This window comes from Dietzia sp. B32, assembly GCF_024732245.1.
In the GTDB taxonomy this organism is placed as follows: Bacteria; Actinomycetota; Actinomycetes; order Mycobacteriales; family Mycobacteriaceae; genus Dietzia.
Map to the genome: position 1 here is coordinate 2223967 of NZ_CP093845.1, position 57465 is coordinate 2281431.

A 57465-nucleotide genomic window follows, 5' to 3' on the forward strand; every position below is an offset into this window, starting at 1 on the left:
GCCTCCGCGGGGCGCCAGGTCGTGATCGACCTGAGGTTCAGCAAACCCATCAAGGGCATCAACCCCACCACGTTCACCCTCGTCCCGCGCGGTCCGGACTCGACCGAGGTCACCTGGCACATGACCGGTCGGCGCGGACCACTCCTGCGCATCATGAGTCGGCTGATCAAAATGGACAAGGTGCTGGGCGATCAGTTCGAGCAGGGCCTCGCCTCGCTCGGCCGGGCCGCCCGATCGGGTCAGAGCTAGCCGGTCACCAGGCTGACGAGGACGGCGACGAGGCCACAGGTGGCCATCACGATGACCAACACCACGAGACCGACGTTGTGGGACGCCCGGGTCTGCGGCACCTCGGCCCCCCGGATGAAGCGCCCCACCCGCCGCTCGTGGTGACGCTGCACCCGGAGCAGTGCCAGCAGCGGGATCACGGTGAGCAGTGAGAAGACCGACGCCCAGAACACCGACGTCTCCGCGACCAGTTTGGCCACGAGGATGATGTTCACTCCCACCACGGCCCACGTCCGGGCCCACGACAGACTGGTACGCTCGGCGGCCAATCCCGCGTCGGGCGGCACCGCCCGGGGCTCCACCCCGATCCGCCTCTGCCGGGGCGTGCTCATGCGAAGGTGCCGCCCAGGATCGCCACGATGAGCAGGACCGCACCGATCGAGATCCCCAGCACCAACAGGATGGACGCCTGCGGCATGGGCAGCGGCCGCTGGTGCCGCATCGAGGCCTCGATCCGGATCCACCGCCGGAACGCCACGATCGCCAGTACCGCCGCGAGCACCAGCAAAATGCAGGCCAGCGGCGTGCGGACGACCTCCGGGATCTCCTCTCCCGCGAAGGCCTCCATCGCCACCGCGCCCGCCGTCAACCCGAGGCTCGTGCGGATCCAGGCCAGGAAGGTGCGCTCGTTGGCGAGCGTGAACCGCGGGTCCGGCTCCTCGCCGTCCCGCAACGCCCTGGGCCGCCACCCCTCCGAGGTCTGTCCGGTCTGTCCGGTCTGGTCGTCCTGTCCGGTCATCGTCCGCTACCCGTCATGGGGCCGAGCCTATCGGGCGCCCTCCCCGACCCGGGTGGTGCAATAGACGGATGGGCCTCCTGCGTCGTCTCCGGATCGAGCCGTTCATCCTGGCCATCCTGGCGGCGGTGGTCGTCGCCGCGGTACTGCCGGCCACCGGCGGCGCGGCCGATGCGCTGGACTGGGTGACGACGATCGGCATCGGCGTGCTGTTCTTCCTCTACGGCGCCCGACTCGAGCCCCGGGAGCTCCTGGTCGGCCTCACGCACTGGCGGCTCCACTCGGTGGTGCTCGCCTCGACGTTCGTCCTGTTCCCCCTGCTCGGCCTGCTCGGCCAGTGGGTCCTCACGCCTCTGCTCGGCGCGCCCCTGGCCGCCGGGTTCCTGTTCCTCACGCTGGTGCCGTCCACCGTCCAGTCGTCCATCACCTTCGTGGCGATCGCCCGCGGGCACGTCAGCGCGGCGGTGGTGTCGGCGTCGGTGTCCAATCTGTTGGGAGTGTTCGTCACTCCCCTGTTGGTGTTCGCCCTCATGACGACCGACGGGTCCGTGACCATCACGTGGGACTCGGTCGGCACGATCGCCCTGCAACTCCTCCTGCCGTTCGTGGTGGGCCAGCTCGCGAGGACCTGGGTCCTGCCGGTCATCCGGAGGATCAAGCGGATCGCCCTGTTCGACAAGACCGTCATCGTGCTGGTGGTCTACGCGGCGTTCTCCGACGGGGTCGCCGACGGGATCTGGTCGACGATCGGCGCCGCCGAGCTGGCCTGGCTGATCGTGGCGTGCTGCGTGCTGCTCGCGGTGGTGCTGGGTCTGACCGAACTCGCCTCCCGGGCCCTGGGTTTCGAGGACCGGGACAAGCGCGTCGTGCAGTTCTGCGGGTCCAAGAAGTCGCTGGCCACGGGACTGCCGATGGCGGCCGTGCTGTTCGTCGGACAGCCGATCGGCCTCATGGTGCTGCCGCTGATGCTGTTCCACCAGATCCAGCTGATCGTGTGCGCGTGGCTGGCCGGCCGGTACGGGCGGGCCGCGGACACTGACGCCGGCACCGACCCCGGCGCGGACACGGCGTAGGCGCCGGGCGCGTGACGACCCCGGCCGCGGGTCACCGCGCCGGTGGCCTGCCCGTGCCCAGCTCCACCACTGCGGCGGGGTCGCCGAGGCGCGGACCGAGGACGACCAGGACGGCGAACACCGCGGCGGTCGTGAGCGCGAGTCCGATCCACAGTGGGTGGAGACGTGGGCCGCTGGTGCGCTCTATGAGGGCGCCGACCAGCGCCCCGGCGGTGTTGAACAGCAGGTCCGTGACGTCGGAGTGTCCCAGGGCAAGGACGTTCTGGAGGATCTCGACCGTCGCGCTGATCGCCGCTCCGATGAGGACGACGACGAGGACCGCCCTGGCCCGGCTCTCCAGCAGGATGTACAGGAGCACTCCTAGCGGCACGAAGAAGGCCAGGTTGCCGAGTGCGTCGAACAGTGGGCCGAACCAGGTCTGGGCGTCGCGGAACTGGGCGAACGGTATCCATTCGGCCGAACGACCACGCTGGGATTCCGGTCGCCACAGCAGACCGATCACGAAGAACGCCTTGAGCATGGTCAGCGCCACCACCACGGCGCCGTAGGCGACCACTGCGAGCGCAGCCCAGCCTCTGACCTTCGAGTCTGTCGGTTGCGTCACGGGCACAATCCTCACACGGGCCCCGGCAACGGAGACGGTCCCGGGTCTGGCCGGGACCTCGGGCCCGGAGCGCCGTGGGCCCCGTCAGCTCCGGTGGGCGTCGAGGAATGCCCGGAGTGCCGCGGCGACCTCGGCGGGGCGTTCCTCCGGCGCGAAGTGGCCACAGTTCTCGATGAGGTGCAGTTCGCTGCCGGGGATCGCGGCGTGGAGGCGGTGCGCCCAGTCGGTGACCTGCCAGGTGTCGTCGGCGCCCCAGACCAGCTGGACCGGGATCCGACCGAGCCTGTCCAGCTGGTCGGAGATCTCCAGTGTGTGGCGCGGGTCGTAGTGCGCGACCTGGTGCCGGAAGAAACTCGGTTGTCCGATCGGACCGCTGATGAGGTCGACGTACACCTCGAGCGCGGCGGGGTCGAAGTTCGCCGGGTCGCTGTGCGTGGACAGCAGCCAGTCGCGGAAGTGCGCCCGGTGCTCGGCGTCCGGCGTGCGGGCCAGTTCGTCCAGCCCGTCGGCCATCTGTTGCCGGGTCCGCTCGGAGGGGTAGCTGTCGAAGCTCACGACGTCGATGAGGGTCAGGGACCGGAGGCGCCCGGTCGACTGCACGCCGAAGCGTTGCGCGATCCCGCCACCGATGTCGTGGGCCACCAGGTGGAACGTGTCGAGTCCCCACTCCCCCAGCAGGCCCTCGAGGACGGCGACCTGACCGGTGATGGACGTGTCGACGTCGGGGTCCCGCGGCCGTTCCGATAGTCCGTAACCGAGCAGGTCGAAGACGTGGACGCGGTACCCGGCCCCGGTGAGGGCGGGCACCACGTCGCGCCAGATGTACGACGACGAGGGCGTTCCGTGGAGAAGGACCACGGGTTCGCCCTCGCCGTGCACGCCGAACGAGATGCGGTGGCCGTCGATGACGGCGTGCCGGTCGACGATGTGGCTCATCGGCGCGGACTCATCCCAGGTCGGAGACGATCCGCTTGGCCAGTTCCTCCGAGGACTGGGGGTTCTGACCCGTGTAGAGGTTGCGGTCCACCACCACGTGCGAGCCCCACGGTTCGGCGGCCGAGGAGTAGTCGGCGCCCAGCTCGACGAGCTTGTCCTCCAGCAACCAGGGCGCGTTCTCGGCCAGCCCGACCTGCTCCTCTTCGACGTTGGAGAATCCGGTCATCTTGTATCCCGCGAACGGCGAGGACGACACGTCATCCGACGCCGCGAGGACCGCCGCCGGGGCGTGACACAGCATGGCGAGCGGCTTCTCCGCGGTCACCCGCTCGGCGAGGATCGCCCCGGAGGTCTTGTCCACGGCGAGGTCCTCCAGCGGGCCGTGACCGCCCGGGTAGAAGACCACGTCGAACTGGTTGTGATCGACGGAGGCCAGGTCGGCCGGCGAGTTCAGAACGGGCGCGAGCCGATCGAGCGAGGCCTTGACCTTGTCGAGGGTCTCCGGGTCGCCGGCGCCTTCGCCGAGGCTTGCCTGATCGACGGTGGGAGCACGCCCACCCGGGGTCGCGACGGTGACGGACCAGCCGGCGTCGGTGAACACCTCGTACGGTGCGACGAACTCCTCTGCCCAGAAACCGGTGGGGTGCGCCGACCCGTCCTTGAGGGTCCAGTGGTCGGCCGCGGACATGATCATCAGTACGTTAGCCATGCCGCGACACTACGGATCTCGGGACGACTCGCAACTGGTCGCTCCCGACAAGTTCCGACCGCGCCGACCGACGACAAATCCCGGTAATAAATCGATTCTCATCATGGCGTCATGTCATCGCGACTCACTTCCCCGTCGCCGCTACCTGCGGGTTCCCTCCATTCCCGGAGGGTGACTACATATCAGCAGGTCACAGGACCCCTCGACCGACGGTCTCTTTAGGCAGGAAAACGTTGAGGCGCCCCCGAAGCCGTCTTAATGTTCACGCCGCACGAGCTGAGTAGCTCGGGCAGCCGCCGGGCTGTCAGACGATTCGAGGAGGGGTGCCGTGCCCATGACGACGCGCCCGCCGCTTCCTCGGTCCATGCCGCTCCTGGCTCTCGCCGGCCTGGCCCTGCTCGGGTTCTCGGCAGGAGCAGGCGCAGCATGGCTCACCGAGGGGACCGCGACGGCCACAGCCGCCGGGCCCGTGCCGCCCTCGGTACAGCAGGCCGGCCTCACATCGCCTGCACCCTCCACCACGTCGGCGCGGTCTCCGTCCTCCGCCGCGACGTCCTCCACCGCGCCGACCTCCACCGCGCCAGTGAGTAGCGAGCGCCTGCCGTCCTCGAGACGAGGGTCGCCAGCGGCCCGCCCGGCCGCGGAATCAGCGCCGGTCGCGCCGGCCCGGCCGCCAGCGATCCGGGTGCCGGTTGTCCCGGCGCAGCCACCCGCACCGGCGCCGTACAGACCGGGCCCGGCACCCGCTCCCCGCCCGGCACCCCCGCCAGACCCGGCCCCGGTCCCGCCTCCCCTCGCTATCGACGTACCGCTACTTCCCGTCAACCCACAACCGGTCATCGAGCCACGTGTCGTCACGATCGGCTGACCACCCACCAGAGAAAGGCACGACCATGGATCCCATCTCACTCGCCATCGCGACTCTCATCGCCGCCGGGGCGGCCCCGGCCGCCGCCGCCGGTTCCGCCGGCGCGGTTCCCGCCCTCGGTGCCGCCGCAACGGCTGTCGCAACCGCGCCTGCCTGGGCCGTTCCTGCGGGAATCGTCGCGGGAACCGGGGCCGCCGGCTCAGTCGGGGCCACCGGCCTCCTGGGAGCGGCGGCCGCCAGCAATCCCTTCACCGCGCACGGCCTGCAGAACGCCGGTGCTGATGCCTTCAACGCGGCAGCCGGCTCGGTCGCCGGCGCAGTGAACGATCTCAACATCCCGGGCGTCCACATCAACGTGAACTGAGTGCACATCTCCACGGCCCCGCCGTGGCCCGTCACCGGTTGGGTCGCGGTGGGGTTGCGGTGCTTCAATAACCCGATGACCAGCGTGACCTACCTCCAGCAGACCGACGCCGACCACCTGCGTCCTGCTGGCCGTGCGGAGCTGACGATCTCCCGGGTCTTCCCCGCGGAACCGGCATTCAACTCGCGTATGTACCGCGAGATCGGCAGCGACTGGAACTGGATCGATCGTCTCGAGTGGGCAGAGGGCGACTGGGCCTCGTACTGCTCCGACCCCTGCGTCAGCACGCTGCGCGCGACGTTCGGCGGCGAGATCGTCGGGTTCGCCGAGCTCCGCATGAGCCCGTGCGACGAGACCACCGGCCCAGCCTTCGACAACTCCGACGGTGCCGCGGACGACGGCGTCGACGTGGAGATCGTCTACTTCGGCCTGCTCCCCCAGTTCGCCGGCCGGGGTCTGGGCGGATGGTTCCTCTCCGAGGTCTGTCGCATCGCCTGGAAGGTGCCCGGGTGCCGCCGGGTGTGGCTGCACACCTGCGACAACGACTCCCCCGCCGCCGTCCCCAACTACCTCTCCCGCGGGTTCGTCGAATACGCCCGCGCAGACACCGGCTGCGCGGCCTGCACCGCCTGAATCGCGCTCACCGTGGCCGAGTGCACCCATTACCCGCACAGGTCTGCCCATTACCCAGCTGCACCGGGACTTCCGGTCCACCCGGCCCCGGGATGACGTTGCCCGCCTCATCGCAGAGCACGTCATAGTTGCAGGTGTAGGGCACATCCACTGTCGGGACCGCATCGGGGTCGGGGAATTCTGCGCCACTCGGATACCGACACACAGTCCCATCGCACACCGGGGTGTTCGCTTCACGTTCTTCATTGAGAGTGGCGTCATGGACCGACTGACAGTAGTCGGAGTAGCCCGTTATCGTCCCGTCAGACCAGTAGGTCTCGACAGGACCCAGCCCCATCTGACAATCGACGATGTAGGGCTGCGCGGCAGGCAACTCTGCCGACGGCTCAACCTGGGCCTCGTCGGCCGGGCCCCCTTCTCCCTCACCCTCTTCCACCGGTTCAGCGCTCGTGGTGGTGGTCGGCGAACTCGTGCTCGATGACTGCGTCGTCGTATCGTCCGGTGCGTTGTCGACGGCTCCGCAGGCGGTAAGCAGCAGTACGGAGGCCACCGCAATCACGATGCGTCGAGTACTCATCTAGTAAGCATCGTCGACATTCGCGGCCCCGGGATCAAATTCGACCATATCTACTGCTCGGGAAGGCGGCTCAGCGCCCGCCCGCTCATCCGGGAGACCAGCTTTTCGGACACTGCTCCGAACGCCTGCAGCTCGTCGTCGTCGAATCCTTCGAACAACCAGTCGGCGAGTCCGACGCGCGCCGTCACCACCTCATCCACGATCCGGCGCGACTTCTCCGTCAGGTTCACCAGCCGCACCCGCCGGTCGTCCGGCGGCATCGTGCGCTCCACATGCCCGCTGGCGACCAGGCCATCCACCAGCGCGGTCACCTGACGCGGCGAGCAATCGAGATACGTGGCGAGTTCCACCTGCTTGCACTCTCCCTGCAGGCCGAGCACGAACAACAGCTCGAGACGCGGCACCGTCAGGTCGTAGTTCGCGGCCGCGCGCGCGATCGATCCCGACATCTGCTCCGCCAACATCAGAGCGCGGTCGAGAATCTCGCTCGAGGATAGTGCCACGTGTATATAGTTACCACCATTCACGGTTTCATCCCCGCCGGACCCGGCGGGCGACCAGCCCAGGAGACACCATGGACGTCACCATCCCGGCAGGCTTCGACTTCACCGACCCCGACCTGTTCGAGAAGCGGCTCCCGCACGACGAGTGGCGCCAGCTCCGGCAGTCGGAGCCGATCCACCGCGTCGACAAGCGCGCGGGCTCCGACGGGTTCGACGACGACCACTACTGGCTGGTCACCCGGCACGCCGACGTCAAGGAGATCTCGCGCCTGACCGGGGAGGTGTTCTCCGCCGGCGAGAACACGATGATCCCGCGGTTCGCCGAGGGCACCGACCGGTCGATCATCGAGGCGCAGCGGTCGATGCTCGTCAACGAGGACGGCGAGATCCACAAGAAGCACCGGCGGATCATCTCCCGCGGGTTCACCCCCCGCGGTGTCGCCGGGATGCGCGAGGAGCTCGCCGACCGGGCACGCAAGATCGTCACCGCCGCCGCCGAGTCGAACGCCGACGACTTCGTCACCTCCATCGCCTCCGAGCTGCCACTCCAGGCGATCGCGGACCTGCTGGGTGTGCCGCAGGAGGACCGCCACAAGATCTTCGAGTGGTCCAACATCATGACCAGCTACGACGCCGGCGGTGACCCCGACGCGCCCGCCATCGCGTCCATGGAGCTCATCGGGTATGCCAACGCCATGGCCGAGGACCGTGCCGCCAACCCGCGGGACGACATCGTGACCAAGCTCGTCCAGGCCGACGTCGACGGCGAACACCTCTCCGCCGAGGAGTTCGGCTGGTTCGTCACCCTCCTGGCCGTGGCCGGGAACGAGACCACCCGCAACGCCACCACCCACGGCATGGTCGCGATGCTCGAGCACCCCGAGCAGTGGGAGCTGTTCAAGCGTGAGCGGCCCGAGACCGCCTACGACGAGATCCTGCGGTGGGCGTCGCCGATCACCCAGTTCCAGCGGACCGCCATGGAGGACACCGAGGTCGGAGGGGTGTCCATCGCCAAGGGCGACCGCGTGCTCATCTGTTACGGGTCGGCGAACTTCGACGAAGAGGTCTTCGACGACCCCTTCAGCTTCAACATCCTCCGCGATCCGAACCCGCACGTGACCTTCGGCGGACAGGGCCCGCACTACTGCCTCGGCGCCAACCTCGCGAAGATGCAGCTCGAGCTGATCTTCAACGCGGTCGCCGATTACTTCCCGGATCTGACCGCGCTCGGCGACCCCACGCGGCTCCGGTCGGGGTGGCTCAACGGCCTGACCGAGTGGAAGGTCGACCTGGGCAAGTGCCCGGTGGTCCACTGAGCGGCCGACCGCGCCGACCGAGGTAGCGCCACCCTCGATCGCGCAGCCGCGCGCAAGTCCTGCAGCCGCTTACGATATTTCGTGCGCGGCTGCAGGACTTGCGCGCGTGTGCGGGGCCACCCGGGCCGGCCGGGCCGACGGGGCCACCCGGGCCGGCGGGGCCACCTGGCCGGCGGCATCACACCAGTACGGTCTGCAGCAGCATGTAGGTCGCCGTCCCCAGCACGATGCTCACCGCGGCCCGTCGAAACGCGAGGTGCACAGCAAGAGTGAGCCCCAACGCGACGGCCGCCGGCACCCACGAGCCGAGCTCGGTGGTCGTGTCCCGCAGGGTGTAGACCACCAGCACGACCATCACGCCGGCGGGCATCGTGCGGCCGAGGTAGCGGACAACGCCGGAATCGCGGAGGCGCGTCAGCGCCACGAACGGGGCGGCCCGCAGCGCGAGCGTCACGAGGAACATCACGCCCAGCCCGGCGAACAGGTAGGCGGTCCCGGGAACGGCGGCGGTCACGTCGCGTCCCGCCCGGCACGCGTGTTCCAGACGTAGCGCAGCAACAACACCACGACGAACGCGCACAGGCCCACGATGAGCATCTGCCCGGGCGCCACCACCGCCGCGACCAGGCCGCAGAGCAGGCCGATCACCGGCGCCGGCAGGTCTCCCGAGGAGCGCCACGCGTCCACGGCCAACACGGCGAACAGGGCGGTCAGCGCGAACTGCAGCCCGTCCAGTCCTTCCGGCAGCGCGGATCCCACGAGCGCTCCGACGATGCCCGGCACCACCCACAGCGACTGGCAGGTGATCGCGATGGTCATCGTCCGGGCACCGGTCATCTCCACGCGCCGCTTGGTGGCGGTGATCGCGTACACCTCGTCGGTGAGGGCGTAGACGGCGTAGAGTCGGCCGAGCCGCGAGCGGATGGCCTCGATCGGGAAGCTCAGCCCGTAGAAGACGTGTCGGAAGTTCACCAGGAACGCCGCGGCGGCCAGCGAATACAGGGGAGTGACCGCGGTGAGCAGGCCGATCGCGAGGAACTCCATGGAGCCGGCGTAGATGACGATCGAGAACACCGGCGCCCACCACCAGTCGAACCCCGCCTGCGTCATCAGCACCCCGAACGCCAGACCGAGCGGGACGAGTCCCAGGCCGACGGTCGAGCAGTCGGCAAGACCCTTGCGGATCTCTGCGCTGGTGGAGGGGGCGTGCGGCACGCCGGGCAGTCTAGCCAGCCACGATTTGGCATCACCCCCGTCGGAGCCCTTCCGCCCTCGCGCCCGTCGGCGCAGACTCTGAGCATGAGCGCACACCAGCCCGGGACCCCGCCCGCCCCCACCGTGTGGCACTGCTTCCAGTGCTCGGACGCGCGCGCCGTCATCGACTGGTTGGTCGAGGCCCTGGGATTCGTCGAGACCGTCTCCCATGCCGAGGACGGCCGCATCGTGCACGCCGAACTGCTGTGGCCCGAGGGTGGCGGCATCATGCTCGGTGACCAACGGCCGGGGCCGGATGATCCCCATGCGATGCCGCCGGGAACCGGGTTGGCCTATGTGGTCACCGCCGACGCGGACACCGTCTACGAACGCGCGCGGGCCGCGGGCGCCGAGATCGTCATGGAGCTCCACGACACCGACTACGGGGATCACACCTTTTCCGCCCGCGACCCCGAGGGCAACGTGTGGTCGGTGGGTCAGTACCGAGGCGAACCCCTGCCGACCGGGACGTCCTGACGCAGCGGCCGTCGGGGCAGGCCCGGCCCGCGACCAGCCCCTCCTCAGACCCGCACGACGTCTGCGCGCGGTACCAGCGGGATCGCCACCGCGGCGACCACCGCCGCGCCCGTGAACACCGGCCAGTAACCGACCGCCTCGATCACGGCAGCGACCAGGGGAGTGGACGCCGCGATCGCCACGAACTGCGCGGTGTTCTGCACGCCCAGCGCGCGCCCGCTCCACCGCGGGCCGGCGTATTCGGCGACGGCGGTGAACGCCAGGCCGTTGTCGGACACCGAGAGGACGGTCGCGACCACGCCGAGCGTCACGGCGATCACCCCGGGGGCTCCCAGCGCCTCGGCCACAGCGAGGGCCGCCAGGCCGCCGGTGACCGAGACCGCCACAGCGCGAAGGGGTCTCACCCGCGATCCGACCCGATCCGACACCGCTCCGGCCACGATCCTGGCAACCGCCCCGAGCACCTGGCTCACCGTCACCACGATGCCCGCGGAGACCGCCGACCAGCCGTGCCCCAGCACGAGCCACGCCAGCAGGAACGCCTGCAGCATGCCCTGCGGCAGGACGAGGAGCACTGACGCGCCGTGCACCCGGGCCAGGTAGCGCGAGCCGCGGTACGGCGACGCGTCCGACGGCGCGGGGGGCGGCGGCTCCGCGATCGACGATGCGCCGGTCGCCCTGGGGGCCGGGGCGACCGGCGCCGGCGGGGGAGCAGGCGGGTCGGTGACGACGACGAGGGCCGCGACCGCCGAGACCACGGCCATGGCCAGGGGTATCGCGAAGGCAGCGGCCAATCCGTACGACTGCGCGAGGAGCGGCATGGTCATGGCCGCGACCGCGGATCCGGCCGGCTGCGACATCTGCCGGACTCCCATGGCGAGCCCGCGGCGGTGGGCCGGGAACCAGCTGACGACCAGGCGCCCGCTGGCGGAGTTCCCCGAGGCGGTGAAGGCCCCGGTGACCAGCAGAAGGATCGCCAGCAGTGCGAAGGCGTCGACGAACAGCGCGGCGGTGAGGGCGATCGCGGCGCCGATGGAACCGGAGACCAGGACCAGCTTCTCGCTCGTGCGGTCGACGAGCCAGCCCCAGGCGATCAACGCCGTGGCCATTCCCACCAGCGGCATCGCGACCAGCACCCCGGCCCGCGAGAGCGACAGCCCCTCGGCGGTCGTGAGGTGGGGGAGCAGGAAGCCCACGCCGACGACGAACGCCGAGCCCGACGCGGCGACGAACGTGGCGACGGCCAGCACCAGCCAGTGCCGCGCGGTCACCGCCGTTTCTGCACCCTCACCCGTCTCCACCTGCATGAGCCTAGGCATGATCTCATTGTTTAGAAAGATGATCCCAATTAGTGGGATTACTATTGGCCGGGGCTCGTCAGTTGACGTCGCCGTCCTGGACGTAGGTGGCGTACAGGGGCAGCGGCATCTCCTGCCGTCGCAGCACCGCGCCCCAGACGTCGACGCGGGCGGGGGCGAGCAGGTCGCTGGGCAGGCTGGGCGCGACGTACCAGTCACCGCGGTCGAGCTCGTCCTGCAGCTGCCCGGGGGCCCAGCCGGTATAGCCCACGAACACCCGCATCCCCTCGACGTGGTCCCGCAGCAGGTCGGGGTCACTGTCCAGGTCCACCACGTGCACCCGACCCTCGATCTGTTGGAGCCCCACGAACCGATCGCCGTCGACACCCGAGCCGAGCACCACCAACGCGATTCCGGTGTCGGGTTTGACGGGACCGCCGATGTGGAAGACGGACGGGGGAGCGCAGATCTCGGCCCAGGCGGGCAGGATCGACTCCACCTCGGTCTCGCTCGGACGGGTGATGACCACCCCCAGGGAGCCCGAGTGGTCGTGCTCGATCATGTAGATGATCGCTCGCTGGAAGTTGGGGTCGGGCATGTCGGGCGCCGCGATGAGCAGCGAACCGGCGACGGGGTCACGCTTGTCCATCGCGGAGTAGAGGCGGTCGCCGAACAGGCCGCCGCCACCCAGATCGTCCGGTCCCGTGTCCATGTCCCCATGATGCCCCCGTCGTCGCCGACCCACACGCGCGTCCCCTCGATCGGGCTCCGCCGCGGTGGTCCGCGCCCGTGAGGTGACCGCTCGTGTGGTGAGGGTTCGAGTCGTGGACGATACGGTGACTTGGGTGACCTCCCTGTCCGCCGACCCGGTCGGCCCCCCGCGCGGACGAATGGCCGCCGCAGTGCGCGAGTCGGACGGCCTCGGCCGGTTGTCCACGGCACGCCTGGCCGCCCTGCTCAGCGAGGGCATCCACCAGGCCGCGCTGGGCGGGATCGTGTTGTTCAGTCCGGAATCCGCGACGACGCCGGCCGCCATCGTCGGTGGGTTCGCCGTCATGCTGCTGCCGTATTCGATCGTCGGGCCCTTCGCGGCCGCCGCGCTCGACCGGTGGGACCGCCGGGTCGTCGTCGCGGTCGCGGCCCTGGTCAGGACGGTCGCCATCATCGCGACCATTGCTCTGATCGCCGCCGGGGCCGTCCACACCGGGACAGGCCTGGCGGCATTGTTCGCGCTGTCGCTCGTGGCCATCGGTCTCGGCCGCCTCATCAACACCGGCATGACCGCGGCCATGCCCAAGGTGGTGCCCGACCGGATCCTCGCCGCCACCAACTCGGTCCTGGTCACCGTGGGGTCGATCATCACGGCCATCGGCGCGGTGGCCGCCTTCGCGGTCCTGGCCGTCCTGGGCGCCGGGGACAACGCCGTGTCGTGGACCCTCGTGCCGTCCGTGATCGCCGCGCTGGTGGGGGTCTGGGCGATCCTGGCCCTGCCGCACCGGCACCTGGGCCCCGACGACGACGAGCTCGGCGCCGATCCGGGCCGGGCCGTCACTCGGGAGGCGCTCGCCCTGTTCGCCGGTGGACTGGCCGAGGGCGTCCGGGCCGCCCGTTCCACGACCCTCGTGTGGGTGTCCCTGGCCGGCGTGACGCTCGGCCGGGCGGCGTTCGGGATCACCACGATGCTGGCGATCCTGCTGCTGCGCGACGCCGAGTCCGCAGGAGCGGGCGGCCCCGTGGTCGCCGGGATGGGCGGGTTCGGACTGATGTCGGCTGCGGTGGCCGCCGGAATGGGCCTGGCGGCCGTCGTCACCCCGTGGGCGATCGCCCGTCGGCGGCGGATCGCCATCGTGGCGTCGGGGGCGGTCCTGTCGGGGGTCGCCCAGCTCGCGGTCGGGCCGACCCTCGACCCGACCGCGCTGGTCGTGGGTGCGGTCGCGATCGGTCTGGGCGCCCAGGTGGTCAAGCTCGTCGCGGACAACGCCATGCAGACCGATGTCCCCGACGCCCGCCGCGGCGGGGTCTTCGCGCTGCAGGACGCCCTGTTCAACTCGGCGTTCGTGGTGGGGATGGTCGCCATCCTGCCCCTGGTGCCGGCGGACGGGCGGTCGGTGCCGTTGATGCTGGTCCCGGCCGCGCTGTACGCCGCCGCCGCGGCGGTCGCCGCGGTTCCGGCCGCTCGCACGCGGTCAGGAGCCGAGCCCGAGCGAGCCCGCCGCGATCGAACCGCCACCGACCGAACCACCACCCACTGACCCTCCTCCCACAGAGCCACCGCCCACAGAGCCCGCGGCGACTGAACCGCCACCCACCGAGCCTGCACCCACCGAGCCGCCGCCGACGCTCCCTGCGCCGACCGAACCCGCCCCGACCGAACCCGCGCCCATCGACCCGGCGGCAGCGGATCCCGCCGCAGCCGAGCCCGCCGCGGCGGAACCGACAGCTCCGGCGCCACCACCAACCGAGCCACCACCGATCGCACCGGCGTCGATGACCCCCGTCCCGACCACTCCTGTGGCAGAGCCCGCGTCGAGGTGCGGGAACTCGAGACGGGGCGGCTCGAAGGGCAGGGCGGCGTCGAGCAGCCCGTCTCCGTTGACGTCGGCAACCGAGAGCCACCCGCTACCCGTGTCGACGGTGATGGAGCCGTCATCCTCGACGACAGGGGCGGCGGGCAGGGGATTCGTCCCGCCCTGGACCGGCGGCGGCACCGGATCCGGCTCGGCGACCGGCGGGGTGGTCCACCTGGCCGAGTCCGTGGCAGCGGCCGACCCGTGGTGGATCGCACCGATCGCATCGGACAACAGCGCGCCCCAGTCCGGCAGCTCCCCGAGCGCCTCCGAGCCGGTGGCGATCGCCTCCGCGCCCGCGGCCAGCGAGCCGTCGACCAGGGCTCCCGCCCCCTCGGCACCGGCCGACATCGACCCGGCCAGCACCGATCCGGCCGCCACTGATCCCGCCCCGACCGAGCCCGCGCCAGCCGACCCCGCGCCGACCGAACCTCCGCCCACCGAGCCACCGCCCACAGACCCGCCCCCCACCGAGCCGCCGCCCACAGACCCCGCGCCGAGGGATCCGGCGCCCGCGGATCCCGCCGCGAGCGCGCCCGCGCCTCCCGCATAGACGTTCCACAGCCCGCGATCACCGTCGTCGGCGTAGGCCACCTGGGCGGCGGTGCCGACGTCGGTCACCACGAGATCCGCGACGCCGTCGACGTCCGAATCCCAGAGGGCGTCGTCGGCGTAACCGTCACCGTCGAAGTCCAACCACAGCGCGTCTGCCGCACCGGTCCCGAGCGTGAGGTCGGGCTCGCCCTGCCACTGCGTCGGGTCCCCGACGCCGTCTCCGAAGAAGTAGTCCATGACGAGAATCGTGTCCCGGACACCCGACCCGGACCAGCCCCGATCCGCGATCTGTGGAGCAGCGATCCGTAATCCACAGATCGCCATTCCGCCTTGACGGCGGGCGCTCAGCGGCTCGCGGTGGCCCTGTCGAGCAGCGCGGGTTGTTCGGGGTCGCCGCCCAGGTCGGGGCGGCCGAGGCGGGACGCCCGGAGTCCGACGACGACGAGGAAGATCGCCGCCCAGATCAGGTAGGCGTTGCCGACGAGGTGCTCAAGCGGGCCCCAGCCGAGTTCGCGGTCCTCGCTGTGCGGCACCCACCACTGCGGTGTGCCCAGGAAGACCACCACGCCGCTGCCGGCCAGGGCGAGCCAGCCGCGCTCGTCGTCGTCGCCGTCTCGCCCCGCGCGGTCGGCCCACACCAGGGTGAGCACGATCGCCGGCACCGCCCACACCCAGTGGTGCCCCCACGACACGGGCGAGCAGAACAGCGCCACGTGACCCACCGCCACCGCGGCGGCCACCTCGTGGCCGGACCGCAGCAGCCGCCACGACACCCACGCGATCCCCAGGCCGATCGCCGCGGACACCACGAACCACGCGACCGACGCCGCGGTGTCCTCTAGCCCGAGGCGGTGCACGAACCCGTTCACCGACTGGTTGGACGTGAACGCCAGACCGCCGATCCGGGCCGGGTCACGGATGGCGAAGGTCCAGTAGCGGGCCGAGTCGTCCGGGGTGAGCAGGTGCCCGATCCCGGTGAACGCGAGGGCCGAGACGACCGCCGTGGCCAGCCCGCGCCAGTCGCGCCGCAGCACGAAGTACAGCAGGAACACCGCCGGGGTGAGCTTGATGGCCATCGCCAACCCGGTGAGGGTGCCGCCCCACCAGCGGCCGCGGCCGCGGATCACGTCGACCAGCACCAGCGCCATGAGGAAGACGTTGACCTGCCCGAACCCGATCGTCTCGCGCACCGGGCCGAACCACAGTGCCACCGCCACGATGGCTGCCGTGAGCCACCACAACTCCCGCTGCGGGCGTTCGCACGTGCGCGTGAGCACCAGGTGCACGACATAGGCCAGCACCGCGATGGTCGCCAGCGTGATCAGCGCGGACGCGACCGCCAACGGCACCAGCGTGAGCAGTGAGAAGAGCTGCGCCGACAGCGGGGGATAGGTGAACGGCAGGTGGGCGCCCTGGGCGAGCTGCGGCAGCTCGCCGTAGAGGTCGCCACCGTCGCGGAACACCTGCCCGCCGACGCGGTAGACGTCGAGGTCGATGCGGTACGGCGGGGTCTGCTGCAGCCCCGGGATTCCGACGGTGTGCAGCAGCGTGCCGACGACGGCGAGGACGGCGACGACGACCCGCGCAGCGGCCGAACCGAGGTAGCGGTCGACCGCTCCGCCAATCATGCCGGGTCGCCGTTCTGCTCGGCGGAGCCCCCGGACCCGCCGTTCTGCTGCGGTTCGTTCTGTCCCGCCCACCAGCTCAGGAGTGCGGCCTCGGCCTCATCCCGGTCGAGCGGGCCGCGGTCGAGGCGCAACTCCTTGAGATACGCCCACGCGCGACCGACATCGGGCCCCGGCTTGAGGTCGAGCAGCGTCATGATCTCGTTGCCGTCGAGGTCTGGGCGGACCCGCGCGAGGTCCTCCTTCTCCTCGATCTCGGCGATCCGCCGTTCCAGCGAGTCGTAGTTGGCCTGCAGCTTGGCCGCCCGCCGCTTGTTGCGGGTCGTGCAGTCCGCCCGGACCAGCCGGTGCAGGCGCGGGAGCAGGTGTCCGGCGTCGGAGACGTAGCGGCGCACCGCGGAATCCGTCCACTGACCCTCGCCGTACCCGTGGAAGCGCAGGTGGAGAAACACCAGGCCGGAGACGTCCTCGATCATCTGCTTGGAGTACTTGAGCGCACGCATGCGCTTGCGCACCATCTTCGCGCCGACCACCTCGTGGTGGTGGAAGGTCACGCCGCCGCCGGGCTTGGGCGCCCGTGTGGCGGGCTTGCCCACGTCGTGCAGCAACGCCGCCCAGCGGAGCACCAGGTCGGGCCCCTCGGGTTCGAGGTCGATGGCCTGCTTGAGCACCGTGAGCGAGTGCCAGTACACGTCCTTGTGCTGCATGTGCTCGTCGCGCTCGAGCTTCATGCCGGGCACCTCGGGCAACACCCGGTCGGCCAACCCGGCCTCGCACAGCATGTTGATGCCGTCGATCGGGAAATCGCCGAGGATGGTCTTGTCGAGCTCCGTCCGCACCCGTTCGACGGTGATGCGGTCGATCTCCCCGGTCATCTCCGCCATCGCCCGGAACACCCGCGGCGCCAGGGTGAACCCCAGCTGGGAGACGAACCGGCAGGCCCGGAGCATGCGCAGCGGGTCGTCGGCGAACGACTGCTCCGGCGCCGCCGGGGTGTCCAGCACGCCGGCGAGCAGGGCGTCCATCCCGTTCAGGGGATCGACGAACTCCTGGCGCCCGTCCGGGTGCAGACGCACCGCCATGGCGTTTACCGTGAAGTCACGCCGGATGAGGTCACCCTCGAGGGTGTCGCCGAAGACGACCTCGGGGTTCCGGGTCACCCCGTCATAGGAGTCCGCGCGGAACGTGGTGATCTCGATCTGCTGCTCGATCCCGCCACCGTCCCGCTTGACGGCCGAGAGCGTGCCGAACTCGATCCCGGTGTCCCACACCGCGTCCGCGTAGTCGCCGAGGATGGCCCGCACCGTCTCGGGTCGGGCGTCCGTGGTGAAGTCCAGGTCGGTGCCCAGTCGGCCGAGCACGGCGTCGCGGACACTGCCGCCCACCAGGTAGAGCTCGTGCCCGGCGTCGCCGAACGCCGTCGCGAGCGGGGCCAGCACGTCCGCCAGGTCGTTCATGGTGGTCTGGGCGCCCGCCAGCAGCCGGACCCGGCGTGCCTCGACCTCGGCCGGGTCGGGCCGGGCGCCCGGTCCGTCCTGCAGAGCCGAGAACACCGCGGCGTCGTGTCGATCGGAGGCGGCTCGATCGGCGGCGGCACTGCGGTCGGGGGTCGGTCTGCGGGCTGTCACGCGCCCGACTTTACCGAGTGGACCCGGCAAATCCTGATCCGCGCACTCGGGGGCGGGGCCGAGTCGGGGCGGAGTCGGGGCCGAGTCGGGGCCCGGCCGGACCCGGGACGACGGCCGAGTGTGCATCCGGCCAGCACGAACGGCTCCGGATACGCTGCCTAACCGACCTACGCTGCGGAAATGCACACAGAACCCCGGGTCACGCTGCGGGATTGGACCATTCAAGGCGCGTAAGTCAACGAGGCAGCGTATCTCGCGCGAGGTGCGCTGCAAGAGTGTCAGACAGGCCCCCCGGGAGCAGCCGGGCACCCGCGCCTCCGGGCTCGGCGCGCCGCCTCACCCGCCCGCCGCGACGACCTTCGACCACAGCGGGTCCACGGCCTCCACCTCGGGCGGGCCGCTCAGCAGCGGGCTCGACTCCTCCAGGTATCGCAGGTAGGCGGGGTTACCGAGGAACTCCTGGGCGGCCGCGGCATCCCGGTAGTGCTGGAACACCACCATCACGTCCGGATCCACGTGGGACGCGCACAGCACATAGGCCTCGTGCCCGTCGTTGGCCTGGACGGCCTCGGGCATGTGCCGACGCCACACCTCGATCAACTGGTCGCGACGGCCCGGCTTGGCCCGGTGTCGCAGGACCAGGGCGTGGGCGGACGGGCCAGTGCTCATACAGCGGACTCTAGCCGCGCCCGCCGCCGCGGGACCGTTCCCGGCCGCCACGGGATCGACATCCTGTCCCGTGATACAGAAGCAATCTAGAGTGACGGGTGTGTCTCGTCGTCGTCGTATATGCCCACGCCCGTCACCCAGCCGTCGGCGCATCGCACCGACGGCCGTCGCGCTCACGGCCGCGGCCGCGGTGGCGCTGACCGGCGCGGTCCACCCGCTCGCAGGCGCGCAGTCCGCCGGCGGCGTCGACACCTCCACGGCCCTCGGATTCACCACCTCGCCCCGCCCCACCGCGCCGCCACCGGTCGACACCTCCCGGCCACAGATCCTGCGCGTCCAACCGGTCGAGGGCCGCAAGGTACTCGCCGACGTGTGGTCCCCGTCCATGGCCAGGGCCGTCCCCACGTTCCTCCTCCTCCCCGCGAGCCCGTCGCCGGCACCGCTGTTGCTCCTGCTCAACGGCGTGGGCGGGGGAGAAGACCACGTCGGCTGGGCCTATCACACCGACTACGAGGACTTCTTCGCCGACAAACACGTCCTGGTCGCCAGCCCGGAGGGCGGCCGGTTCAGCCTCTACACCGACTGGCAGCGCGAGGATCCCGTCCTCGGCGTCAACCGCTGGCACACCTTCCTCGACTCCGAACTACCCGCCGCGCTCACCGGCGCCCACGCCCTGAACGGCACCCGCGGCGTGATCGGCGTGTCCATGTCCGGCGGACCCGCGCTCACCCTCGCCGCGCGGAGCCGACACCACTGGGCCGCCGCGGCGTCCCTGTCCGGGTTCCCCGAGGTCTCCACGCCGTTCGGTCGCGCCGCCATGACCGCGATGGTCGCGCGCGGCGGCGGCAACGTCCACAACGCGTTCGGCCCTCACGACGACCCGGCCTGGCTCGTCAATGACCCGTCGCACGACGTCGAACGGCTCCGCGGCACCGCCCTGTACCTCGCGTCCGCCCCCGGCAACCCCGGCCCGCACGACTCGCCGGAGATCGGGTCGGCGACCTTCGCTATCGGCGCGCCGACGGAACTGGCCGCCGACCTGGGAACCCGCCACATGGCCCGCGCGCTGCGGGACGGCGGCGTGCCCTTCACCTATGACCGGTACCCGACCGGCGCCCACACCTTCGCCCTGTTCACCCGCGAACTCCGGGACTCCTGGCGGGTAGTCGGTCCGGCGCTCGGGGCCTGAGCCGCACGCGACCGGGCGGCGGCGCGCCGTGGATTCCGGTCCACTCACCCCCGGCCGGTAGCATCGATGGGTGTCCGAAGCCGATCGTCCCGCCGAGCCGCGCGCCACAGCGCCGCGGCGTCGTCGCGCACGTCGGTCCGCCGGACCCGGAACCACCGGGCGCGAATCCACTGGTCACACGCGGGACGGCGCCGCCGCGAAACCCGCCGACGGCGCGCGCAACGCCCAGGGTGACAAGTCCAGATCAGCGGCTCAGAACACCTCCGGTGGTGCTGGCCAGAAGTCCGGCAAGGGGGGTCAGTCCGGGCCCTCCGGTTCCTCCGCCCCGACCGGCGACGGCCAATCCCGGCAGGGTCGGCGCCGCCGCCGCGGGGGACGCGGTCGCCGCGGCGGTCGGGGACAGGGCCGCGCGCCCGAGAACCAGAACCAGTCGTCCGGTACCGACGCCACCCACACGGTGAAGTCCGGCGACGGCACCGCCGGTGCCACCGCCCGCCAGACCCCCCGGCACCCGCGTCAGCCCGGCCGACCCAAGTCGGGCGGTGCCCAGGCGAGCTCGGCCAACACCACGCGGACGTCCGCTCCCTCGAAGGCCGGCGGCGGCTCCGGGTCCAAGGCCGGCTCCAAGTCCGGCGGCAAGGGCGGGTCGAAGGCCGCGCCCAAGACCACCAAGCCCGGCGCCCACCAGGGCGGCAAGGCCGGCGTCAAGAACGCCCGCGGTGGTCGCGGGGGAGCGCGGCATCCCCGCGGCGGCCAGCGCCTCAAGACGGTGCTGGAGACCTCGGCCGGCGGCCTGGTGGTCCGGAATCTCGCGCACGCGGCGGACGGCCCGGACGCCGACCTGTCGCGGCTCGAGGTCGCGCTCATCGGTCGCCTGGACCGCCGCAACCGGATGCTGTGGTCCATGCCCAAGGGACACATCGAACCGGGGGAGACCGTCGCGGAGACCGCCCGGCGCGAGGTGCTCGAGGAGACCGGGGTCGACGGCACCGTCCTCGCACCGCTGGGCACCATCGACTACTGGTTCGTCGCCGAGGGCCGACGCATCCACAAGACGGTCCACCACCACCTCATCCGCTACGACCACGGCGAGTTGTGCGACGAGGACCCGGAGATCACCGAGGTCGCGTGGTTCGCGTTCGACGACCTGCCCAGGCGCCTGGCCTACCCGGACGAGCGTCGCCTGGTGGAGTCCGCGCGCACCCTGCTGCCCCGACTCGCTCGTGCAGAACTGGCAGGTGACAACCCGCCCCCCGCCGACGCGCAGAAGGTCGACCCCTCCCGGCGGGCGGACGGCCCCGAGCCGGTCCGCCGGACCGGGGCGCCCGGCGTGACCCCCCGCGACGACGCGCCGGAGGAGTCCGGGCCGTGATCGCGCGGCCGGTTGGGCGCGCAGTCCGGGCGGTCGTCCCGACGGCGTTGTGTGCCGCGCTGGCGGTGGGGCCGCTGTGGGGTGTCCAGCCGGCCGGCGCGATCACCCCTGAGCAGGCCGCGGCCGCCGGGTACATCCCCACTCCGGCGCCGGCGCTGGCGCGGATCACCATCGACGAGATCTCCCCGCGCGTCCTCGACGGCGCGGGCGGCGCGTCCGGGACGGGTGAGGTCGCGGTGGGGACCGAGGCCGGGGTCCCGGTCGTCACGGTGTCCGGGACGATCGCCAACGTCGGCGAGCTCCCCCTCGAGTCGGTCGACGTCCGCCTCCAGCGCGGGCCCCGTGCCGCCGACGCGGAGGCCGTCCGGGAGCCGCTGGTGTGGTCGGAACCGTCGTTCGGGGTCCGTGGCGAGTTCGTGCGGGTGGCAGAGGCCGTGCCGCCGGGGGAGTCGGTGTCGTACCGGATCTCCATGCCCGCCCGCGAGATCGTCGGAAGTACCGCACCCGACCTGCAACTCACCGAGCCTGGTGTCTACCCGCTGCTCGTCAACGTCAACGGGACCCCGGAGGGCGGTTCGCCCGCGCGGCTCGACGACGCACGCACCCTGCTGCCCGTGCTCGAGGCACCCCGGCCGGCGGCGCTTCCGGGGGTCGACGACGAGGTGGGCGCCCCCGGGCCGGCGGACGTGCCCGGACCGGTACCGGTGCCGCTGACCATGCTGTGGCCTCTGGCCGCGGCCCCCACGCGGGTCGCGACGGTGCCCGGCGCGGAGGGCCCGGACCCGGTCGTGGCCCTGACCGACGACTCGCTCCTGCGGGAGCTGGCCGAGGACGGCCGGCTCACCGGGCTCGTCCGGGCGGCCGACGAGGCATTCGACGGCGCGGGCGGGCGGGACCTGCGACGGGCGGTGTGCCTGGCCGTGGACCCGGACCTCCTGGGAACCGTGTCCGAGGTGGCCGACGGACGGACCGTACTCATCGGCGACGGCTCCGGCAGGAGCGACGGCGGAGGCTCTTCCACCCGGACCCGGGGCGAACGGGACGACACGGAATGGTCCGGTCCCGAGGATCCCGGGGCGGTGGCCGCGGACGCCCGGCGGTGGCTCGACGAGTTGCGGGCGCTCGCCGAGGGCGGTTGCGTCGTGGGTCTGCCGGCGGCCCAGGCCGGCCTCGAGGCCGTCGGGGCGGTGGGTTCCACCGAACTCACCCGCGCCGCGCTCGACAACGCCGACGCCGTCGAGCGGATCCTCGGGGTGGCCCCCGTCCCCGACACCCTGGTCCCCGCGTCGGGGACCCTGCTGCCCGGCACCGCCGAGGCGCTGAACGAACCCGACATCACCGCCGTCGTGGCCGCCCCGTCGACGCGGACCGACACCGGCCTGGTCCCGCCGCCCGGGCTGGTGGGGCTGGCCGGGGCCGGCCGGGCGCTGACCTACTCGGCGACCGTCGGCTCGACTCTCGCCGCGACCGGGGCAGCGCCCGAGAACCCACGGTATTCCGACCCCGACACCCGGTACTGGCTGACGGCCGACTCCGCGGCGGCCCGACTGCAGGACGCCCGCGCGGCCCTGCTCGCCCCGGTGGTGGACGCCGTCGATACGGCCGCCGCTGCCGGACCCGTCCCCATCCCTCCTCTCGACGCGATCGGCGCCGATCCCGCCGGACCGTCCACCGGTGATTCCCCCGCCGCCGGCGCCGCCACCGGACCCGCCGCCGCAACCGACCCCACTGCCGACCCCGCCGCCGATCAGGGCGTGCTGGCCGTGCCGCCGCAGGTGTGGAGCATCGACGGCGACGCCGCGGGATCGCTGCTCGAGTCCCTCGGCGCCCAGCTCGAGGCGGGCAGGATGCGCGCGCTCCCGCTCGCCGAGCGCCTGGCGGGCCCGGTCACCATCCCGGACGGCTCGCTGGCGGACGACCCCACGGGGGCCGTCGACCCGGGTGCGATCGACCTGGCCGGGGCGGACCGGCGCGTGGCCGACGCACTGCGGGGGGTCGGCACCCTGCGCTCACTCGTTGACACCTCCGACCCCACCTCGGCGGACGCCCGGTTCCACCTCGACCCGATGGTCTCCGATGCCCTCCGGGCCCTGTCGGAGACCGGCCGGCGAGCCGGGGGGGACGGGACGTCGCCCGGGTCCGGCACCGGTGAGGTCGCCCGGGGCCGGACCGCTGCCCGACTCGAGCGGCTCGAGCGGACGGTCGCGGACTCTCTCGACCGGGTGGACCTGCTCCCGCCGGGCAGCGTGTTCACCATGGCCAGCCCCAACAGCCCTTTGCTGCTGGTGACCCGCAACGCGCTGCCGTTCCCGGTACGCGTCGGCGTCACCGTCACCGCGCCGGCCGACATCCGGGTGGACCCGGTGGGGATCATCCAGATCCCCGCCTCGGGATCACGGACCCTGCAGGTCCCCACCCAGTCCGACGCCGAGGGCGGCGCCCGCCACACCGTCGCGTTCGTCCTCGAGGGACCCGACGGGCGCCCGCTGTCCGAGCCGGTCGAGTTGTCCGTCCAGACCGGTGGCTACCCGGTGGCGCAGGCGTTCGCGCTCGCCGCAGCGGCCCTCGCCCTCGTCCTCGGGGGTCGGCGGTACCTGCGCTACCGTCGGGGCATCCTCGACCCCGCGGACGAAGGGCACCGACCGTGAACGACGAGCAGGGGTCCCCCGGACCCGAACTGCGCAGACCGGACCCCGGGCTCCGGGGCCGACGCCGTGAGTCGGGCAGCAGCGTGCTGCCCGGCCCGGTGTCACCGCCACCGGTCGCCGACTCGTTCTCGCCCGACGCCGCGCCCGCGTCTCCCGGGTCGGCGGCGCCGGAACAGTCCACCCCGCCGGGCGGGGGGACCGGGACGCGGACCCGGGACTCCTCCGACGCCTCGGTGATGCGCTCGACCGGATCGATGGCGGTGGCGAACCTCGCGAGCCGCATCACCGGGTTCGTGCGGATGATCCTCATCCTCACCGTGCTCGGCCCCGCGGTCGCGTCCGCCTTCAACACGGCCAACACACTGCCCAACATGATCACCGAGCTCGTGCTGGGCTCGGTCCTCACCGCCATGTTCATGCCACTGCTGGCCAGGGCAGCGCAGGAGGACGAGGACGGGGGAGTGTCGTTCCTCCGGCGCCTGCTCACCGTGACCTCGGTCCTCGCGCTGGGGGCGACGGTGCTCGCCGTGGCCTGCGCACCACTGCTCACCGAGCTCAACCTGGGTGACGGCGAGGTCAACACCGACCTGGCCACCGCGTTCGCGTTCCTCCTACTGCCGCAGATCTTCTTCTACGGCGTGTTCTCGGTGATGCTCGCGGTCCTCAACTACAACGGGATCTTCCGGCCCGGGGCCTGGGCGCCGGTGTGGAACAACCTGGTGGCCATCGCGACGCTCGTGCTGTTCGCGGTGGTCGGCAGCGGGATCGACCCGGCGGCCCCGGTCAACCTGCTCAGCGCCCCCATCCTGCTGCTCGGTCTGGGCACCACCCTCGGCGTGATCGTCCAGGCCGCCGTACTGGTGCCGGCCCTGCGCCGCGCCGGCGTCGACCTGCGGCCCCAGTGGGGTCTGGACCCCCGCATCAGGCAGTTCGGCGGTCACGCCCTGGCCGGCGTCACCTACGTGCTCATCTCCCAGGTGGGCCTGGTGATGACCAACCGCATCGGTTCGGCCGCCGACGAGGCCGCCATCGCGATCTACCAGACCTACTGGCTGCTGTTGCAGGTCCCGTACGGGATCATCGGCGTCACCCTGCTCACCGCCATCAACCCGAGGCTCGCCGACAACGGGGTGGCCGGCCGCAACGACGCGGTGGTGCGCGACATCTCGCTGGGGACGCGGCTGTCGCTGTTCGGTCTGCTCCCGATCATCGCGTTCATGACCGCGTTCGGTCCGACCATCGCGACCGGCCTGTTCCGCTACGGCAACTTCGACGCCGAGAGCGCGCAGGTCCTCGGCCTGACCCTGGCCTTCGGTGCGTTCACCCTGGTCCCGTACGCGATCGTCCTGCTGCAGCAGCGGGTGTTCTACGCCCGCGAGGACTACTGGACGCCCACGGTCATGATCCTCGCGATCACCGTCGTCCGCGTGATCCTGTCCCTCATCGTCCCCGCGGTCGCCGAACAGCGCTCCCACGTGGTGATCGGACTGGCCCTGGCCAACGGCATCGGCTGGGTCATCGGCGCCGTCGCCGGGTTCATCCTGCTGCGGTCGAAGCTGGGTTCCCTGCGCGGCCGGGAGACTCTCCGGTCGGCGTCGTGGACCCTCGGCGCGTCGATCGTCGGTGCCCTGATCGCGCTCGTCGTGGACACGATCCTGCCGATGGACACCCTCACCGACGCGGTCGGCAGCATCGGCTTCGTCCTGCGGGCCGGTGTCGCCGCCGTCATCACGCTCGTGGTCACCGGTCTGATCCTGTCGCGCTCCCGCCTGCCCGAACTCGACTCCATCACCCCCGTTCTCCGCGGGCTGGTGGGACGTCTGAGGCGATAGTCGAACCCCCGGGGGGCCGGTACGTACACTCGGGGATCACGAGCGGTGCCTCCTGGTGGGCTGCCGCACCAGGCGAGGAGGGTCATCGGGTGGGTGAGCAGACTGGAGCCCCGGCATCGGACTCCTCCCCGCCGCCACCTCGTCTCACCGTCGGCGGTCTGGTCTCCGGAGGGAGATACGAACTCCTCGAGCCCTGCGGCGGTGTCGCCGGACAGAGCTTCTGGAGGGCCCGCGACCGACGCCTGGGCCGGTTCGTCGCCCTGACCTTCGTCGACCCCCTCCCCGGCGAGCAGCCACCGGGTTCGGCGACCGGCGTGCTCGACCGGACCGTCGCCCTGACCGCGGTCTACGCCGACGGATTGGCGCGCGTGCTCGACGTCATCCGCGGCCGGGCGGGCGGCATCGTGGTCTCGGAGTGGATACCCGGACGCAGCCTCGCGGCGGCGGTGACCGAGCCGGATCCCGACTCCGCCGTGGGCGCGGTGTGGGACCTCGCCGACGCCGCGACCCGTGCCGAGCAGGCGGGACTGGCCCTGGGCCTGGACTCGCCCGACCGGATCCGTCTCACCGAGGACGGGCGCGCCGTCCTGGCCTTCCCCGGGGTCCGCGCCGGGGCCGACGCCCGAGCCGACGTGCAGGGCCTGGGCGCCACCCTCTACGCGCTCCTCGCCGGGTCGTGGCCGCTCCCGCTGCCCGAGGGCTCCGATCGGCACGAACCCACGGACGGTCGGCCCGGGGCCGCCCCCAGGGACGACGACGACGAGGTCCTCGACCCCACGGTCGCCGGTTCCGGGGTCGCGCCGGAGTCCGCGGTGCTGGCCATGCGGTCCCTCGACGGGTCATCGGTCAGCTCGGCGGCCACCGTCAGGGCCATGGTGACCGACCGCGTCGGCGGGCCGGAACGGGCCGCCTCCCGACCCACGTACCCGGTGGGCCCACCCACGACACGCTGGGCGGCGGAGGTGGATCCCACACCGGAAGCTGGGTCGTACCCGCAGCCGTATGCGGAGCCGGATCCGGAGGTCCAGAAGCGCCGGTGGCAGATCATGGCCGGGACCGGTGCTGCCGCGGTCGTGGTGATCGCGTTGCTGTTCGCGTGGATGCTCGGCGCGTTCGGCAGCGCCGGCAACGACACCCCGCTCGCGCAGCAACTCGACGCCATCGAGCGGGCCGCCCAGGCCAGCCGCGCCTCGCAGGCCGCCGAGCCCGCCGACGACGGATCGGCCGCGGACGAGGGCGAGGAGAAGACGACACCGGAGGACGCCCCGTCCACCCCGGTCACCGTCTCGACCGTCACCACCTGGCAACCCCCGTCCTCGAACGGCACCGCCGAGAACGCGGGGAGCGCTCCCGACGTGGTCGACGGCGACCCGTCCACCTCGTGGTCCAGCGACACCTACCGCTCACAGATCGGGGACGGACCGTCCGCCTACAAGCCGGGTATCGGCCTGATGCTCACCCTCGACGGCGAGCAGGAGGTACGCCGGGTCGTCCTCCGATCCCGGGACGACGACGTGCGCTTCGAGGTGCGGTCCTCGCCCACCGCCTCACCGACGTCCCTCGACGAGACCACGCGTCTCGGGACAGGCACCGTCCGTGACGGCACGGCGACCGTCACGATCGACGAGCCGGAGAAGGCCGAGCACCTCCTGGTGTGGATCACCCGTCTCGGGACGTCCGGGACAGATGCCTACGAGGCCACGATCACCGAGGTCGAACTGACCCGCTGACGGTCCGGGGAGAGACCCCCACGCCGGGCCCGGCCGGGTTACGGTGACGGCCGTGAACACCGGTACCGCCGCCCCGACCGCGGCGAGTCCCCGCGCACTCCACGGTGCGGATTCGCCCATGCGTGCGGAGTCGCCTGTGCGGGCAGCGTCGCCTATCCGTGCAGAGTCCCCGTTGACCGACGTGGAACTGCTGGACGCGCACGTCGCCGGAGACCCCGACGCCTTCTCCGCCCTGGTCCGGCGGCACTACGACTACCTGTGGCGACTGGCCATCCGTACGTCGTTCAACCGCGATGACGCCGCCGAGGCCCTGCAGGAGGCCCTCGTGTCGGCCTACCGGAAGGCTGACACGTTCCGCCACGCCTGCCCCGTACAGGGATGGCTCTACCGGATCGTCGTCAACGCCTGCCTGGACAAGATGCGGTCGCAGCGTCTGCGGACACACACCCAGCTCACGCCGGCCCTGCACGAGCAGGTCACGCTACGCGACCACTTCTACCAGGACCCGGCGTACGCGATCATCGTCGCCGAGGCGTTGGCGGAGCTTCCCGGGGATCAGCGGGACGCCGTCGTTGTCGTCGACATGCTGCGGTGCACCGTCGCCGAGGCGAGCCACCTGCTCAACATCCCCCCGGGCACCGTGAAGAGCCGGTGCTCGCGCGGCCGCGCGAAACTCAGCGTCCTGCTCGAGGGAGTCACCCTCACGAACTGAGCCGGTGGTCACTTCCGCCTGTGGGACCTCCCGACAGTGGGCACCCGCCGTCAGTGGGACCTCCCGTCAACGGCCCCGTCCTGTGGGCCACCACCGCCGCCCCGGGGGTGTTCGTCCCGTCACCCGGCGCACGGGGGCGGGAACAAGCCGGGGCCCCGGGGTGTTGTGGCCTTGAGAAGGCCTGGCACCGTGATACAGGTCCTGACGATCAACCGCCGACCCGCGCGAGGAGCCCAGAGAACTCATGAGCGACACCGTCCACGACGTCATCATCGTCGGATCCGGCCCGGCCGGCTACACCGCCGCCATCTACTCCGCACGGGCCGAGCTGAAGCCGGTGGTGTTCGAGGGCTCCCAGTTCGGCGGCGCGCTCATGACCACGACCGACGTCGAGAACTTCCCCGGTTTCGCCGAGGGCATGATGGGCCCCGACCTCATGATGCAGATGCGTGAGCAGGCCGAGCGGTTCGGCGCCGACCTCCGCATGGAGGACGTGACGTCCATGGACCTCGCCGGGGACATCAAGACGGTCCGGGTGGGCGAGGAGGAGCACCGCGCCCGCGCCGTGATCCTCGCCATGGGAGCCGCAGCACGCTATCTCGGCGTCCCGGGGGAGCAGGAGTTCCTCGGCCGCGGTGTGAGCTCGTGCGCCACCTGCGACGGGTTCTTCTTCCGTGACAAGCCGATCGTCGTGGTCGGCGGCGGGGACTCGGCGATGGAGGAGGCCACATTCCTCACCAAGTTCGGTTCCTCGGTGACGATCGTGCACCGCCGCGAGGAGTTCCGCGCCTCCAAGATCATGCTGGAGCGGGCTCGCGAGAACGAGAAGATATCGTTCGTCCTCAACACGGCCGTCGACGAGGTCCTGTCCGGAGCGACCGGTTCGGTCGAGAAGCTCCGTCTGCGCAACACCGTCACCGGTGAGACGAGCGAGCTCGAGACCGCCGCGATGTTCGTGGCGATCGGCCACGACCCGCGCTCCGAGCTGGTGCGCGACCAGGTCGAGGTGGACGAGGACGGGTACGTCCTCACCGGTCAGACCACCGCCACCTCCCTCCCCGGCGTGTTCGCCTGCGGCGACCTCGTGGACCACCGTTACCGCCAGGCGATCACCGCCGCCGGTTCCGGCTGTGCCGCGTCGATCGACGCCGAGCGCTGGCTCGCCGAACAGGCGTGATCCGCGAATCGTCCTGAACCCCCAGGACCCCATCACCCACCCCGAAAGGACCGCCATCATGGCCGACACCCCGAACATCATCGACGTCACCGAGGCCGACTTCGCCGACTCCGTCCTCGCCGCCAGCGGCTCCAAGCCGGTACTCGTCGACTTCTGGGCCACGTGGTGCCGCCCGTGCACCATGATGGCGCCGGTCCTCGACGAACTCGCCGGCGCTGAAGCGGACAAGCTCACCGTCGCCAAGGTCGATGTCGAGGCCAACCAGGAGCTCGCCGCCGAATACCAGATCACGGCGATCCCGGCGATGCTGCTGTTCCAGGAGGGCCAGCCGGTCAAGCGCATCACCGGCGCCAAGTCCAAGTCCGCGCTGCGCTCCGAGCTGGGCGACGTTCTCGGGGCCTGAGCACCCCGGCGCCGCCCCCTCCCACGGGCCCCTGTGCCCGGCACGGATCGGGCGTGTCCGAGGGCGAGACGGTAAGTTCATCCGGGTACCCATCACGAGGAGAGCGGGAGGAGACCCATGGCGTGGAGGCGTGGTGACCGTGGGCCAGAGGTGGCCGCGATCAGGGCCACCCTCGCGGGCATGGGTCTGTTGCACAATATCGAGTCGGTCGGGGTCACCGAGCCCGAGACCGGGTCGGTCCTGGCGCGCACCGACGCCGTCTTCGACGCCGACCTGGAGACGGCCGTTCTGGCCTTCCAGCAGGCCCGTGGGCTGATCTCCGACGGAATCGTTGGTTCGGCCACGCAGGCGGCTCTCGACGACGCCAGCCATGTCCTGGGCACCCGGGATCTGAGTTACATCGTCTCCAAGCCGATGGCCGGGGACGATATCGCCCAGCTGCAGCGTCGGCTGGGCGAACTCGGGTTCTACGCCGGCCTCGTGGACGGGACCTTCGGGCCCCTGACCCACGCCGCGGTCACCGACTTCCAACGCGACTGCGCCCTGCCGGCGGACGGCGTGGTGGGCGCGGACACCCTCGACACCCTCAGCCGCTTCTCCACCCTGTTCAAGGGCGGCGATGTCGCCTCACTCGTCGAGAAGGAGCGCGCCCGCACCTCCGGGCCGATGCTCGCCGGCAAGCGGATCGTCCTCGATCCCGGCCCCAGCGGCTCGGAGAATCCCATCCGGATCGACACCCCGTACGGGACGATCACCGACGCCGAGCTCCTCTGGGACATCACGCGGCGGCTCTCCGAGCGGATGAACCAGGCCGGCGTCGAGGTCTTCCTCTCCAGGCCCGAGGCGATGATCCCGACCGATCCCGAGCGCGCGGAGATCGCCAACGCCTTCAACGCCGACCTCATCCTCTCGCTCCGCCTGGACCGTCACCCCAACCCGGTGGGCAACGGGGTCGCCACGTTCTACTTCGGCAACTCACTCGGTGCCGAGTCCATGCTCGGTGAGGCCCTGTCCGGCTTCATCCAGCGAGAGATCGTCAGCCGCACCACTCTGCGTGATTGCCGGACCCATGGCCGCAGCTGGCCGCTCCTGCGGATGACCCGCATGCCCTCGGTGCAGATCTTCCTGGGTTACGCCTACAACCCAGAGGACCTCGCGATCCTCGGGGATCGCGATGCCCAGGACACCATCATCGATTCGATCCTGGTGGGTGTGAAGCGGCTCTATCTTCTCGACGAGGACGATCACCCCACCGGGTCGATGTCCGTCGACGACCTCATCGACTACGAGCAGCGTCAGCGCGACTGACCCCGGTGGCGCGCCGCCACACGGTGTCCCTGAACACCTGCCCGTGCCGACGCTCCCGACAGCACACCCAGCCGCCGCGTAGCGAATCCGTGTTCCGCGAAGAGCTGATCGAGAGCGCGCTCCACGTCCGCCTTCCACAGGTGCTCGCTCTCGATATCCAGACGGAGGCGAGGGTGTGTCTCGTGGGGAGCGACCACTGTGAACCCGTGCTCCACCAGAAAGCTCATGGGCGCCACGCAGGAGTCGGCGCCGCACCCGTCACGTGACGTAACCGGCCCGGGGTCCTCGGACGTGATCCCAAACGCCTCGATCGCCTTGATTCCGCGGCTCCGCACGTTGACGACGACGGCATCGAGCAACGAGGTCAGGATCCCGGCGGGTGCTCCGTGTTCCACGCTCATCCCCGCCAGCAACACTGCATCCGCTCCGACGGGTGAGGTCGGGAAACACATCGCCCTCGGCACCATGCCCGGGGGAGCATAGAACGCGGCCGCGGTCGACCTGTCACCGTAGGTGGCGAGCTGGCCGCAGACACCCCACTCCAAGGACACGTGCGAAATCCACGCCTCCTTCTCGAACTCGGGATCACCGGGGGAGTGGTCACCGTCGGTCTGCCAGTACACACAACGACGGGCCTGTGGACCCAGATCATCCACCGCCGTCAGGTCCAACGATCGAATGGAGATCATCGCGGAGATCCGGTCGACCCGCCCTCGAGTAGCGCGAGCACCCGTGCCAGATCGTCCGCGTCCCCCACATCGATCGTGATGCGACCCTTGCGTCGGCCCATGGTCACCGACACCGATGTCTCGAAGCGGTCGGATAGTCGACCCGCCACCGCCTCCAGCTCAGGGTTACGCTGGCGTCCCCGCGGTGTAGGCGCGGGCTTCCCCGTGTCATCCCCGGGTTCCCGGTTCGCCAGAGTGACGAGTTCCTCGGTTGCTCGTACCGAGAGCCCCTCCGCGACGATCCGTGCCGCCAACTCGTCCTGCGCGGACGCACCGGCCTCCAGCCCCAGGAGAGCCCGGGCGTGCCCTGCGGACAACACACCTGCGGCGACCCGGCGCTGGACCGCCGTCGGGAGCTGGAGCAGGCGGATGCTGTTGGTGATGGCGGGCCGGGACCGCCCGATGCGCGTCGCCAGCTCCGACTGGGTCACGTCGAACTCCTCGAGCAACTGCTGGTACGCAGCGGCTTCTTCCAGTGGGTTGAGCTGAACTCGATGGATGTTCTCGAGTAGCGCGTCTCGCAGCAGATCCTCGTCGTCGGTCTGCCGAACGATCGCCGGGATCGTCTCGAGCTCGGCCCGCTGACTCGCCCGCCAGCGGCGCTCACCCATGATGAGCTGATACCGGCCGCCCGGCACTTCACGGACGACGATCGGCTGGAGCAAACCGAACTCTTTGACGGAGTGCGCGAGTTCCGCCAACGCCTCTTCGTCGAAGTAGGTTCGCGGCTGCTTTGGATTGGGCTCGATCTCGCCGGGGGAGATCTCCCGGTAGACAGCCCCCGGGTCGACGAGCTCGGCGGTTTCACGTGAAACATCGGAGTCATGAACGCCCGCGGACGCCGTGGTCCCGGCGTCGGAGACTACGTGGTCGGCCCCGCGTACGCCCGACGCGGCCGGACGACCACCACTCGCCGCACCGGCGCGAGGTCGTGGAGGGGTCGTACGGGGGCCACCATCACGCGGTCCGAGGATGACGTCCGCTGCGTCGCTCCCGAGACGCGGACCCTCATCGGGACCGGTGGGGATGAGAGCTGCGAGCCCTCGGCCGAGTCCACCCTTGCGCTGCTGACTCATCGGTTCTCCTCCGGGCGCTCGACGCCCTCAGCTTCTCGCGAAACGGTCGACGAGACCAGGCGATCCGGTCCGACGGGTCCACCACGGGCATTGATCTCACGGGCGGCGTCGAGGTACGCCAGAGCACCTCGTGAGCCGGCGTCGTACTGCAGGATCGTCATTCCGAAGCCGGGGGCCTCTGACACCTTCACGCTGCGCGGGATGACCGTCCGCAACACGGTCTCACCGAAGTGCGTGCGGACCTCACCGGCCACCTGCTCGGCGAGCTTGGTCCGACCGTCGTACATGGTGAGCATGATGGTCGAGATCTCCAGCTCCGTGTTCAGGTGCTGCTGGATCAGCTCCACATTGCGGAGGAGCTGGCCCACGCCCTCGAGAGCGTAGTACTCGCATTGGATGGGAATGAGCACTTCCCGGGCCGCGACCATTGCGTTGACGGTGAGAAGTCCGAGCGAGGGCGGGCAGTCGAGAAAAACGTAGTCGATGCCGAGTGACTGCAGGTCCTCCGGAAGAAGGACCTCCGCCAGGCGCCGCTCCCGCTGCGGCAGACCAACCAGTTCGATCTCCGAACCGGCCAGATCGATGGTCGCAGGAACGCAGAAGAGACGTTCGGCGTGCGGACTCTTCTGCATCAACTCGTCCACGGACGCCTCCCACATCAGGAGGTCGTAGCTCGAGGGTGTTCCCTCCCTGTGGTCCACACCCAACGCAGTGCTCGCGTTGCCCTGGGGGTCCATGTCGATCACGAGAACGCCCAGCCCGCCGAGCGCGAGTGCTGCCGCGAGATTGACGGTGGACGTCGTCTTCCCCACGCCACCCTTCTGGTTGGCGATGGTGATGATCCGAGGCGAGGCGGGGCGGGGGAGAGCCGGGGCTGACCCATGGAGCACCTCGTTCGCCTGCCGTGCGGCTGCGAAAATCGGGGTCTCGTCTTCGGACATCCGTCACCTTTCGGGTTCCATCGAAGCGCGGCGCGCTACCGCCGATCCGATATCATTGTTTCACGTGAAACCGACATCGAGCGCCGGCCCGTCGGGCCTGATCAACTCCGGCGACCGCGTCCTCGCGATCGGGAGCCACGGCCACCCATCCTAGTCGCCAGGGTGCCGATAACCAGCCTCGTAGGTTCCGCATCGGGGGCGGCGACCGTCTCCACGCGGACATCCTCGAAACCCAGCTTGCGTAGAGCGGCCCGGTCCCGGTCCACCTCCTCGAGCGCCGATTCACCCTTGAGGGCGACCATGCGTCCGCCCACCCGCAACAGCGGAGCAGACCAGCCTGCGAGTTTCGCCAAGGGCGCCACTGCGCGCGAGGTCACGACATCCGCCTCACCGGCCTCGGCGATCACCGACTTCTCCTCTGCACGCCCACGGATGACGCGGACATCGATCCCGAGGTGATTGATGATCTCCTCAAGGAAGGTCACCCGTCGGAGCAGCGGCTCGACAAGAGTGATCGACAGATCCGGGCGGGCGAGGGCGAGCGGGATTCCGGGTAGCCCCGCCCCGCTTCCGATATCCACCACCGACTCCGAGCGTTCCAACTGGGATGCGGCGGCTGCACTGTTGAGGACGTGACGATCCCACAGACGCGGGCGTTCGCGGGGGCCCATCAGCCCGCGCTCGAGACCTGCGGACCCGAGAAAATCGACATAGCGAATTGCCAGCGCGAGACGGTCTCCGAAGACATCGGCAGCAGCCACGGGAGTGGGCGGCATCACGGTCGGGTCGACATCGCCATCAGCGCGGTTGCCGTCCTCGCCGAGCGCACCCGCTGAGCCGTCGCTGTCACGTGACGCTTCGTGGTCCGTGTGTCCGTTCATCATGTCGCTGCCTCCTCGCGGCCCATTGTCGCCGCGGTTTCACGTGAAACACGGGCGTGAATCACACCCGTGTCATTACTCCTGCGGAAACGGATCAGGGGTGCGAACCGTCCGGTTCACACCCCTGTCTCGTGCCCGGCCCTCACTCCGGCAGCACGACCACCCGCCGGTTCGGCTCGACCCCGGTCGAGTCCGAGGTCACGCCCGCGATCTCGGCGATCGCGTCGTGAATGATCTTCCGCTCGAACGGCGTCATGGGCTCGAGTTCCTCCGGCTCCCCGGACCCGAGGACGCGCTGCGCGGCCACGCGCCCCGAGTCCGTCAACGCCTCGCGTTTGGCTTCCCGCCACCCAGCGATGTCGAGCATCAGCCGACTCCGGTCACCCAGCTCTTGCTGCACAGCCAGGCGAGTCAGTTCCTGGATCGCGTCGAGGACGGCCCCGTCCGACCCGACCAGTGTGTCCAGATCATCGCCGCCCACGATGCTCACCACCGCCCGATCGCCCTCCACGTCCAGGTCGATGTCCCCGTCGAAGTCGAGGATGTCGAGAAGCTGCTCCAGATAGTCACCTGCAACCTCGCCCTCCTCGACCAATCGTTCCTCGGACACCTCGATGTTCCTCTTGGACATGGACCCGCCTCCGTCGTGACCGCCGATCGCCGCCCCCCGGAGAGGGCGGCGAATAACTACCCCAAGTATGGGACAAGGTCCCCGACACCGGAGCATCGGGGACCTTGTCCATCGCGTTTCCCAATCGGGTCAGCGCTTCTTTTTCTTCTTCTTGTTCTGGGGACGCGAACCCGACCCCTTCTGGGCCGGCCTGGTCCGCTGACCACCGGGGGCCTGAGGTCGCTGACCCGGACGCGGGGCGGAACCCGGGGCGTCCGCCGGACCGGACCCGCGGCCGTGAACCTCGCCGTCGTCGACCGTCGCGGTACCGACCTCCGCCGTCGGACCCGACACTCCGGCAGTACCCGATGCAGACGGCCGGCTCTTCTTCGAGTTGCTGGGCTTCACGCCCACCCGGGGAGCCAGCGCCTTCTGCTCTTCACGACGCTGCAGGGCGGCGGCATCGTCCTCCTTGGCCATCTTCTCGTACAGGAAGTACTGCTGCCCGAGGGTCCAGAGGTTGTTGGTGACCATGTACACCAGGATCGCCATGGGCCAGAACGCACCGGTGACCAGGATGCCGATGGGGAAGGCCCACAGCATCAGCTGGTTCATGATCTTGGCCTGGGGGTTGGCCGCGGCCTCCGGCGACTGCCGCGAGAGCGAGATGCGAGCGTTGAAATGCGTGGTGACCGCCGAGACGATCATCAACGGGATGGCGACGAGGATGATGTTCCACCGCGCGAAGTCCAGCATGGCGCCGGGCTCGACGAATGCCTGGAACTGCTCGACCGGCTGCGAGATGAAGGACGACAGCGGTGCTCCGAACAGACGGGCATCGAGGAAACTCTGAACCTCGTCCGCGCTGAACACGTAGTTGCCCGTGTTGCGGGTCTCTTCCGCCGTCATCCCCAGTGCACCGAACTGCGAACCCATCCGGTTGAACGACCGGAGCACGTGGAACAGACCGAGGAACACCGGGATCTGGATCAGCATCGGCAGACAGCCCAGCAGGGGATTGAACCCCTCCTGCTTCTGGAGCTTCCGGGTCTCCACGGCGAGCTTCTCGCGGTCGTTCTTGTACCGCTTCTGCAGCTCCTTCATCTTGGGCTGCATCTCCTGCATCTTGCGGGAGAAACGGATCTGTTTGGCGGCCGGCCAGAACAGCAGCGCTCGCAGGGTGAAGACGAGGAAGATGACCGACAGTGCCCAGATGACACCGTTGGAGTCGGGTGCCTCGACCCAGGGGAGCAGTCCGCCGACGAAGGCGAAGATCTTGTGCCAGAACCAGAGAATCCCCGAGATCGGGTAATAGACCAGAGGGTTGGTGATGAACGACATGGGTGTGGAGTCCTAGCTACGTTCGAGAATTGTCGGAGTGCTCGTCATGCTCGTCATGCTCGTCACAAGGCGGATCAGGCGCCCGGGGCCGGGGTACCGGATCCCAGCCACCCGGGGTCCACGGACCGCAGCGCAGCACGCGCCACACCGACAGCCAGGTGCCGTACCAGGCACCGTGGACGCGGACCGCCTCGACGGCGTAACTACTGCACGTGGGTTCGAACCGGCAGCTCGGCGGGGTCCACGGGGAGATCCCCTTCTGGTAGAAGTCGAGCATCCACAACAGGACCCGCGCGAGGGGGCCCGGCCGCCCGGAGCTCACGACGAGCCCCTGGCGCGGGCGGCCGCGGCGGCCAGCCCGGCGCGCATATCCCGCACGAGGTCGTCGTGCGTGGCACCGGCCGACGCGGGGTTGGCGCGGATGACGACCATGAGGTCGTCCCCGGCCTCCTCCACGAGGTCGGCCGCGATATGACGAAGCCGCCGGCTGACGCGGTGACGAGTCACCGAGTCCCCGACGGCTTTGCTCACGACCAGCCCGAAACGCGGACCGCCCACGCGGACATCCGAGGAGTCCACGTGGGCGTGTACGACCATGGTGCGGCGGCCCTTCCTGGCACCCTTGCGCACCACCGTCGCGAAGTCAGCGGAACGGTGGAGCCGGTGCGTCCTGGGGAGCACCCGCCACCCCGGCCGGAATCAGGCCGTCAGCGACGCGCGGCCCTTACGCCGGCGAGCGCCGACGATGCCGCGACCGGCGCGGGTGCGCATGCGCAGACGGAAGCCGTGCACCTTGGCACGACGACGGTTGTTCGGCTGGAAGGTCCGCTTGCCCTTGGCCATGGTTGGCTCCTCACGTGAAGTCGGCGCCGTGACCGGCGCCCGATCGAGTTCGAGACGTCGTCGAATCACCGGAGACGGCGGCACCACGACGCGCCGAGCGCCCACGGGCGCACGACAGACTTTTCAAGATTACGCGCCCGGAGCGTCACCCACCAAACCGTGTAATCCCACTCGTCTCACTGATACCAGTTTGCTGGCCAGAACGACACGCCTACGGCCGCGATGCTTGACATCCGGCCTCCAGTCACTCTTGAGGGTTGCCCCGTTGATCGTCGTGTTGTTACCGTCGTTCCTCAAGCGAGCCCCACGAGGGCTGGAATAACCTAGATTCTTCACAAAACTCCCGGCCCTCCCACTGAAGCCCTCCCCGTGTACAGACGGGAGGGGTCTGTCTTCCCACAGCTGTGGACAACCATGTGGATACCTCAGTGGACCTGGGTCGGAGCCTGTGGATAGAGTGTGGCTCCGGCACCGCCGGCCACCCGGACCACCGGCGACGCCCGACACACGACGAGAGGAGACCGCCCACCGTGTCTCCAGAACTCGAACACGTGTGGAGTGCCGTCCTCGACAGACTGACCGATCCGGAACTGGCCAGTGACGACAACCCGGCCCTGTCCCGCCAACAGCAGGCGTGGCTCCGGCTCGTCCAACCGATCGCCGTGGTCAACGGGTTCGCGATGCTCGCCGCTCCGTCGGCGTTCGCCCGCGACAACATCGAGTCCGTCCTACGCGGACCCATCACCCGTGCCCTGAGTTCCCAGCTCGGCGAGCCCATCGACCTGGCCGTCAAGGTCGACACGTCACTCGCCGGGGGACAACCTCCGACGGACGACGACTCCGGCCAACCCGAGATCACCGCGGACGACATCCACGGACCGGGCGACGAGGACGAACATCCGCCGGCGACCACCCGCCCACGGCGGATGACCGAGGAGCAGATCGCCGCCGAGCGTCTCCTGCACGGCAGCGACCGCGACGAGGCGTTGTCGGCCGCGACCGCGCCCGGTCTCAACGAGCGCTACACGTTCAGCGCCTTCGTGCAGGGAAACTCCAACCGGTTCGCCCGGGCCGCGGCGCTCGCGGTCGCCGAGGCCCCGGCCCGTGCGTACAACCCGCTGTTCATCTGGGGCGAGTCGGGACTGGGCAAAACCCACCTGCTCCACGCGATCGGGCACTACTCCCTGCGGATGTACTCCGAACAGAAGGTCAAGTACGTCTCGACCGAGGAGTTCACCAACGACTTCATCAACTCCGTCCGTGACGGCCGCCAGAACATGTTCAAGAAGCGGTACCGCGAGGCGGACATCCTCCTGGTGGACGACATCCAGTTCCTCATCGGCAAGGAACAGGTGCAGGAGGAGTTCTTCCACACCTTCAACACGATCCACAACGCGCAGAAGCAGATCGTGATCTCGTCCGACCGGCCGCCCAAACAGCTCCAACCGCTCGAGGATCGCCTGCGCACCCGCTTCGAATGGGGTCTGATCACCGACATCCAGCCCCCCGAGCTGGAGACCCGGATCGCCATCATCGACAAGAAGGCGAAGTCCGAGAACTACGTGGTGCCGAGGGACGTCCTCGAACTCATCGCCACCCGCGTGCAGCGCAACATCCGGGAGCTCGAGGGTGCACTCATCCGGGTCGTGGCGTTCGCCTCCCTCAACGGCCACGAGATCGACGTGCCTCTCGCCGAGGTCGTCCTCCGTGACGTGGTGTCCGACGACGACTCCCTGCAGATCTCGGCGGCGACCATCATGGCGGTGACCGCGGAGTTCTTCTCCACGAGCATCGACGAACTGTGTGGCACCTCCAAGACCCGGTCACTGTCGCGCGCCCGGCAGATCGCCATGTACCTGTGCCGCGAGCTCACCGACCTGTCGCTTCCCAAGATCGGCGTCACCTTCGGCGGCAAGGATCACACGACGGTCATGTACGCCCAGCGCAAGATCCTCAAGGAGATCAAGGACGACCGGCGCACGTACGACCAGATCCAGGAGCTCACTGCCCGGATCAAGGAGCGTTCGCGGTCCCTCTGAGCTGCGCAGCAAGCCTCAGCGTGGCCGCACGACCTGCGCCGCATCCCCTTCGCGTGCCGTCTCGGACGAGCACGACCCATCACCCGACGGCGTCCTCACCCCGGGGTGCGATGAACCCGGGCCGCCGCAGATGCCCGTAGAGGCCCCTGGGCGTCCGCCTACCGTCTCCGGCGTCGCGACCCGACCGGATACACGCCCCGATTCGACCGGAAGTTCTCGCGCGGCAGGGGAAAATGTGTCCACGCCGGGCCCTCCGGGCTCGATTCGACAGCCGCTGCCGGGTCGTTGCTCGCGCCCCGGTGCGCGGTGTCCCACCATTCCGCGACCCCGCGCACACCCTTTGTCACACCCTTCACAGCTGTGGACAACCCTGTGGAGTCTTGTGGACCAACGGTGGACAAGGGGTGGACCAAGACTTGTGATTCCACCGGGACCCGCAACCAAATCACAAGATCGCACTCATCCGTGCACATGGCGAAATCGGCTCAGACCTGTGATTACAAGCCTCGGCTCACAATTTCACAGGACCTACTACTACTTCTTATCTCTCTAGAGAGTTCTTGTTAGAAGTAGGGATGTGGAGCGGCGAGCCTCCTTGACCGGGTTACAGGAGTCCGTGTGTCCGCTGTCGGTCCGAGCGGTTACTCTCATGGAGATGCTTCGCCCCGGTGGCAGGAAGCACGCGGCACAGCCCTGAACCGACCAATCGTCCAGATACCGACAGCCGGTATCCGCCCCCGCCTGAAAGAGGTCATCGATGGAGATCACGGATCCGACGTTCCGCGTCACCCGCGAGGACTTCGCGGATTCCGTGGCCTGGGTGGCACGCACGCTGCCGTCACGTCCGTCGGTGCCGATCCTCGGCGGGGTGTTGCTCGAGGCCGATTCGGGTCTGACGATCTCGGGTTTCGACTACGAGACGTCGGCGCAGGTGTCGGTGCCGGCCGAGGTGTCCGAGCCCGGGAGCACTCTGGTCTCCGGTCGGCTCCTGGCGGACATCGCCCGTGCGCTGCCGGATCGTCCGGTCGAGGTGGTCGTCACCGCCCAGAAGATGTACATCTCCTGCGGTTCCGCGAAGTTCACGCTCCCGACCATGCCGGTCGAGGACTATCCCCAGCTGCCCGCGATGCCCGAGGTCACCGGCTCCGCCGAGGTGGACGCGTTCTCCGAGGCCGTGTCCCAGGTAGTCGTGGCCGCCGGCAAGGACGACACGCTGCCGATGTTGACCGGCATCCGGATGGAGATCGAGGGAACCCGGGTCACGCTCATCGCCACCGACCGGTTCCGTCTGGCCATCCGCGAATTCGACTGGGAGCCGGCCCGTGACGATGTCGCGGTCGAGGTGCTCATTCCGGCCAAGGCACTGTCCGAGGTCACCCGGTCGGCCGGCCATGGTGGACGCGTGGATCTGAGCCTGGGGGCCGGATCCGATGTGGGCGCCGAGGGCATCCTGGGCGTGCTGGTGTCCGGTCAGCGCACCACCACCCGTCTCCTCGACGCGGAGTTCCCCAAGGTCCGTCAGCTGTTGCCGCCGCAGCACACCTCGCTCGCGATCGTCGAGGTGGACTCGCTCGTCCAGGCGATCAAGCGAGTGGCGTTGGTCGCGGACCGTGGCGTGCAGGTCCGGATGGCGTTCTCGGACGGTGAGCTCGCACTGTCGGCTGGCGGTGACGACGCCGCCCAGGCCAACGAGACCCTCCCGGTGGACTTCGTCGGCGAGCCGCTGACCATCGCGTTCAACCCCGGTTACCTGCTGGACGGTCTCGGCAGCGTCCACGCTGCGCGCGTCGCCTTAGGGTTCACCCAGCCCAGCCGCCCGGCCGTGCTCCGACCCGCACCCGAGAGCCTGCCCGAGCCCGGCGCGGACGGCACGATCGCTCCGGTGGACTCCGACCACACCTACCTGCTCATGCCCGTGCGCCTGCCGGGCTGAGACCGCGCCCCGGGACCGATCCGGTATGCACCTGCGCCACCTCCGGCTTCTGGATTTCCGCTCCTGGCCCCTTCTCGAGCTGGAACTCGACCCCGGGGTCACGACCCTCGTCGGGCGCAACGGGCACGGGAAGACCAACGTGCTCGAGGCGATCGGGGTACTTGCCAGTCTCAGGTCCCACCGGGTCGCGTCCGACGCGCCGATGATCAGGACCGGCGCCACGACCGCGCTGGTCGGTGCACTCGCGCACAACGCGGGGCGTGAGCTGACCGTCGAACTCGCCCTCAACTCCGGCAAGGCCAACCGGGCGCGGCTCAACACCTCGCCCACGCGGCGACTGTCCGACATTCTCGGAGTGGTCCAGTCCGTCCTGTTCGCCCCCGAGGACCTGGCCCTGGTCCGTGGCGAGCCGGCCGAACGTCGCCGGCTCCTCGACGAGCTCATGATCCAGCGTCGCCCCGCCCTCGGCGGAGACCTCTCCGAGTACTCCTCGGTGCTGCGTCAACGGACCGCACTGCTTAGGTCGGCATCCGGCGCGCTGCGGCGTGGACGGGTCGAGGACTCCGCCGCGGTCCTGGACACCCTCGACGTGTGGGACGGACGGTTGGCCGAACTCGGGGCACGACTGGTCTCCGGGCGGATCGATCTCCTCCATCGGTTGCGGCCCCTCGTCGTCGACGCCTATCGGGGCCTCGCCCCCGAGTCCCGCCCGGCCGATCTCACCTACCGGTTCCGCGTCGCCGACGCGCCCGACGAGTCGGAGCTGAGCGATCCCGAGCTCGTCGAGGCGGTGTTGCTCGCGGAACTCGGCCGCCGCCGACGCGACGAGATCGACCGCGGGATGTCGCTCGTCGGACCTCACCGCGACGACCTCGTCCTGAGCCTCGGCGACGAGCCCGCGAAGGGGTTCGCCAGTCACGGTGAGACGTGGTCGTTCGCCCTCGCGCTGCGTCTCGGGTCGCTCGAACTCTTCCGTTCCGACGGGGTCGAACCGGTGCTACTGCTGGACGACGTGTTCGCCGAACTCGACCGGCACCGCCGCGCGGCACTGGCGGGTGTCGCGGCCGGGGTCGAGCAGGTCCTCATCACCGCCGCGGTGGGCGAGGACGTCCCGGATTCGTTGCGCGGCGTCCGTCATGACGTCGTGATGACGGGCGACGGGAGCGATCGTCACTCGGCGATGACGGTGTCACGACGCCGGGACGACGGCGTGGAGGGTGCCCGGCACGCCGGGGGGGACGACGCCGCGGGCGTCGGCGGGGATGATGGCGGGAGTGATGGCGACGACGACGAGAACACCATTACCGGAAGCAGGGCAACACCGTGACGGACCGAACCGGCAAGGATCCCGTAACACCGTCTGACCCGCCACAACGGGGTTATGACATCGCCAAGCAGGCTCTGGAGGAGGCGCGGGCGCGGGCGCGTGCGGAAGGCAAACAGGTCGGCCGCGGTAGGACCGGGCCGGTGGGGGCGGGCAGGCGACTGCGCAAGCGCGGATGGACCGGTGCGGGCGCCGACCCGTGGGATCCGCAGCCCCTCGGAAAGCTCGTCGGCCAGGTCGCCAAGAAGCGGGGCTGGGACGACAAGGTCACCACCGGACGGTTGTTCGCGGAGTGGGACCGGATCGTCGGCGAGGATGTCTCGGCCCACGCCACCCCGGAGCGGCTCGAGGAGGGGATCCTCTACGTCCGGGCGTCGAGCACCGCCTGGGCCACGCAGCTGCGGCTGATAGCGGCCGACATCCTCCGCAAGATCGCCGCCGCCATGGGCCCCGGACTCGTCCGGCGAATCAAGGTGGAGGGTCCCGAGAAACCGAGTTGGCGCAAGGGGCCCCTGCACGTGTCCGGCCGGGGGCCCCGCGACACGTACGGGTGAGCATCGGGCGTGCCCCCGGGCCGTGGGACGGTTACCGCAGGTAGACTGGGCTGGTCCAGACCCCCGAGACGCGAGGAGTTCGCACGTGGCGGACGCCAAGAGCAAGGCCAACAACGACGGGCCCAAGGAATACGGTGCGTCGTCGATCACCGTCCTCGAAGGGCTCGAGGCCGTCCGGATGCGGCCGGGTATGTACATCGGCTCCACCGGGCCACGCGGACTGCACCACCTGATCTGGGAGGTCGTCGACAACTCCATCGACGAGGCGATGGCGGGTCACGCGACCGGTGTCAAGGTCACCTTGCTGGAGGACGGCGGCGTCGAGGTCATCGACGACGGTCGAGGCATCCCCGTCGAGATGCACGAGCAGGGCATGCCCACCGTCCAGGTCGTCATGACCCAGCTGCACGCGGGCGGCAAGTTCGACTCGGACTCCTATGCGGTCTCCGGTGGTCTCCACGGTGTCGGCATCTCCGTGGTCAACGCCCTGTCCACCCGGGTCGAGGTCCAGATCAAGCGCGACGGGCGCCTGTGGAAGCAGGACTTCGACATGGCGGTCCCGGCCGAGCTGGTCGACGCCGGCCCCGCCGAGGGCACCGGGACCAGGGTCCGGTTCTGGGCGGATCCGACGATCTTCGAGAGCACCGAGTACGAGTTCGACGTCGTCGCACGCCGCCTGCAGGAGATGGCGTTCCTCAACAAGGGACTCACCATCACTCTGACGGACCGGCGGCCGCGTGCCGAGAAGGCCGCCGAGCTGGACGCGATAGCCGACAGCGAGGGCGGTGGCGCGGAGACGGCGCCCGGATCGGACGAGGGTTCGGATCTGGCGCACGCCGTGGACGCCGAGCAGGTCTTCGTGGAGGGCGCGCAGGACACCGACGCCGTCGAGGCCGCCCCCGTGGAGCCGCAGAAGGTCCGCGAGCGTAAGCGCACCTTCCACTACCCGGACGGTCTGAAGGACTACGTCACCGCGATCAACAAGTCCAAGACGTCGATTCACCCGACGATCCTGTACTTCGAGGGCAAGGGCACCGGCCACGAGGTCGAGGTCGCGATGCAGTGGAACTCCGGTTACTCGGAGTCCGTCCACACGTTCGCCAACACGATCAACACCCACGAGGGCGGCACCCACGAGGAGGGTTTCCGCGCCGCGTTGACCTCACTGGTCAACAAGTACGCGCGCGAGAAGAAGCTCATCAAGGAAAAGGACCCCAACCTCACGGGTGACGACATCCGGGAGGGCCTGGCGGCCGTGCTGTCCGCCAAGATCTCGGATCCGCAGTTCGAGGGACAGACCAAGACCAAGCTCGGCAACACCGAGGTCAAGGGCTTCGTCCAACGTCAGGTGTCCGAGCACGTGGGGCACTGGTTCGAGGCCAACCCCGCCGAGGCGAAGGTCATCATCAACAAGGCGATCGCCTCGAGCCAGGCGCGGGTCGCAGCCCGCAAGGCCCGCGAGATGGTCCGCCGCAAGTCGGCCACCGACATCGGTGGCCTGCCCGGCAAGCTCGCCGACTGCCGGTCCAAGGACCCGGCGAAGTCCGAGCTCTACATCGTGGAGGGCGACTCCGCCGGTGGCTCGGCGAAATCCGGCCGGGACTCGATGTTCCAGGCGATCCTGCCGCTGCGCGGAAAGATCATCAACGTCGAGAAGTCGCGTATCGACAAGGTCCTCAAGAACGCCGAGGTCCAGGCCATCATCACGGCGCTGGGTACCGGCATCCACGAGGAATTCGACATCGACAAGCTCCGCTACCACAAGATCGTGTTGATGGCCGACGCCGACGTCGACGGTCAGCACATCTCGACGTTGCTCCTCACCCTCATCTTCCGGTTCATGAAGCCGTTGGTGGAGAACGGGTACGTCTACCTGGCGCAGCCGCCGCTGTACAAGCTCAAGTGGGGCAAGGGCGAGCCGGACTTCGCCTACTCGGACCGGGAGCGGGACGAGCTGCTCAAGCTCGGCCTGGAGAACAAGCGCAAGATCAACGTCGACGACGGCATCCAGCGCTACAAGGGACTCGGGGAGATGAACCCCAAGGAGCTGTGGGAGACCACGATGGACCCGTCGGTCCGTACCCTCCGGCAGGTCACCCTCGAGGACGCTGCCGCGGCCGATGAACTGTTCTCGATCCTCATGGGTGAGGACGTGGATGCGCGCCGCAACTTCATCACCCGCAACGCGCGCGACGTGAGGTTCCTCGACGTCTGAGGCCGGTGTCGAACACTCACGCGAGAAAGGGGGGCGTCCGCCGTGGTCGGCGGACGCCCCCCTTCTTCTGTGCCCGGTTCGTGCGGCGAGGGTTCTAGAGTGCCCCGCAGTCGTTCGGGGCCGGCAACCCGGCGAGTCGGTCGCGCAGGTACTGCACGGCGGGGGCGAAGTTGGTCACCGCCGCCGCGGCGTGGGTGATGCCCGGGACCAGTGGCGTGGTCTCGTAGCGGAAATGCACGTCGACGCCCTGAGCGCACCAGTCGCGCCCCAGCTGCTGGACCTGACCGAGCGGGATGATGTCGTCGTTGATCCCGCCGGCGATCATCACGGGCACGGTGGGGGTCCGGTTGCCGATCCGCTGGTGATCGAGCACGCGCAGCGCACCGGGCTCGTCGCGGATCAGTTCACCGAGGTTCCGCCCGGAGTTGGTCCACTCGGAGGTGGCGCGCCCGCCGTAGGCGGCCCGGGTGTCGGCGAGACAGAGCCCGGACAGATCGTCGAGAGCGCGTCGACCCGCGGGACTGACGTGCTCCTCGACCACCTCGCGGACCGCCGGGTACCGCTCGGCCATCCCGTTGATGGCGAAGCCGATCGCTCCGGTGAGACTCGACCCGTCGATGTGATCGAGCACCGCCAGCAGATCCGCCGGGGGAGCGGAGGCGTACGCCGCGCGGAGGTCGAGTTCGGGGGCGTACTCCGGGGCGAGCTCGGCTGCCGCGGCCGAGGCTCCGCCGCCCTGGGAGTGACCCCAGAGGACCAGCGGGGAGTCGTGTCCGATGAGGTTCTGCGCGGCCCGGGCACCGTCGAGCATCGCGTGGGCCTGCTCGACCCGGTCGGCGTAGGTGTGGATTCCCGGTGTGCCAAGGCCGATGTAGTCGATGACCATGACGCGGAATCCCTGGGCTGCCAGCGCGATCGCGAAGCCCTCCTCGTACGAGACGATCGGCGCGCCGGACCGGGGGTTGGCGCCCACCCCGGATTCCACGGTGCGCGACGGCGCGCAGGGGTCGCCCTGACCCTGGGTGCCCGGACCGAGGATCATTGTCGGGCGCGGACCGGGTCCGGACCACGGGGCGGTCGAGTCGTAGAACGCACCGGAGGTCGCGACGGGCTGTTGATCGACGTCGACGGTCCGGTAGATCACACGCCGGGCGACGGCCGGCAACGGAGACGGTAGGGCCGGGAGGCCCGGAACCGAGATCGCCAGCGGTAGGCCCGCCGGCTCGGTGCGGAGGAGGTCCCCGGCAGCGCCCTGTGTCGGAAGGGCGCGTGTGTCGTGGAAACCGCCGGGCAGGTCGAAGGTGTCCGTCGGGTTCTCCGTGGCCGCGGCCGTGGTGGCCGTCGACGACATCCCGACGGTCAGTGTCACGGCGGCGGCGAGAGAGGCGAGGACCCGGCGACGGATCGTGGTCGTGGGGTGGCTCATGCCCCGCATACTAGAACGTGTTCTCCGCGACCGGGGTCGGCTCGGTCCGGGTCGGTTCGGTCGGCCGTGGCCTGGGCTCATCGGCGATTGGTAGTCGATTCACAGGTGCTGGACGGTCGGGGTGGTGACATGATCGGTAGGTGCCCCTCACCCTCACCGTCCTCGGTCGCGCGGCCGTCGTCCTCTCGTGCTCTGCGGCGATCGTGCTGACCGGGTGTGGAACCGAGGTGCTGGGTCAGGGATCGCTCGGTGACGGGGGGGATCGGGGGGTCGGCCTGCCCGCCGCCGGGACGGAGCCCTCGGCCCTACCTTCGGTTGACGGGATCGAGCCGCCTCCGGCGCGCGCGGTGGTCGACTACCAGATCGGGGGCACCTACCCTCCGGCCTCCGATGTCGGGGTGGTGACCCGCGACCGTTCGGAGCAACCGCCCGACGGTGTCTACGCGATCTGCTATCTCAACGCCTTCCAGGCACAGTCCCACGAGAGGCCCGTCTGGGTCGAGCGACACCCGGACCTGCTCCTGGGATCGCCTGTCGGAGGCGTGGTCGAGGACGAGGACTGGGGCGAACCCCTCCTGGACATCTCGACCGGGGACAAGAGGTCCCGGTTGGTGGAGATCGTCGACGAGTGGATGGCGGACTGCGCGGAGCGTGGATACCGGGCGATCGAGCCCGACAACCTCGACTCGTGGACACGGTCTTCGGGCCTGCTGACCAGGGGCGACGCGGTGGAGTACGCCCGCCTGCTCGTCGAGCGTGCACATGCCCGCGGTCTCGCAATCGGACAGAAGAACGCCGCCGAACTGACTGACGCGGAGCTCCGCACCATCGGATTCGACTTCGCGGTCGCCGAGGAGTGCCAGCGCTACTCCTGGGGGCGCCTGACGGAGTGTGACCGCTACCTCGCGGCCTACGGAGACCGGGTGATCGAGATCGAGTACACCGACGCCGGCTCCGGGCCGTTCGATTCCGCCTGCCGCGCTCGTGGGAGTCGCATCTCGATCCTCCTCCGGGATCGGGACGTCGTCCCGAGGGGCGAGCCCGGCTATGTCAGCCGGAGTTGCTGATCGTCGGGTGGTCGGCGTTGAGGAATTCGACGGATCCCCACGGATGCGGCAGGCCGTCCGCGGCGAGCCCGACGTATCCCGCTCCGAGTTCGACCGACCTCGCGACGGCGTCACCCCTGCGCTCGGAAGGGCACTCGTAGATGAGGTGCCAGATCTTCGCGGGGTCGATGTCCGGCAACGGTGTCGCGGGTGAGGTCAGGTGGGTCTCGAGGTCGGTCTCCCGCACGCAGATGACGTCGAGCACTCGGAGGACCCGCGGGTGTGGGATCGTGCCCGGGTTGCCGGCGAGTGTGACCACACCGTCGCCGCGAAGTGTGGTCACCAGGCCGGTGAACTCGATGAGGGCGTCGACGTCCGCCCGGCCGTCCGGTCCGACGCCCGAGACGACCTGGTCGAGGAACACCGATGTGATGCCGTATCGATCACGCCATTTCCGCGCCTCCGCGCGGACCTCGTGCGGGGTCCGCCGTCCGTAGTCGGTGTCGACGTATCCGAGGATGGTCGCGTGTCCCCCGGTCCCGCGGGTCCCGCCGGGGCCGTAGGCGCGGAGGGCCTCGGCGAAGACCGGATCGAGTACCCGGCCCGGGCCGGAGTCGACATTGACGACGACGAGGTCCGCAGCCCCCGGACGGAGGACCTGTTCCCAGAGTTCGGAGTCGACCACGGGATGGATGTAGAGGGGGACCGCGGCTCGTGGGGTGTTCACCAGCTGTGGGGGTGGAGCGCGGCCGTGACGGCGTGGTACACCGCGAGTAGGCAGGCTCCGCACAGCATGGCGACGCCGACCGGGACCGGGAGGCCGAACCTGAGGGTGGCGAAGCCTATGCAGGCCAACGCGGAGATCCACACCGCCTCCGCGACGCGTCCGGCTCTGAGCACGATCGCCGAGCCGAACGCGAACACGGCGAACACCGGCGCGACCACCACCAACACGACGACGTCCGGAACGAGTCCCGATGCCGGATCCTCCGCGATCCCGAGGATCCGGTCCACAATCCAGGTCGCCGACACCGCCGCTATCGCGATCGCCGCCAGGTAGATCAGTGTTCTCACGAGAACCCCGTTGAGGACGGAGCGCCAGCGGCCGGAGCGGTAGGACAGAGATTTCAGTCTGATCCCCAGGTCCTCGATCGCCGGATCGCACAGTGCGGCGGCGAGGATGACGGCGATGGACAGGGGGATGCGGTCGTCGGAATCCGCGAGGTTGAGCGCCATCAGTAGCGCGCTCGACATGAGAATCGCCTGACTGGCGCCATCGAACGCGGCTCGCGCATCGTCTCGCGACGGCAGGGCCGGTGGGTCGATCGTCGTGGCTCGATAGGTGCGGGCGGCGAGGAGGGCACCACCGACGGAGAGGACGCCGAGGGCGATGACCGGCACCAGGGTGGCGCCGGTGACCGAGGCCGTCACCGCAACGACCGCGCACCCGCCGGCGAGGGCGGTGAGCAACCGCAGACCGCCGAGCACGGACACGATCGTCAGCGATGCGGCGTAGAGGGTCCACGCCGAGCACAGAGCCGCCGTGGGGAGCACCGGAGCATTGCCGACGACGGCTGTCCCCGCGGTGACGGCGCCGACGAGAGGGACCGCCACGAGGAGGGCGATGCCGACCGAGATCCGCGCAGCCCCCGGAAGGTCGCCCAGGCCCGCCCTTCGCCACGTGACGAATCCGAGGAGCTGTCCGAGGATCCACCCGGCGAGACCAGTGGCGACGATCGCGAGCGACAGATCCGGCCCCGTTCCCACCGCCGCGGGAGCACAGAGCGCCATGACGACGGCGCCTGCCAGGAGTAGAACTGCTCTGATCCAGCCCTTTCGATGGGCCCGCGGGCGCATGCTCACGGCCCCGGATGATCCGGGGGCGAGGGTCGGGAGTGTGCGGGCGTACTCGTAGACGTCCCGGGCCCCGTGACGTCGCGCCAGCGCGTCCCCGAAACCGGAGGCCTCGAGGTGCGCGGCGACGTCGAACCGGTCGACCGCGCGACCGACCAGGTCGTGGTGGGCGTCGAGCGGGACGGCGGCGACCACCAGCGGCCTCGACGGCAACGGTGACCGCGCGGCGACGCCGAGAGTCGCGAACGATTCGCTCATGACGCCACACCCGCCACGTAGTCGAGCGTGTCACCGGTGTACCGGGCTCCGTGGAGATCGATGGCGATCTCGTACCACCCACGGAAGGCGTCGATGCAGTGGTCTAGTGCGAACGACTGCAGGGAGTGCTCGCGCGCTCGTCGGCCGGTCTCTTCTCGAAGCCGGTCGTCGCGCAGGAAGCGCAGGCATTCCCGTGCGAAGGCGTCCGGGTCACGGGGCGGGACGAGGCCGCCGAGTCGTCCGTCGGTACCGACGGCCTCGGACACCCCGCCGACGTCGGTGTTCACGGTGACCCGGCCGCACATCATGGCCTCGATCGTCGTGAAGGGCAGGCCCTCGGACACCGAGGACAGTGCGACGATGTTTCCCGCTTCGACCGCGGGCCGTGGGCCAGCGGTGGGCCCTTCCCAGGTGACCCCGTCTGCGATTCCCAGGTCCTCGACGGTCGCCTCGATCTCCTGCTTGTACCGGGCGTTGCCGGCGGGGCAGGGTCCGAAGATCCGGAGGCGCGTCTCCGGCATGTCCTTCCTGACGACGGCGTAGGCGCGCACGAGGGTGTCCAGGTCCTTGAGGGGGTCGATGCGTCCCACGAAACTGATCGTCGGGACCGTCGGCTCGGGGCCGACGGGCGTCATGGCCGCGGTGTCCACCCCGTTCCGGACGGTGTGGATCCGATCCGGATCCGCACCGAGCCGAACCGCCCATCGCGCGTTGAAGTCGCTGACCGGCAGGAGCAGATCCGCCTCGCTGTAGGCGAGCACGCAGATGGCGCGAAGTGCGGTGCACACGGCGTAGCGCGCGGACCACCCCAACGGGGTCCCCGCCAGGGCGAGATAGCGTTCCCGCAGGTAGACACCGTGCTCGGTGAGGATCAGCGGCACCCCGTCCCGCCACTTGCGTGCGAGTCCGACCAGGGCCGCACTGCCGTTGGAGGACGCGTGGACGACGTCCACCTCGCCGAACCTGACGTCGGTGGCGCTCAGCGCGCGGTCGACGAGGGTGGCGGCCTCGACCGCATCACCCACGCTCAGTCGGGCCGACCGGTCCAGCGCGGGGGAGTGGGCCCACCACGCGTCGAGCAGGGCCTCGGCCGAGCTCTCCGTACCCAGGAGCCGGAAGAGATCGCCCCGTCCGGCGTCGACGAGCTCACGCAGAGCCGCCGACAGCCGGGCGGGATCGTGGCGGACGGTTCCATCGGCGACGGAGATCGTTCCCGCGGGGGGAAGGATCGCCGCCCACATCTCCCGGAGGGCGGACCTGACGCGGGCCCGCCGGCGCCGGCTCAGGAGCTGACCCTCCGGGAGTCCGGCCCGGACCGGGGCCCACAACGGGTGCAGGGTCGTCGACCGGACCTGGGTCGGGAGGTCCCAGGTGATCGGGGTGCGAATCCCCCCGGTGAGGGTGACGACATCCCACGTGTGGTCCGGCATCCCCCTCACCAGCTGGTCACACCAGGTGCTCACGCCCCCGGTGTTGACCGGGTAGGTGCCTTCGTTGATCAGTGCGATTCGCATGTCGTCAACCGATCGCGGACGGGCCCTCGCCCATGGCGCCGACCCGGGTGGCCTCGTTGATCGGCGGGATCACGACGGACCCCTGGCCGGTGGCCGGGGCAGCACCGGCCCTTGCCGCCTGCGGGAGCGCCCTCGCGGCCACGGCCGGCTCGTCCGCGTCCCCGGAGGGAGTGCGGAACCCGGGCTCCGACCCGAGCTCGACGGTCACCGAGGCGCCGGGTGCGATGGTGAGCCAGCCGGACTCCGCGCCGGCGTACCCGGTTCCGGTGAGATCCGAGCCCTCCGGGGTCGTGACCGGGACATCGACGCCGGCGGCACCGCGGTTGGTGATCACGAGGGTGTCGCCGGTGACGGTCGCGGTGACGTCCTCGGCCGCCGCCGCCCACGCCGCTCGCCGCTGCATCTCGCGTCCGAGCTCCGCGTGCGTCGGGTTGAGCAGCGGCGCGGACGGGGAGAACACACTGCGGTAATTCGCGAGGAACGCGTTCAACACCGGGTAGAGGATCCCGTCCCCGGTGATGTTGGACTGGTGCACGTAGTGCGGGCGCGGGTCCATCCCGATGGCGTGGTTCAGTGCGTGCCGGGCTTCCTGCGGGACGATGTATCCATCGAAACCGTCCGGGCCCAGCGGACTGATGCAGGTGGAGGCCGGGTTGCTCTCGCAGACGCCGGAGCCCCCGTCTGCCCTCGAGGTGTAGATCCAGTTGTACTCGTCGACCGCGTTGGCCTCGGTCGAGGTGTTGTAGAAGATGTTCATCGGATGGCGGGGGACGGTCAGTGCGTCCCCGACCCGGCGCTGGACGGCCTCGACCGAGGCATCCGCGGCGACCCAGGTCACCCCCGTGGCGGTGAGCGCCGGCGCGAGTGCGGGATTGTCCTCCCTGGACGGCCCGGAGACGAGCCCGGAATGCTGGCCCGTGACCAGCTCGGCCGGGTTCAGAGTGACCTGGTTGGCCTCGGCCCAGTCGAGGTTCCGCTGGATCTGGTCGGTGATCCGGGCCTGGTCCAGGTTGTCGAGGTTGCTGTGGTCCCAGGTGTGGTTGATCCACCTGAGGTCGGCCCGGGACTCGAGCAGCGCCCGGGTGAGTGGGTCGTCCTCCTTCGCCCCGAAGGCGTTGAAGGTCATGTCGAGCTTGACGCCGTTGGCGTCCTGCCAGGTCGTCGCCGTGGCCACGTCGTCAGCGCCCATGCGCGACTCCGCGAGATCACCCTCATCGGGGGCGCAGCCGGCGTCGGCTAGGAACGTACAGTTGCCCTCGGGGTTCCACTCGTCATCCGTGAGGAAGACGTCATCGACCTGGACGTTGAAGGTGTTGCGGTACATCGAGGTCGAGACCCCTCGGGTCAGCCACGAGATCATTCCGTGGGAGAGCACCGTGAACTGCTGCTGGTACTGGTTCATGTCCACGGTGAGGACCAGTTGTTCGCGGTCGCCGCTCGTGTAGACGCCCATGAGGGTGCCCCCGCCGTGGTCCGGCGTGGTGAGCAGGGGTCGGAACGACGTCGATCCGGTGTCCGCCAGAGGGCTCGACACGTATCCGTAGGACTCGGGGCCGGGCGCGATATCGTCGAAGGTCAGCGCCCCGTCGAGGTAGGACCAGGGCCCGGCGGTCGCCTCCGTCGTCAGGTTCACACCCAGTCCGTCCAACTCACCGGAGAAAGAGGGGCCACCCATTCCGATGGCCGCGCTGGGCCAGTTGTAGGCCGCGATCTCGCGGATCCCGTAGTCGGCGGCGAAGTCATCCAGGATCTGGTGTTCCTCCGGCGTGATCCCCCCGCGCGCCGCGGACGGCGAGACGATACCCATGTACCGGGCACTCGTCGACGCGTCGTCGGCGAGCATCTCCCGGGTGATGGAACCGGTCCGTCCGGGACCCACGTCCACACGGTCGACCTCGACCCCCTCCGCGGCGAGCCGCTCGGCGAGCGCACCCACGAAGGGGGTGCCGTTATCGAGGACCAGGACCCGCAACTCGACCGTCGCCTCGCGGGCGGGCGGAGGCGTCGTGGTGGTCGTGGGAGTGGTGCTGGACGTCGGCGTGGTGGACGTCGAGGTCGAACTCGACGTCGGCGGGGTGGATCCGCCCGATCCGGATGAACCGAGTGAGCCCGTCTGGGCGGTGGCGATACCGACCAGCGGTGCGGTGATCACTCCGGTGAACGCGATCGCGGCGACTGTGCGGAAGCTCGTGCGCTGCAGGGGCGAGAGCCCCCGGTCCGAGCTGCCGCCATGGGTGGTGATGGACATATATTTCCCTGTTGTAAGTGCCGCCACTCCCGATCCCCCTCGGGAGTGGCGGCGTCCCCCGGAGACCGGGCAGATCGCCCGACCTCCTCGCACGGTCACCCGTGCGATAAGTGGAAGTGTGCGCTCGGCAGAGGGGTGTTCACAACGGCTGAGAAGAAAAAGTTTTCCTAGAAAATCCGTTTACTATAAGACAATGTTTATGTCGTCACGCCAGCTGACCGGGTGCCGCGGAGTCGACCAATTGTAGACGTGTCATTACCCTATTTCCCGTGTGTAGCGCTGTGAGCACGGTGTTCACACTGTTCATCGCGCCCCCTCCCGTCGTCCGTTCGTAGACGGCAACATAAGGGTTTCGTCACCGGAATCTATGATGGACAGCCGACCACTTGGAGGCCCGGAGACGGGCGGCCGGAGGTCGTCTCGGACGGTGTTTCCGTGACGGTGCCGCGAACTGGACGCTGGTGTTGTCCCGCTGCCCCGCCTCTGCCCCGCTTCTGCGGCGCCCCGCGACCCGCCGGACGCCATCCGGGGCGGGGCTGCGCCCGGGTCTTCGAATCACCGACGCCCCGCGCGCCCGTGCGGGTGTTTCCGCAGGACCTATAGACTGGGACGGTCGAAGCGTGCCCTGCGTGTCGCTTCGAGCGCGAGACGAAGAGGAGCCCATGACGGACACGACGTTGCCGCCCGAAGCCGGGGGTCACGACCGGATCGAGCCGGTCGATATCCAGGCCGAGATGCAGAGAAGCTACATCGACTACTCGATGAGCGTCATCGTCGGGCGGGCGCTGCCGGACGTGCGGGACGGTCTCAAGCCGGTCCACCGCCGGATTCTCTACGCCATGTGGGACAACGGCTACCGGCCGGACCGCAGTTACGTGAAGTCGGCCAAGCCGGTCGCCGACACGATGGGCAACTACCACCCCCATGGTGACTCGGCGATCTACGACACCCTGGTGCGGCTCGCGCAGCCGTGGGCGATGCGCTATCCGATGGTCGACGGTCAGGGCAACTTCGGCTCGCGCGGTAACGACGGTGCGGCCGCGATGCGCTACACCGAGTGCAAGATGACCCCGCTGGCCATGGAGATGGTCCGGGACATCGAGAAGAACACGGTCGACTTCCAGCCGAACTACGACGGTAAGACCTCCGAGCCGGTCGTCCTCCCGTCCCGTATCCCGAACCTGCTGGTCAACGGCTCCAGCGGCATCGCGGTCGGTATGGCCACCAAGATGCCGCCGCACAACCTGCGCGAGGTCGCCGAGGCGATCTACTGGTGCCTCGACAACCCGGACGCCGACGAGGAGGAGACCCTCGCGGCGTGCATGGAGCGGATCAAGGGTCCCGACTTCCCCACCCACGGGTTCATCGTGGGCGACCAGGGGATCAAGGACGCCTACACGACCGGCCGCGGTTCGATCCGCATGCGGGGCAAGACCTCCATCGAGGAGGAGGGCAACCGGACGGTCATCGTCATCACGGAGCTGCCCTACGAGGTCAACCCGGACAACATGATCCTGTCCATCGCGGAGCAGCTGCGCGACGGAAAGATCGCCGGCATCTCCAAGATCGACGACGAGTCGTCGGATCGGGTGGGCCTGCGCATCGTCATCACGCTCAAGCGTGACGCGGTGGCCAAGGTGGTCCTCAACAATCTCTACAAGCACTCCCAGTTGCAGACGTCGTTCGGCGCGAACATGCTGTCGATCGTGGACGGTGTGCCCCGGACACTGGCCATCAACCATCTCGTGCGGCTGTACGTCACGCACCAGATCGAGGTCATCGTCCGGCGCACGCAGTACCTGCTGGACGAGGCCGAGAGGCGCGCCCACATCCTGCGCGGCCTGGTCAAGGCGCTCGACGCCCTGGACGAGGTCATCGCGCTCATCCGCCGGTCCGAGACCGTCGACATCGCGCGCGAGGGCCTCAAGGAGCTCCTCGACATCGATGACGACCAGGCGCAGGCCATCCTGGACATGCAGCTCCGTCGCCTCGCGGCCCTGGAGCGGCAGAAGATCATCGACCAGCTCGCGGCGATCGAGCTCGAGATCGCCGACTACAAGGACATCCTCGCCAAGCCCGAGCGGCAGCGCGCGATCGTCGCCGACGAGCTCCGCGAGATCGTCGAGAAGTACGGCGACGACCGTCGCACCCGGATCATCCCGGCGGACGGGGACGTCACGGACGAGGACCTCATCGCACGCGAGGACGTCGTCGTCACCATCACGGAGACCGGGTACGCCAAGCGGACCCGCACCGACCTCTACCGCGCCCAGAAGCGCGGCGGCAAGGGTGTGCGCGGCGCGGAGCTGAAGCAGGACGACATCGTCCGACACTTCTTCGTGTCCTCGACGCACGACTGGCTGCTGTTCTTCACCACCAAGGGTCGGGTGTACCGCATCAAGGCGTACGAGCTGCCCGAGGCGAACCGCACGGCACGCGGTCAGCACGTGGCCAACCTCCTGGCCTTCCAGCCGGAGGAGCGCATCGCCGGCGTCATCCGGATCAAGGGTTACCAGGACGCGCCGTACCTGGTCCTGGCCACCCGTAACGGCCTGGTCAAGAAGTCGCGTCTCGAGGACTACGACTCGCCGCGCTCCGGCGGCCTCATCGCCGTCAACCTGCGTGACGGCGACGAACTGGTGGGTGCGGCGCTGGCCGGCCCGGACGACGATCTGCTCCTGGTCTCGGAGAAGGGCCAGTCGATCCGGTTCCACGCCAACGACGACACGCTCCGCCCGATGGGCCGCGCGACCTCCGGCGTGATGGGCATGCGGTTCAACGACGGCGATGCTCTGCTGAGCATGTCCGTCGTGCGGGCCGACACGTCCGATCAGGAGAAGTACTTCCTCCTCGTGGCCACCGAGCGCGGGTATTCCAAGCGCACGGCGCTGAGTGAGTACACGGCCCAGGGCCGGGGCGGCAAGGGCGTGCTCACGCTCATGTTCGATCCCAAGCGCGGCAAGCTCGTCGGTGCGACGATCGTGGAGCTGCAGGACGAGCTGTACGCGATCACCTCCGGTGGAGGAGTCATCCGCACGTTCGCCAAGCAGGTCCGCAAGGCGGGCCGGCAGACCAAGGGCGTGCGACTGATGAACCTCGCCGAGGGTGACTCGCTGTTGGCGATCGCCCGCAACGCCGACGAGCCCGACGACGAGGACCGGTCCGAGGCCGAGTCCGTCGAGGAGGTGTAGGTCGTGACCGACCCGATAGATCCGGCCACCGAGGGCCCCTCGCACAAGGGGTCCGCCCCGGCGCCCGGCTACGGCGGGTCGGGGTCCGGCACCGGCGAGTCGAGCACGTCGGCCACCACGGCGTTCCCCGCCGCGGCCCAACATCGCGCCGAGGGGGCGAGCGGGGGCGTCTCCAAGGCGCACTCGGGGGGCGCGGCCGGGCGTGCCGCGCCGATCGTCCCGCCGACCGAGCGTCGCGGACCGATGGAGTCGGTGCTGGTCCTGCGTCGCATCGACCCGTGGTCCGCGTTCACCACCGTGCTGGGCCTCATGTTCGCCCTCTTCCTCGTGTGGATGGTGGCCATCGGGGTCACGTACCTGCTCCTGTCCGGCATGGGCGTGTGGGACCGTCT

Annotated in this window: 53 protein-coding genes (2 of these 53 cut by a window edge); 24 read left to right on the top strand and 29 right to left on the bottom strand. The window is 69.9% G+C overall.

The genetic code is table 11. From position 1 onward, the window contains the following. Positions 1-249: the 3' portion of an SRPBCC family protein gene (locus L8M95_RS10615; RefSeq protein ID WP_260486113.1), read on the top strand. The gene continues 225 nt to the left of window position 1, outside the view; the window shows 249 of its 474 coding nt (coding positions 226-474); its start codon lies off the left edge, out of view; its stop codon occupies positions 247-249. Here the strand turns inward: L8M95_RS10615 and L8M95_RS10620 are convergent. Then, positions 246-620: a hypothetical protein gene (locus L8M95_RS10620; RefSeq protein ID WP_260486114.1), complete on the bottom strand. Its 375-nt coding sequence runs from the start codon at positions 618-620 to the stop codon at positions 246-248. The two genes, L8M95_RS10615 and L8M95_RS10620, sit on opposite strands and share 4 nt — an antisense overlap. Then, positions 617-1027 (bottom strand): YidH family protein, encoded by a 411-nt coding sequence (locus L8M95_RS10625; protein ID WP_260486115.1) that lies wholly within the window; start codon positions 1025-1027, stop codon positions 617-619. The genes L8M95_RS10620 and L8M95_RS10625 overlap by 4 nt, the downstream gene beginning before the upstream one ends. 68 nt (positions 1028-1095) lie before the next feature. On the opposite strand from L8M95_RS10625, the gene L8M95_RS10630 reads away from it, so the two are divergent. Then, positions 1096-2097 carry a bile acid:sodium symporter family protein gene (locus L8M95_RS10630; protein ID WP_260486116.1) on the top strand — a complete coding sequence of 334 codons (1002 nt, stop codon included), beginning with the start codon at positions 1096-1098 and terminating at the stop codon, positions 2095-2097. A gap of 31 nt (positions 2098-2128) precedes the next feature. Here the strand turns inward: L8M95_RS10630 and L8M95_RS10635 are convergent, their stop codons facing one another. The 3 genes from L8M95_RS10635 to L8M95_RS10645 form a co-directional block, all read right to left on the bottom strand. Next, complete coding sequence (locus L8M95_RS10635; RefSeq protein ID WP_260486117.1) at positions 2129-2701, bottom strand: VanZ family protein; 573 nt, start codon at positions 2699-2701, stop codon at positions 2129-2131. An 84-nt stretch (positions 2702-2785) separates the two neighbouring features. Further along, positions 2786-3637, bottom strand: a complete 852-nt coding sequence (locus tag L8M95_RS10640; protein WP_260486118.1) for an alpha/beta fold hydrolase — start codon at positions 3635-3637, stop codon at positions 2786-2788. Between the two features lie 10 nt (positions 3638-3647). Beyond that, on the bottom strand, positions 3648-4346 hold the full coding sequence (locus L8M95_RS10645) for a type 1 glutamine amidotransferase domain-containing protein (RefSeq protein WP_260486119.1): 699 nt from the start codon (positions 4344-4346) through the stop codon (positions 3648-3650). 893 nt (positions 4347-5239) lie between these two features. Between L8M95_RS10645 and L8M95_RS10650 the strand changes: the two genes are divergently transcribed. Both L8M95_RS10650 and L8M95_RS10655 read left to right on the top strand, forming a co-directional pair. Then, positions 5240-5578 (top strand): hypothetical protein, encoded by a 339-nt coding sequence (locus tag L8M95_RS10650; RefSeq protein WP_260486120.1) that lies wholly within the window; start codon positions 5240-5242, stop codon positions 5576-5578. 75 nt (positions 5579-5653) lie between these two features. Then, complete coding sequence (locus L8M95_RS10655) at positions 5654-6211, top strand: GNAT family N-acetyltransferase (RefSeq protein WP_260486121.1); 558 nt, start codon at positions 5654-5656, stop codon at positions 6209-6211. A 7-nt stretch (positions 6212-6218) separates the two neighbouring features. Here the strand turns inward: L8M95_RS10655 and L8M95_RS10660 are convergent, their stop codons facing one another. Further along, on the bottom strand, positions 6219-6788 hold the full coding sequence (locus tag L8M95_RS10660; RefSeq protein WP_260486122.1) for a hypothetical protein: 570 nt from the start codon (positions 6786-6788) through the stop codon (positions 6219-6221). 50 nt (positions 6789-6838) lie between these two features. Further along, a complete protein-coding gene (locus L8M95_RS10665; protein ID WP_206473983.1) occupies positions 6839-7252 on the bottom strand; it encodes a MarR family winged helix-turn-helix transcriptional regulator in 414 nt (137 codons plus the stop codon). Positions 7253-7362: 110 nt separating this feature from the next. Here L8M95_RS10665 and L8M95_RS10670 point away from each other — a divergent pair, with 110 nt between their 5' ends. Beyond that, positions 7363-8607 carry a cytochrome P450 gene (locus L8M95_RS10670; protein ID WP_260486123.1) on the top strand — a complete coding sequence of 415 codons (1245 nt, stop codon included), beginning with the start codon at positions 7363-7365 and terminating at the stop codon, positions 8605-8607. Between the two features lie 178 nt (positions 8608-8785). Here the strand turns inward: L8M95_RS10670 and L8M95_RS10675 are convergent, their stop codons facing one another. Both L8M95_RS10675 and L8M95_RS10680 read right to left on the bottom strand, forming a co-directional pair. Continuing rightward, a complete protein-coding gene (locus tag L8M95_RS10675) occupies positions 8786-9121 on the bottom strand; it encodes a branched-chain amino acid transporter permease (RefSeq protein WP_260486124.1) in 336 nt (111 codons plus the stop codon). Beyond that, positions 9118-9822, bottom strand: a complete 705-nt coding sequence (locus tag L8M95_RS10680) for an AzlC family ABC transporter permease (protein ID WP_260486125.1) — start codon at positions 9820-9822, stop codon at positions 9118-9120. Before L8M95_RS10680 ends, L8M95_RS10675 begins: the two co-directional genes overlap by 4 nt. An 84-nt stretch (positions 9823-9906) precedes the next feature. On the opposite strand from L8M95_RS10680, the gene L8M95_RS10685 reads away from it, so the two are divergent. Then, on the top strand, positions 9907-10338 hold the full coding sequence (locus tag L8M95_RS10685) for a VOC family protein (protein WP_260486126.1): 432 nt from the start codon (positions 9907-9909) through the stop codon (positions 10336-10338). Between the two features lie 44 nt (positions 10339-10382). Here L8M95_RS10685 and L8M95_RS10690 read toward each other — a convergent pair whose 3' ends face one another. Beyond that, positions 10383-11657, bottom strand: coding sequence for an MFS transporter (locus L8M95_RS10690; protein ID WP_260486127.1), 1275 nt, complete (start codon positions 11655-11657; stop codon positions 10383-10385). Between the two features lie 58 nt (positions 11658-11715). Next, positions 11716-12348: a YqgE/AlgH family protein gene (locus tag L8M95_RS10695; protein WP_260486128.1), complete on the bottom strand. Its 633-nt coding sequence runs from the start codon at positions 12346-12348 to the stop codon at positions 11716-11718. 133 nt (positions 12349-12481) lie between these two features. On the opposite strand from L8M95_RS10695, the gene L8M95_RS10700 reads away from it, so the two are divergent. After that, positions 12482-13888, top strand: coding sequence for an MFS transporter (locus L8M95_RS10700; RefSeq protein ID WP_260486129.1), 1407 nt, complete (start codon positions 12482-12484; stop codon positions 13886-13888). On the opposite strand, the gene L8M95_RS10705 is transcribed toward L8M95_RS10700, so the two are convergent. From L8M95_RS10705 to L8M95_RS10720, 4 genes are all read right to left on the bottom strand, one after another. Further along, positions 13823-14995, bottom strand: coding sequence for a hypothetical protein (locus L8M95_RS10705; protein WP_260486130.1), 1173 nt, complete (start codon positions 14993-14995; stop codon positions 13823-13825). The two genes, L8M95_RS10700 and L8M95_RS10705, sit on opposite strands and share 66 nt — an antisense overlap. 107 nt (positions 14996-15102) lie before the next feature. After that, positions 15103-16386 carry a glycosyltransferase 87 family protein gene (locus L8M95_RS10710; protein WP_260486131.1) on the bottom strand — a complete coding sequence of 428 codons (1284 nt, stop codon included), beginning with the start codon at positions 16384-16386 and terminating at the stop codon, positions 15103-15105. Next, positions 16383-17936 (bottom strand): CCA tRNA nucleotidyltransferase, encoded by a 1554-nt coding sequence (locus tag L8M95_RS10715; protein WP_260489228.1) that lies wholly within the window; start codon positions 17934-17936, stop codon positions 16383-16385. Before L8M95_RS10715 ends, L8M95_RS10710 begins: the two co-directional genes overlap by 4 nt. Before the next feature lie 411 nt (positions 17937-18347). Further along, positions 18348-18680: a putative quinol monooxygenase gene (locus L8M95_RS10720; protein ID WP_260486132.1), complete on the bottom strand. Its 333-nt coding sequence runs from the start codon at positions 18678-18680 to the stop codon at positions 18348-18350. Between the two features lie 190 nt (positions 18681-18870). On the opposite strand from L8M95_RS10720, the gene L8M95_RS10725 reads away from it, so the two are divergent. The 9 genes from L8M95_RS10725 (at position 18871) to L8M95_RS10765 (ending at position 31051) form a co-directional block, all read left to right on the top strand. After that, positions 18871-19869, top strand: a complete 999-nt coding sequence (locus L8M95_RS10725; protein ID WP_260486133.1) for an alpha/beta hydrolase family protein — start codon at positions 18871-18873, stop codon at positions 19867-19869. Between the two features lie 70 nt (positions 19870-19939). Then, positions 19940-21241, top strand: a complete 1302-nt coding sequence (locus tag L8M95_RS10730; RefSeq protein WP_260486134.1) for an NUDIX hydrolase — start codon at positions 19940-19942, stop codon at positions 21239-21241. After that, positions 21238-23889, top strand: coding sequence for a hypothetical protein (locus L8M95_RS10735; RefSeq protein WP_260486135.1), 2652 nt, complete (start codon positions 21238-21240; stop codon positions 23887-23889). The genes L8M95_RS10730 and L8M95_RS10735 overlap by 4 nt, the downstream gene beginning before the upstream one ends. After that, a complete protein-coding gene (gene murJ / locus L8M95_RS10740; protein WP_260486136.1) occupies positions 23886-25721 on the top strand; it encodes a murein biosynthesis integral membrane protein MurJ in 1836 nt (611 codons plus the stop codon). The genes L8M95_RS10735 and murJ overlap by 4 nt, the downstream gene beginning before the upstream one ends. 89 nt (positions 25722-25810) lie before the next feature. Further along, the gene (locus L8M95_RS10745) at positions 25811-27451 is read left to right on the top strand and encodes a protein kinase family protein (RefSeq protein WP_260486137.1); all 1641 of its coding nucleotides are present in this window, start codon (positions 25811-25813) and stop codon (positions 27449-27451) included. 52 nt (positions 27452-27503) lie between these two features. Continuing rightward, a complete protein-coding gene (sigM, locus tag L8M95_RS10750) occupies positions 27504-28163 on the top strand; it encodes an RNA polymerase sigma factor SigM (protein WP_260486138.1) in 660 nt (219 codons plus the stop codon). Between the two features lie 244 nt (positions 28164-28407). Continuing rightward, on the top strand, positions 28408-29340 hold the full coding sequence (trxB, locus tag L8M95_RS10755) for a thioredoxin-disulfide reductase (RefSeq protein ID WP_260486139.1): 933 nt from the start codon (positions 28408-28410) through the stop codon (positions 29338-29340). 58 nt (positions 29341-29398) lie between these two features. Continuing rightward, positions 29399-29743: a thioredoxin gene (trxA, locus tag L8M95_RS10760; protein WP_260486140.1), complete on the top strand. Its 345-nt coding sequence runs from the start codon at positions 29399-29401 to the stop codon at positions 29741-29743. 117 nt (positions 29744-29860) lie between these two features. Beyond that, positions 29861-31051 (top strand): N-acetylmuramoyl-L-alanine amidase, encoded by a 1191-nt coding sequence (locus L8M95_RS10765; RefSeq protein WP_260486141.1) that lies wholly within the window; start codon positions 29861-29863, stop codon positions 31049-31051. On the opposite strand, the gene L8M95_RS10770 is transcribed toward L8M95_RS10765, so the two are convergent. The 9 genes from L8M95_RS10770 to rpmH form a co-directional block, all read right to left on the bottom strand. Further along, positions 31039-31740, bottom strand: a complete 702-nt coding sequence (locus tag L8M95_RS10770) for a hypothetical protein (RefSeq protein WP_260486142.1) — start codon at positions 31738-31740, stop codon at positions 31039-31041. The two genes, L8M95_RS10765 and L8M95_RS10770, sit on opposite strands and share 13 nt — an antisense overlap. Continuing rightward, positions 31737-32855, bottom strand: coding sequence for a ParB/RepB/Spo0J family partition protein (locus L8M95_RS10775; protein ID WP_260486143.1), 1119 nt, complete (start codon positions 32853-32855; stop codon positions 31737-31739). The genes L8M95_RS10770 and L8M95_RS10775 overlap by 4 nt, the downstream gene beginning before the upstream one ends. Then, positions 32852-33796 carry a ParA family protein gene (locus L8M95_RS10780; RefSeq protein ID WP_260486144.1) on the bottom strand — a complete coding sequence of 315 codons (945 nt, stop codon included), beginning with the start codon at positions 33794-33796 and terminating at the stop codon, positions 32852-32854. The genes L8M95_RS10775 and L8M95_RS10780 overlap by 4 nt, the downstream gene beginning before the upstream one ends. A 101-nt stretch (positions 33797-33897) precedes the next feature. Continuing rightward, positions 33898-34680: a 16S rRNA (guanine(527)-N(7))-methyltransferase RsmG gene (rsmG, locus tag L8M95_RS10785; protein WP_396118708.1), complete on the bottom strand. Its 783-nt coding sequence runs from the start codon at positions 34678-34680 to the stop codon at positions 33898-33900. A gap of 139 nt (positions 34681-34819) precedes the next feature. Next, positions 34820-35308: a R3H domain-containing nucleic acid-binding protein gene (locus L8M95_RS10790; RefSeq protein WP_260486145.1), complete on the bottom strand. Its 489-nt coding sequence runs from the start codon at positions 35306-35308 to the stop codon at positions 34820-34822. Positions 35309-35437: 129 nt separating this feature from the next. Then, a complete protein-coding gene (gene yidC / locus L8M95_RS10795; protein WP_260486146.1) occupies positions 35438-36628 on the bottom strand; it encodes a membrane protein insertase YidC in 1191 nt (396 codons plus the stop codon). Positions 36629-36644: 16 nt separating this feature from the next. Then, entirely contained in the window at positions 36645-36950 is a 306-nt protein-coding gene (gene yidD, locus L8M95_RS10800; RefSeq protein WP_260486147.1) for a membrane protein insertion efficiency factor YidD, read from the bottom strand. Then, the gene (gene rnpA / locus L8M95_RS10805; protein ID WP_260486148.1) at positions 36947-37309 is read right to left on the bottom strand and encodes a ribonuclease P protein component; all 363 of its coding nucleotides are present in this window, start codon (positions 37307-37309) and stop codon (positions 36947-36949) included. Before rnpA ends, yidD begins: the two co-directional genes overlap by 4 nt. Before the next feature lie 18 nt (positions 37310-37327). Continuing rightward, on the bottom strand, positions 37328-37471 hold the full coding sequence (gene rpmH / locus L8M95_RS10810; RefSeq protein WP_007629603.1) for a 50S ribosomal protein L34: 144 nt from the start codon (positions 37469-37471) through the stop codon (positions 37328-37330). 530 nt (positions 37472-38001) lie between these two features. Between rpmH and dnaA the strand changes: the two genes are divergently transcribed. The 5 genes from dnaA to gyrB all read left to right on the top strand — a co-directional run bounded on the left by dnaA (position 38002) and on the right by gyrB (position 45536). Further along, positions 38002-39510, top strand: coding sequence for a chromosomal replication initiator protein DnaA (gene dnaA, locus L8M95_RS10815; RefSeq protein ID WP_396118712.1), 1509 nt, complete (start codon positions 38002-38004; stop codon positions 39508-39510). 757 nt (positions 39511-40267) lie between these two features. Further along, complete coding sequence (dnaN, locus tag L8M95_RS10820; RefSeq protein ID WP_260486149.1) at positions 40268-41443, top strand: DNA polymerase III subunit beta; 1176 nt, start codon at positions 40268-40270, stop codon at positions 41441-41443. Positions 41444-41468: 25 nt separating this feature from the next. Further along, positions 41469-42770, top strand: coding sequence for a DNA replication/repair protein RecF (gene recF, locus L8M95_RS10825; protein WP_260486150.1), 1302 nt, complete (start codon positions 41469-41471; stop codon positions 42768-42770). After that, positions 42767-43321: a DciA family protein gene (locus L8M95_RS10830; RefSeq protein ID WP_260486151.1), complete on the top strand. Its 555-nt coding sequence runs from the start codon at positions 42767-42769 to the stop codon at positions 43319-43321. The genes recF and L8M95_RS10830 overlap by 4 nt, the downstream gene beginning before the upstream one ends. Before the next feature lie 85 nt (positions 43322-43406). Beyond that, the gene (gyrB, locus tag L8M95_RS10835) at positions 43407-45536 is read left to right on the top strand and encodes a DNA topoisomerase (ATP-hydrolyzing) subunit B (protein ID WP_260486152.1); all 2130 of its coding nucleotides are present in this window, start codon (positions 43407-43409) and stop codon (positions 45534-45536) included. Between the two features lie 94 nt (positions 45537-45630). On the opposite strand, the gene L8M95_RS10840 is transcribed toward gyrB, so the two are convergent. Continuing rightward, positions 45631-46962: a lipase family protein gene (locus L8M95_RS10840; RefSeq protein ID WP_260486153.1), complete on the bottom strand. Its 1332-nt coding sequence runs from the start codon at positions 46960-46962 to the stop codon at positions 45631-45633. 140 nt (positions 46963-47102) lie between these two features. Here L8M95_RS10840 and L8M95_RS10845 point away from each other — a divergent pair, with 140 nt between their 5' ends. Continuing rightward, positions 47103-48029, top strand: coding sequence for an endo alpha-1,4 polygalactosaminidase (locus L8M95_RS10845; RefSeq protein ID WP_260486154.1), 927 nt, complete (start codon positions 47103-47105; stop codon positions 48027-48029). Here L8M95_RS10845 and L8M95_RS10850 read toward each other — a convergent pair. The 4 genes from L8M95_RS10850 to L8M95_RS10865 are packed head-to-tail and all read right to left on the bottom strand — an operon-like array spanning position 48013 to position 53882. Then, a complete protein-coding gene (locus L8M95_RS10850) occupies positions 48013-48735 on the bottom strand; it encodes a spherulation-specific family 4 protein (RefSeq protein WP_260486155.1) in 723 nt (240 codons plus the stop codon). The genes L8M95_RS10845 and L8M95_RS10850 overlap by 17 nt on opposite strands. Beyond that, positions 48732-50120, bottom strand: a complete 1389-nt coding sequence (locus L8M95_RS10855; protein WP_260486156.1) for a hypothetical protein — start codon at positions 50118-50120, stop codon at positions 48732-48734. The genes L8M95_RS10850 and L8M95_RS10855 overlap by 4 nt, the downstream gene beginning before the upstream one ends. Then, a complete protein-coding gene (gene pelF / locus L8M95_RS10860; protein WP_260486157.1) occupies positions 50117-51634 on the bottom strand; it encodes a GT4 family glycosyltransferase PelF in 1518 nt (505 codons plus the stop codon). Before pelF ends, L8M95_RS10855 begins: the two co-directional genes overlap by 4 nt. 4 nt (positions 51635-51638) lie before the next feature. Continuing rightward, complete coding sequence (locus L8M95_RS10865; protein ID WP_260486158.1) at positions 51639-53882, bottom strand: hypothetical protein; 2244 nt, start codon at positions 53880-53882, stop codon at positions 51639-51641. A 662-nt stretch (positions 53883-54544) separates the two neighbouring features. On the opposite strand from L8M95_RS10865, the gene gyrA reads away from it, so the two are divergent. Together gyrA and L8M95_RS10875 are read left to right on the top strand one after the other, a co-directional pair. Further along, a complete protein-coding gene (gene gyrA, locus L8M95_RS10870) occupies positions 54545-57073 on the top strand; it encodes a DNA gyrase subunit A (RefSeq protein ID WP_260486159.1) in 2529 nt (842 codons plus the stop codon). 3 nt (positions 57074-57076) lie between these two features. After that, a protein-coding gene (locus tag L8M95_RS10875) for a DUF3566 domain-containing protein (protein ID WP_260486160.1) crosses the window boundary here: on the top strand, positions 57077-57465 show its 5' portion. Its footprint extends 205 nt past the window's final position; 389 of the gene's 594 nt are visible here — the first part of the coding sequence; it begins with the start codon at positions 57077-57079; its stop codon lies off the right edge, out of view.

What these genes read in the sequence shown, in the direction of transcription:
- L8M95_RS10770 (WP_260486142.1), bottom strand. Translation starts at nt 31,740, where the DNA reads ATGATCTCCATTCGATCGTTGGACCTGACGGCGGTGGATGATCTGGGT.
- trxA (WP_260486140.1), top strand. Translation starts at nt 29,399, where the DNA reads ATGGCCGACACCCCGAACATCATCGACGTCACCGAGGCCGACTTCGCC.
- L8M95_RS10660 (WP_260486122.1), bottom strand. Translation starts at nt 6,788, where the DNA reads ATGAGTACTCGACGCATCGTGATTGCGGTGGCCTCCGTACTGCTGCTT.
- L8M95_RS10780 (WP_260486144.1), bottom strand. Translation starts at nt 33,796, where the DNA reads ATGTCCGAAGACGAGACCCCGATTTTCGCAGCCGCACGGCAGGCGAAC.
- L8M95_RS10630 (WP_260486116.1), top strand. Translation starts at nt 1,096, where the DNA reads ATGGGCCTCCTGCGTCGTCTCCGGATCGAGCCGTTCATCCTGGCCATC.
- L8M95_RS10775 (WP_260486143.1), bottom strand. Translation starts at nt 32,855, where the DNA reads ATGAGTCAGCAGCGCAAGGGTGGACTCGGCCGAGGGCTCGCAGCTCTC.
- L8M95_RS10670 (WP_260486123.1), top strand. Translation starts at nt 7,363, where the DNA reads ATGGACGTCACCATCCCGGCAGGCTTCGACTTCACCGACCCCGACCTG.
- trxB (WP_260486139.1), top strand. Translation starts at nt 28,408, where the DNA reads ATGAGCGACACCGTCCACGACGTCATCATCGTCGGATCCGGCCCGGCC.
- L8M95_RS10790 (WP_260486145.1), bottom strand. Translation starts at nt 35,308, where the DNA reads ATGTCCAAGAGGAACATCGAGGTGTCCGAGGAACGATTGGTCGAGGAG.
- L8M95_RS10705 (WP_260486130.1), bottom strand. Translation starts at nt 14,995, where the DNA reads ATGGACTACTTCTTCGGAGACGGCGTCGGGGACCCGACGCAGTGGCAG.
- L8M95_RS10690 (WP_260486127.1), bottom strand. Translation starts at nt 11,657, where the DNA reads ATGCCTAGGCTCATGCAGGTGGAGACGGGTGAGGGTGCAGAAACGGCG.
- L8M95_RS10765 (WP_260486141.1), top strand. Translation starts at nt 29,861, where the DNA reads ATGGCGTGGAGGCGTGGTGACCGTGGGCCAGAGGTGGCCGCGATCAGG.
- L8M95_RS10840 (WP_260486153.1), bottom strand. Translation starts at nt 46,962, where the DNA reads ATGAGCCACCCCACGACCACGATCCGTCGCCGGGTCCTCGCCTCTCTC.
- L8M95_RS10655 (WP_260486121.1), top strand. Translation starts at nt 5,654, where the DNA reads ATGACCAGCGTGACCTACCTCCAGCAGACCGACGCCGACCACCTGCGT.
- L8M95_RS10665 (WP_206473983.1), bottom strand. Translation starts at nt 7,252, where the DNA reads ATGTTGGCGGAGCAGATGTCGGGATCGATCGCGCGCGCGGCCGCGAAC.
- pelF (WP_260486157.1), bottom strand. Translation starts at nt 51,634, where the DNA reads ATGCGAATCGCACTGATCAACGAAGGCACCTACCCGGTCAACACCGGG.
- L8M95_RS10685 (WP_260486126.1), top strand. Translation starts at nt 9,907, where the DNA reads ATGAGCGCACACCAGCCCGGGACCCCGCCCGCCCCCACCGTGTGGCAC.
- L8M95_RS10645 (WP_260486119.1), bottom strand. Translation starts at nt 4,346, where the DNA reads ATGGCTAACGTACTGATGATCATGTCCGCGGCCGACCACTGGACCCTC.
- L8M95_RS10855 (WP_260486156.1), bottom strand. Translation starts at nt 50,120, where the DNA reads ATGAGCGAATCGTTCGCGACTCTCGGCGTCGCCGCGCGGTCACCGTTG.
- rsmG (WP_396118708.1), bottom strand. Translation starts at nt 34,680, where the DNA reads ATGATGAACGGACACACGGACCACGAAGCGTCACGTGACAGCGACGGC.
- L8M95_RS10720 (WP_260486132.1), bottom strand. Translation starts at nt 18,680, where the DNA reads ATGAGCACTGGCCCGTCCGCCCACGCCCTGGTCCTGCGACACCGGGCC.
- L8M95_RS10650 (WP_260486120.1), top strand. Translation starts at nt 5,240, where the DNA reads ATGGATCCCATCTCACTCGCCATCGCGACTCTCATCGCCGCCGGGGCG.
- dnaN (WP_260486149.1), top strand. Translation starts at nt 40,268, where the DNA reads ATGGAGATCACGGATCCGACGTTCCGCGTCACCCGCGAGGACTTCGCG.
- recF (WP_260486150.1), top strand. Translation starts at nt 41,469, where the DNA reads ATGCACCTGCGCCACCTCCGGCTTCTGGATTTCCGCTCCTGGCCCCTT.
- L8M95_RS10865 (WP_260486158.1), bottom strand. Translation starts at nt 53,882, where the DNA reads ATGTCCATCACCACCCATGGCGGCAGCTCGGACCGGGGGCTCTCGCCC.
- rpmH (WP_007629603.1), bottom strand. Translation starts at nt 37,471, where the DNA reads ATGGCCAAGGGCAAGCGGACCTTCCAGCCGAACAACCGTCGTCGTGCC.
- yidC (WP_260486146.1), bottom strand. Translation starts at nt 36,628, where the DNA reads ATGTCGTTCATCACCAACCCTCTGGTCTATTACCCGATCTCGGGGATT.
- L8M95_RS10695 (WP_260486128.1), bottom strand. Translation starts at nt 12,348, where the DNA reads ATGGACACGGGACCGGACGATCTGGGTGGCGGCGGCCTGTTCGGCGAC.
- L8M95_RS10625 (WP_260486115.1), bottom strand. Translation starts at nt 1,027, where the DNA reads ATGACCGGACAGGACGACCAGACCGGACAGACCGGACAGACCTCGGAG.
- gyrA (WP_260486159.1), top strand. Translation starts at nt 54,545, where the DNA reads ATGACGGACACGACGTTGCCGCCCGAAGCCGGGGGTCACGACCGGATC.
- L8M95_RS10710 (WP_260486131.1), bottom strand. Translation starts at nt 16,386, where the DNA reads ATGATTGGCGGAGCGGTCGACCGCTACCTCGGTTCGGCCGCTGCGCGG.
- L8M95_RS10620 (WP_260486114.1), bottom strand. Translation starts at nt 620, where the DNA reads ATGAGCACGCCCCGGCAGAGGCGGATCGGGGTGGAGCCCCGGGCGGTG.
- L8M95_RS10640 (WP_260486118.1), bottom strand. Translation starts at nt 3,637, where the DNA reads ATGAGCCACATCGTCGACCGGCACGCCGTCATCGACGGCCACCGCATC.